General features: G+C 59.6%; 33 protein-coding genes and 2 pseudogenes. 8 read left to right on the forward strand and 27 right to left on the reverse strand.

What is annotated here, in order from left to right:
* Positions 1–54: 54 nt before the first annotated feature.
* On the reverse strand, positions 55–816 hold the full coding sequence (locus HMPREF1494_RS06190) for a hypothetical protein (RefSeq protein ID WP_003838676.1): 762 nt from the start codon (positions 814–816) through the stop codon (positions 55–57).
* Positions 817–966: 150 nt separating this feature from the next.
* Between HMPREF1494_RS06190 and HMPREF1494_RS06195 the strand changes: the two genes are divergently transcribed.
* The 4 genes from HMPREF1494_RS06195 to valS all read left to right on the forward strand — a co-directional run bounded on the left by HMPREF1494_RS06195 (position 967) and on the right by valS (position 6,910).
* Entirely contained in the window at positions 967–1,728 is a 762-nt protein-coding gene (locus HMPREF1494_RS06195; RefSeq protein WP_012902508.1) for a winged helix-turn-helix transcriptional regulator, read from the forward strand.
* A 48-nt stretch (positions 1,729–1,776) separates the two neighbouring features.
* Positions 1,777–2,442, forward strand: coding sequence for an endonuclease III (nth, locus tag HMPREF1494_RS06200; protein WP_051404735.1), 666 nt, complete (start codon positions 1,777–1,779; stop codon positions 2,440–2,442).
* A gap of 52 nt (positions 2,443–2,494) precedes the next feature.
* Entirely contained in the window at positions 2,495–4,039 is a 1,545-nt protein-coding gene (locus HMPREF1494_RS06205) for an ABC transporter substrate-binding protein (protein WP_034521026.1), read from the forward strand.
* Between the two features lie 81 nt (positions 4,040–4,120).
* Positions 4,121–6,910 (forward strand): valine--tRNA ligase, encoded by a 2,790-nt coding sequence (gene valS / locus HMPREF1494_RS06210; RefSeq protein ID WP_034521029.1) that lies wholly within the window; start codon positions 4,121–4,123, stop codon positions 6,908–6,910.
* Between the two features lie 57 nt (positions 6,911–6,967).
* On the opposite strand, the gene HMPREF1494_RS06215 is transcribed toward valS, so the two are convergent.
* From HMPREF1494_RS06215 to gatC, 11 genes are all read right to left on the reverse strand, one after another.
* Positions 6,968–9,031, reverse strand: coding sequence for a hypothetical protein (locus HMPREF1494_RS06215; protein ID WP_034521033.1), 2,064 nt, complete (start codon positions 9,029–9,031; stop codon positions 6,968–6,970).
* 101 nt (positions 9,032–9,132) lie between these two features.
* On the reverse strand, positions 9,133–9,546 hold the full coding sequence (locus HMPREF1494_RS06220) for a chorismate mutase (protein ID WP_003838666.1): 414 nt from the start codon (positions 9,544–9,546) through the stop codon (positions 9,133–9,135).
* 16 nt (positions 9,547–9,562) lie between these two features.
* Positions 9,563–10,039 (reverse strand): Lrp/AsnC family transcriptional regulator, encoded by a 477-nt coding sequence (locus HMPREF1494_RS06225; RefSeq protein WP_003838663.1) that lies wholly within the window; start codon positions 10,037–10,039, stop codon positions 9,563–9,565.
* Positions 10,040–10,471: 432 nt separating this feature from the next.
* Positions 10,472–12,520 (reverse strand): transcription termination factor Rho, encoded by a 2,049-nt coding sequence (gene rho, locus HMPREF1494_RS06230; protein ID WP_034521035.1) that lies wholly within the window; start codon positions 12,518–12,520, stop codon positions 10,472–10,474.
* 233 nt (positions 12,521–12,753) lie between these two features.
* On the reverse strand, positions 12,754–14,343 hold the full coding sequence (locus HMPREF1494_RS06235) for an NAD(P)/FAD-dependent oxidoreductase (RefSeq protein ID WP_003838657.1): 1,590 nt from the start codon (positions 14,341–14,343) through the stop codon (positions 12,754–12,756).
* Positions 14,344–14,546: 203 nt separating this feature from the next.
* Positions 14,547–16,424, reverse strand: coding sequence for a histidine-type phosphatase (locus HMPREF1494_RS06240; RefSeq protein ID WP_034521106.1), 1,878 nt, complete (start codon positions 16,422–16,424; stop codon positions 14,547–14,549).
* Positions 16,425–16,603: 179 nt separating this feature from the next.
* On the reverse strand, positions 16,604–16,918 hold the full coding sequence (locus HMPREF1494_RS06245; RefSeq protein ID WP_003838651.1) for a DUF2469 domain-containing protein: 315 nt from the start codon (positions 16,916–16,918) through the stop codon (positions 16,604–16,606).
* Positions 16,918–17,991: a GNAT family N-acetyltransferase gene (locus HMPREF1494_RS06250; RefSeq protein ID WP_034521037.1), complete on the reverse strand. Its 1,074-nt coding sequence runs from the start codon at positions 17,989–17,991 to the stop codon at positions 16,918–16,920. The genes HMPREF1494_RS06245 and HMPREF1494_RS06250 overlap by 1 nt, the downstream gene beginning before the upstream one ends.
* 243 nt (positions 17,992–18,234) lie before the next feature.
* Positions 18,235–19,731, reverse strand: coding sequence for an Asp-tRNA(Asn)/Glu-tRNA(Gln) amidotransferase subunit GatB (gene gatB / locus HMPREF1494_RS06255; protein WP_003843338.1), 1,497 nt, complete (start codon positions 19,729–19,731; stop codon positions 18,235–18,237).
* Between the two features lie 25 nt (positions 19,732–19,756).
* Positions 19,757–21,292, reverse strand: coding sequence for an Asp-tRNA(Asn)/Glu-tRNA(Gln) amidotransferase subunit GatA (gene gatA / locus HMPREF1494_RS06260; RefSeq protein WP_034521041.1), 1,536 nt, complete (start codon positions 21,290–21,292; stop codon positions 19,757–19,759).
* A 1-nt stretch (position 21,293) separates the two neighbouring features.
* Positions 21,294–21,590: an Asp-tRNA(Asn)/Glu-tRNA(Gln) amidotransferase subunit GatC gene (gene gatC, locus HMPREF1494_RS06265; RefSeq protein ID WP_003838642.1), complete on the reverse strand. Its 297-nt coding sequence runs from the start codon at positions 21,588–21,590 to the stop codon at positions 21,294–21,296.
* Between the two features lie 469 nt (positions 21,591–22,059).
* Between gatC and HMPREF1494_RS06270 the strand changes: the two genes are divergently transcribed.
* Positions 22,060–23,016, forward strand: a complete 957-nt coding sequence (locus HMPREF1494_RS06270) for a hypothetical protein (RefSeq protein WP_034521045.1) — start codon at positions 22,060–22,062, stop codon at positions 23,014–23,016.
* Positions 23,017–23,057: 41 nt separating this feature from the next.
* Here the strand turns inward: HMPREF1494_RS06270 and HMPREF1494_RS11985 are convergent.
* The 4 genes and pseudogenes from HMPREF1494_RS11985 to rmuC all read right to left on the reverse strand — a co-directional run.
* Positions 23,058–23,411: pseudogene (locus tag HMPREF1494_RS11985) on the reverse strand (TrmH family RNA methyltransferase); the annotation flags it as partial.
* 131 nt (positions 23,412–23,542) lie between these two features.
* A pseudogene (locus tag HMPREF1494_RS11990) lies at positions 23,543–24,020 on the reverse strand (TrmH family RNA methyltransferase); the annotation flags it as partial.
* A gap of 88 nt (positions 24,021–24,108) precedes the next feature.
* Positions 24,109–24,771, reverse strand: a complete 663-nt coding sequence (locus tag HMPREF1494_RS06280) for an orotate phosphoribosyltransferase (RefSeq protein ID WP_034521055.1) — start codon at positions 24,769–24,771, stop codon at positions 24,109–24,111.
* 25 nt (positions 24,772–24,796) lie between these two features.
* Positions 24,797–26,140: a DNA recombination protein RmuC gene (gene rmuC / locus HMPREF1494_RS06285; RefSeq protein WP_003843332.1), complete on the reverse strand. Its 1,344-nt coding sequence runs from the start codon at positions 26,138–26,140 to the stop codon at positions 24,797–24,799.
* Positions 26,141–26,297: 157 nt separating this feature from the next.
* Between rmuC and HMPREF1494_RS06290 the strand changes: the two genes are divergently transcribed.
* A complete protein-coding gene (locus HMPREF1494_RS06290; RefSeq protein WP_034521058.1) occupies positions 26,298–27,296 on the forward strand; it encodes a hypothetical protein in 999 nt (332 codons plus the stop codon).
* Between the two features lie 86 nt (positions 27,297–27,382).
* On the opposite strand, the gene clpB is transcribed toward HMPREF1494_RS06290, so the two are convergent.
* The 9 genes from clpB to HMPREF1494_RS06330 form a co-directional block, all read right to left on the reverse strand.
* Positions 27,383–30,019: an ATP-dependent chaperone ClpB gene (clpB, locus tag HMPREF1494_RS06295; protein ID WP_034521078.1), complete on the reverse strand. Its 2,637-nt coding sequence runs from the start codon at positions 30,017–30,019 to the stop codon at positions 27,383–27,385.
* A 270-nt stretch (positions 30,020–30,289) separates the two neighbouring features.
* Positions 30,290–31,111 (reverse strand): fumarylacetoacetate hydrolase family protein, encoded by an 822-nt coding sequence (locus HMPREF1494_RS06300; protein ID WP_034521080.1) that lies wholly within the window; start codon positions 31,109–31,111, stop codon positions 30,290–30,292.
* Between the two features lie 20 nt (positions 31,112–31,131).
* Positions 31,132–31,656: a hypothetical protein gene (locus tag HMPREF1494_RS06305; RefSeq protein ID WP_034521083.1), complete on the reverse strand. Its 525-nt coding sequence runs from the start codon at positions 31,654–31,656 to the stop codon at positions 31,132–31,134.
* Positions 31,657–32,115: 459 nt separating this feature from the next.
* A complete protein-coding gene (locus HMPREF1494_RS06310; RefSeq protein WP_034521086.1) occupies positions 32,116–33,720 on the reverse strand; it encodes an isopeptide-forming domain-containing fimbrial protein in 1,605 nt (534 codons plus the stop codon).
* 148 nt (positions 33,721–33,868) lie between these two features.
* Positions 33,869–35,539, reverse strand: a complete 1,671-nt coding sequence (locus HMPREF1494_RS11735) for a DUF7604 domain-containing protein (RefSeq protein ID WP_231495354.1) — start codon at positions 35,537–35,539, stop codon at positions 33,869–33,871.
* Entirely contained in the window at positions 35,454–36,773 is a 1,320-nt protein-coding gene (locus HMPREF1494_RS11740) for a vWA domain-containing protein (RefSeq protein ID WP_231495355.1), read from the reverse strand. Before HMPREF1494_RS11740 ends, HMPREF1494_RS11735 begins: the two co-directional genes overlap by 86 nt.
* Positions 36,774–37,054: 281 nt before the next feature.
* Positions 37,055–38,089 (reverse strand): class C sortase, encoded by a 1,035-nt coding sequence (locus tag HMPREF1494_RS06320; protein WP_396334929.1) that lies wholly within the window; start codon positions 38,087–38,089, stop codon positions 37,055–37,057.
* Between the two features lie 110 nt (positions 38,090–38,199).
* Entirely contained in the window at positions 38,200–39,042 is an 843-nt protein-coding gene (locus tag HMPREF1494_RS06325; protein ID WP_034255932.1) for a YggS family pyridoxal phosphate-dependent enzyme, read from the reverse strand.
* A gap of 319 nt (positions 39,043–39,361) precedes the next feature.
* Positions 39,362–39,769, reverse strand: a complete 408-nt coding sequence (locus tag HMPREF1494_RS06330; protein WP_034521101.1) for a hypothetical protein — start codon at positions 39,767–39,769, stop codon at positions 39,362–39,364.
* A gap of 284 nt (positions 39,770–40,053) precedes the next feature.
* Here HMPREF1494_RS06330 and HMPREF1494_RS06335 point away from each other — a divergent pair, with 284 nt between their 5' ends.
* Positions 40,054–41,079: a glutamyl-Q tRNA(Asp) synthetase gene (locus HMPREF1494_RS06335; protein ID WP_003843319.1), complete on the forward strand. Its 1,026-nt coding sequence runs from the start codon at positions 40,054–40,056 to the stop codon at positions 41,077–41,079.
* Positions 41,080–41,093: 14 nt separating this feature from the next.
* Here the strand turns inward: HMPREF1494_RS06335 and HMPREF1494_RS06340 are convergent, their stop codons facing one another.
* Complete coding sequence (locus HMPREF1494_RS06340; RefSeq protein WP_034521103.1) at positions 41,094–41,975, reverse strand: DUF3152 domain-containing protein; 882 nt, start codon at positions 41,973–41,975, stop codon at positions 41,094–41,096.
* Between the two features lie 65 nt (positions 41,976–42,040).
* The gene (locus HMPREF1494_RS06345) at positions 42,041–42,772 is read right to left on the reverse strand and encodes an MIP/aquaporin family protein (protein ID WP_003838609.1); all 732 of its coding nucleotides are present in this window, start codon (positions 42,770–42,772) and stop codon (positions 42,041–42,043) included.
* 655 nt (positions 42,773–43,427) lie between these two features.
* Here HMPREF1494_RS06345 and HMPREF1494_RS06350 point away from each other — a divergent pair.
* A partial coding sequence (locus tag HMPREF1494_RS06350; protein WP_231495356.1) for a prealbumin-like fold domain-containing protein occupies positions 43,428–44,377 on the forward strand: 950 nt, incomplete at its 3' end.

The raw sequence follows: 44,377 nt of genomic DNA on the forward strand, positions 1-44,377 counted from the left end.
ACAATCGCAATGATTGCGGACCCCTTCACCATGTATTCGGCTTCAGAACATATTTCAGAACATGACGGTGGCGAGAGAAGCGATGCCCACCGCAGCACCGGCAAGCATGACCGGCACCAGCGCAAGTCCGATCCATGGTTTGTTGGCTTTCGGATCGGGATCCGCATCGCGCCGCCACAAATAGGAGCACACGCCGAACGCTACGATGACGGCCAGCGTCACCACCGAGGCGATCACCCATGCCAACATCGACCCATATTCGGTGGAGGCGGCATTCTCACCGGTATGCACCAACGGTAATATCGTCGGCAGGAAGCACCAGCCGGCGGACGAAATCATCGCAACGCCTTCGAGCACATTATGCGACAACGAACGAATCAGATGCGTACGGTTCTCGCGCGCCATCTGACGGCCAAACACAATCACGATCAGCAGCACCAACAGTCCTCCGACGCCGGCGATCCAGCCCTCCTGCATCCAGAACGTGTCACGGTGAGCGATGTCGGCAGGGAAAATCGCGCGCCCCAGCATCATCGTCGTGGCGCACACCACCGACAGCAAACCTGCGATCACGGAGATCACATGCCCGACGGTGCCGTCACGGAACGGACTGAACACCGTAAGCAGCACGATCATCACGACCGAGGCGACGACCGTGTACGAGACGATAGCGGGATTATCGGGGTTTCCATAGGAGATACCGGGAATCAACGCCAACACGACCAATACGACGTAAGCGACGATCTGGATCGCCAGGACCTTGCCGAAGGATCCCCTCGAATCATGCGGACGAGTCGCGGCATCAGTTGCGGACATCTCAGCCCCCTTTTCATAATGTGGTCAAACCGTATGTGCTAGGAACCAATGTAGCCGTAAGTGTCCACATCATGCGTCTACAATCATGAAACACCGGTAACACTGCAAGAGTACAATCGCGGCATCAGCAACAAACCAAAGGGGACTAACGTGACGGACCTTACGCTTATGACGTTCGCTAGCGACCCCGCCACCGTACTTCCCTCCCTCGCCCTGCTTTCGCATCGCGTGCGCGTATTGCCGATGGATGCGGCGAGTTTGGTGAAGATGCCGGAAAACACGATTCTCTTTCTTGACGCACGTGACGATCTAGCCACCGCGAAGACGCTGTGCCGTCTGATTCACGCCTCCGGACTGTCCACGCCGATTGTGCTGATTCTCACCGAGGGCGGCTTCACCGTGGTCAATTCCCAGTGGGGCATCGCCGACGTGGTGGTTTCCACCGCCTCCCCGGCCGAGGTCGAGGGGCGCCTGCGTCTGGTGTCGGAACGTGGCAACGCTCCGACGGGATCCGCAGCCGGAGCCGCCGAAACCGGCGTACAGAACGAGGACGGTCTCATTCGTTCCGGCGATCTGGTCGTGGACACCAATGGCTATACGGCAAGCCTGCGCAGCCATCCGATCGACCTTGCCTACAAGGAATTCGAGTTGCTCAAGTATCTTGTGCAGCATCCGGGACGCGTATTCACCCGCGCGCAGCTGCTGCAGGAAGTATGGGGCTACGATTATTATGGCGGCACTCGTACCGTCGACGTGCATATCCGTAGGCTCCGCGCCAAGCTGGGCGGAGAGTATGAACATGTGATCGGCACCGTACGTAATGTCGGATACCGTTTCGACCCGCCGGAGGAAGAGGAAGGCGAGAACGCCGCCAAGGCAAGCGCCGCACATGCCGATGCAAGCGAGGCGTAGCGCGTAAAGCATCGCAATCGCACGATCGCCCGAGTAGAATCATGGGCAATGCCACGAGAGTCCAAAGCAGCGCGCCTGAAACGCATGCACCATGAATACGAGGAATTGTGCGAGACGATTCCCGAGCCGAAGTGCGCGCTGAATTTCACCAATCCCTTTGAGTTACTGGTGGCGACCGTGCTCAGCGCCCAGACCACCGACAAGCGCGTGAATATGGTCACGCCCGTGCTGTTCGGCCGGTTTCCGGGACCCGCCGACCTGCAGGCCGCCGATCCCGAACAGGTTGAGGACATCATCCATTCCATCGGCTTCCACCGCACCAAAACGAAGAACATCATCAGACTCTCGCACGACCTGTGCGAACGATATGACGGCACAGTGCCCGATTCGATGGAGGAACTGACCGCATTGCCCGGAGTCGGCCGCAAAACCGCGAACGTGGTATTGGGCAACGCCTTCGACAAACCAGGATTTCCCGTCGACACGCATGTGATTCGTGTGACCGGACGTCTGCACTGGCGTAGTGACTGGGCTTTGCCCACTCCGGATCCGGTGGCCATTGAACGCGAAATCACCGCATGCTTCCCACCCTCGGAATGGACGGACCTGTCTCACCGGCTGATCATGCATGGCAGAACCACCTGTCACGCCCGCAAACCGAACTGCCTCGACTGCCCGTTGAACGATACCTGCCCGAGTGCGTTCAAGGTGTAGATACCGCATGGGAACCAAGCCCGTGTAGTATGTGTCCACTACACTCGGGCATATGCAGAAGAACGGGAAGAAGCAGCGCGATTGGCACGACGCGGCTACACGGTGGCTGATTTTCTTTGGCGTCGCCATCGTATTGAGCGTGATGCTGTGGCTGGGATGGTCGCTGACGAACCGACGCAACCCGATTCCCGTATTCGGCACGCTCACCACGGATTCCACCGTGTCGATCGGCCTGCGCGACGCTCCCGAATCCCTCGACATCCGCACCCAGCAGGGCCATGCCGTGGAGCAGGCGCTACTCGGCAACGTCTACGAAACGTTGGTGTCCCGCAGTGAGACCAACAAGCTCCAACCCGGACTGGCCTCATCATGGCAGATCTCCGACGACGGACTGACCTACACCTTCACCCTGCGCAGCGGCGTGAAATTTTCCAACGGCCACTCACTTGACTCGGCCGACGCGGTCTGGTCGTTGCAGAACGCGGTCAACAATCATTATGTCGACGCCGACCAGCTCGACGGATTGCAGCAGGTCGACAATCCCGACGCACATACGCTCGTCATCACCCTGTCCAAACCGAATCCGCGGCTGCTACGCGCACTCAGCGGACGGGCCGGCATCGTATACGATGAGGAAAGCGACAATGACTATGCGAAAACCGCCGTCGGGTCCGGCCCCTTCACCGTGGCGCGTGCGTCGAAATCCGAAATCGTGCTTCAACGCAACGATTCGTACTGGGGTACCAAGGCTGCTTCCTCGCAAATCACCCTATACTATTACTCCTCCGAAAGCTCGCTGACCAGCGCCATGGAAGGCGGCAAAATCAGCATGGCGCTGCCGCTCAGCGCCGACGCCGCCGAAACGCTCAACGCAACGCGCGGCATCAGTGCGGATTCCGGCATCAGCTTCGACAAGGTGATGTTGGCGTTCAACAATGCGAACGAATCCATCCTCGTCGACCAGCAGATGCGCAAGGTCATGCGCTACGCCATCGACGCACGATCGATCGCGAAGACCGCCAATGACTCCTACGGGGCGCTCGGAGGGCCGATCAGCCCTCTGGAAGACGGTTATGAGGATCTGACGGAACTGTTCCCCCACGACCTTACGCAGGCGCAACAGCTGCGCTCCTACTTCGGCACCGGTTACATCGGCACCATCGACCTGCTCATCCCCCAGCAGTACGAAACCATCGGCAACACCGTCAAAGAACAGATCGAACAGCTCGGCGTCTCCGTCAACATGGAGGTCCTTGACACCGCCACCGTGCAACAGCGCGTCAACGACGGCAGCTACACCATCGCGTTGATCACCATGAGCGGCGAGAACGACGCTTCCGTCTTCACCGACGGTCAATCGGTGTTCCATTTCGAAAACGGTGACTGCCAGCGAGCCTATGCGGATGCGCTCGCAGCGACGAACGACGACGATTATCAGGAAAGAATGCGCACCTATGCGCGCACCGTCAGCGAGAACGCGGCCTGCGACTGGCTGTACACGCGCAAGAACTTCATGGCGGTTTCCGACCGGCTGCAGGGATATCCGAAGAATCTGACCGACCGTCTGTTGCCGCTGAGCAGGGTCGCATTGCACTGATTTTTCCGTGTCATTCCGGCGATTGACGAGAATCGTCCGTATTGACGCCAGTTGTCACAATCGCTTTCTAGACTAACGCTTATGACTGAAAGCCAAGCTAATACCATCAATGCGAACCTCACGCCGCTGCCCGACAAGGTCGGCGTGGACGGTCTCGAAGACAAGTGGCGCGGCGTCTGGGACGAAGGCGGAGTCTACAAGTTCCGGAACACCCGCGACCGTAAGGCCGTCTATTCCATCGACACCCCGCCGCCCACCGTTTCCGGCCATCTGCACGTCGGCCACGTGTTCTCCTACACGCACACCGATATAATCGCCCGTTTCAAGCGCATGAACGGCTTCGACGTGTTCTATCCGATGGGCTGGGACGACAACGGCCTGCCGACCGAACGCCGTGTGCAGAACTACTATGGCGTGCGCGTGGACACCTCCCTGAAGTACGATCCGAATTTCGTGCCGCCGTTCGAAGGCACCGACGGCAAGAAGATCGACGCCAAGGATCAGGTGCCGATCAGCCGCAAGAACTTCATCGAACTATGCGAGAAGCTCACCGCCCAGGATGAGAAGCAGTTCGAGGCGCTGTGGCGCTCCCTCGGCCTGTCCATCGACTGGTCGCAGACCTACCACACCATCGGTGAGCATCCGCAGCGCGTGGCCCAGAAGGCGTTCCTGCGCAATCTGGCCCGTGGCGAAGCCTACCAGAAGGACGCTCCGGGCCTGTGGGACGTAACCTTCCAGACCGCAGTGGCCCAGGCCGAGCTGGAATCGCGCGAATATCCGGGCTTCTACCACAAGATAGCCTTCCGTTTCGAAGATGGCACCCCGATCTATATCGAAACCACCCGTCCGGAATTGCTGGCGGCCTGCGGCGCGCTGATTGCGCACCCGGATGACGACCGTTACAAGAAGTATTTCGGCCAGTACGTCTACTCCCCTCTGTTCCATGTGAAGGTGCCGATTCTGGCGCACAAGGCCGCGGAGATGGACAAGGGCGCCGGCATCGCCATGTGCTGCACGTTCGGCGATGTGACCGATGTCGAATGGTGGCGTGATCTGAATCTGCCGCTGCGTTCCATCATCCAGCGTAACGGCCGTATCGTCATGGACACCCCGGACTGGATCGAAGACGGCAAGGGCCGCGAGATCTTCCAGGAGACGGCCGGCAAGACCACGTTCTCCGCACGTAAGATCATCGTCGATGCACTGCGTGAATCCGGCGATCTGGACGGCGAGCCGACGCCGACCAAACGTATGACGAACTTCTACGAGAAGGGCGATAAGCCGCTCGAAATCGTCACCTCCCGCCAGTGGTATCTCAAGAACGGCGGCACCGACCAGCAACTGAACGCCGAGCTGATCGAGCGTGGCAAGGAGCTGAACTTCCATCCGGACTTCATGCGCGTGCGCTATGAGAATTGGGTGCATGGCCTCAACGGCGACTGGCTGATTTCCCGCCAGCGCTTCTTCGGCGTGCCGTTCCCGCTGTGGTACCCGGTGAAGGAGGACGGCACCGCCGACTACGATCACCCGATCGTGCCGAGCGAGGACATTCTGCCGATCGATCCGACCGACGACGTGCCGGAAGGCTACAGCGAGGACCAGCGTGACGTGCCGGGCGGCTTCACTGCCGAACAGGACATCATGGACACCTGGGCCACCTCGTCGCTCACCCCGCAGATCGTGACCCGCTGGGAGGAGCCGGGCGAAGAGAACCGGGCCATCTTCAACGCCACCTTCCCGATGGATCTGCGCCCGCAGGGCCAGGACATCATCCGTACATGGCTGTTCTCCAGCGTGGATCGCGCGCATCTCGAGAACAAGTGCCTGCCGTGGGCCAACGCCACGCTGTCGGGCTGGATTCTCGATCCGGACCATAAGAAGATGTCGAAGTCCAAGGGCAACGTGGTCGTGCCGGACAAGCCGATCAAGCAATTCGGCGCCGACGCGGTGCGCTATTGGGCTGCGGCGGCCCGTTTGGGCTTGGACGCCACCTACGACGAAGGTCAGATGAAGATCGGCCGCCGTCTGGCCATCAAGCTGCTCAACGCCACCAAGTTCGCGCTGGCCATCGGCCGCGAGGACGAGAACCATCATGTGGGCGCTGCGGCCACCGCAAGCTGGAATCCGGCCGACGTGACCGAGCCGCTGGATCGTGCCGCCATGGCCAAGATGGCCCATGTGGTGAGCGAAGCCACCGAGAATCTCAACAACTATGAGCATTCCAAGGCTCTTGAGGTCATCGAGAACTACTTCTGGCAGTTCTGCGACGATTACATCGAGCTGGTCAAGAACCGCGCCTACGGTACCGCCGATTCCACCGGCCATGTGCCGAGCGAGATGGCCGTGAAGTCCGCACGCACGGCTCTGGGCCTGGGTCTGGACGCATTCACCCGCCTACTGGCCCCGTACCTGCCGTACGCCACTGAAGAAATGTGGAGCTGGATGCATGAGGGCGAGGGTTCCGTGCACCGCTCCGCATGGCCGAAGGCCGAGACGTATGCCGCCGCCGCGTTCAAGGCGTCTCCGGAGCTGCTCACCCATGCCGGTGAGGCGCTGGCCGCGCTGCGTGGCATCAAGTCGAAGGCCAAGGTTTCGATGAAGACCCCGATTCTGTCGGTGAAGCTGGGCGTCTCCGACGAGGTGCGCGGCTCCATCGAGAGCGCGCTGGCCGATATCGCCGAAGCGGGTCGCGTGGTGGGCCGCATCTCCTTCGTGGGCGCCGCAGCGGCGGCCAAGGCCATCAAGGAGACCGCTGAAGCCGCCAAGGATGCCGCGGCGGCGGCCAAGGCCGAGGCAGAGGCCGCAATCGATGTGATCGTGGCTGACAGCGAACTCGGTGAGCCACCGGCCAAGAAGCCGAAGAACCAGTAAGCCGGAAAGACCCTGGTCGTTGGGCCCTTCTCCCCGTCAGAGGGAGGAGGGCCCGATTCATAGCACGGGAACGGAAAGCAGATACTGGGTGCCGTGACCGGTCGCACCGACCGTGCCACCTGTGATATGACGACTGCCGAGATGTTGGACGGCTTCCTGCAGCATTTCCGCGGCGGAGGCCAGTTCGACGGTCTCATCGATCAGATCGCTGGAATCAGCCTCGATCGGCGCACGCGAACTGACGATGCTGTATGCGCTGATCGGCAGCGACCCCGCACCGGCGGATGCCGCACCCGAAGCACCCGAAACAGCGTCACCTGACGTTGCGGAGTCTTTTGCGTCGCTTTCCGACGAACCGTCCACTCCCCCGACCTTCGCCATGTTCTTCGACGTAGTGTCGGCGGCGGCACCGAACGATGAACGCAATCCGCCGGCGTAGCTCATCACATCATCCATGCTGATGGCGTTCCGGTCGTCCACCAAGCTGTCCGTGGCACCGTCCTCGCTCTGCTGACGAATCGCCTTGGCCTGCGCATGCTCAACCTTGCGTTTGGCCTTCTGACGGGCCTTCTCGGCTTTTGCGGGCAACGTCGTACCGTCGGACAAGGTGTGGCCGCTGTGCAGAGAGGCAATCCGCACCGTGCCGCGCGTGGTCGTCGCGGAATCCTGGGACGAGGTGCTGGAAGCGTTGGAATCATTGCCGGCGGCATCATCGGTTTCCAACTGATCGGCGAAGCGCACCGCAATCTGATGGAAGGCGCTGGCCTGACCGGTATGTTCGCTGGCATCCGCCAGTGCGTTCATGGCGTCGGCCACGTTGCCGGCGGCCGCGGCAAGTTTCCTGTTCGTGTCGATGCCGCTGCGCACGTCCGCAATCGCCTGACGTTCGTAATGCGAGGCCGTTGCGGCCGTGGCTCCGAGCTCTTTCAAGCGTGCGGTGTAGGCATCGGTGAAATCCATGGAATAGGGGATCATCGCGCTCGATAGCTGCGATTGCCCTGCACTGTAATCCTTGGCGCCCCGTTGCTGTTCCTCGCCGGCGCGTCTGCCCAATTCGCTAAGCAGTCCCGACGTGCCGCGCCGTTCGATGGTACGAATCACGTCGTCCACGGCATCGGCGGCACCGGCATGCCGGTAGGCGGCGCTCACATCGTTCACCGCGTTGGCGAGATCGACCACGGATCGTGCCACGTCAGTATCGCCGTTGAGTTCGGCGGCGGTGCCTAGAATGGCGGAAAGTTGCGTGGAATCGCCGATCGAACCGGAAAGATGGGCCGTATATGAGCCGACATACGCATCGATATAGCCGTCGAAGGCCTGCTGATGCGTGGCCGTCCGCTCGGCGATGGTCTGCGTGGCCAGTTCCTTTTCCCGGTCGCGCAGTGTTTTCAACTGTTCGATGAGCTGATGATTGCTTTGCGAGCCGACATTCGTCAGACCATCCACCAGGTTGGAGGCACGGTCCGTCAGATTGTTGAGATTATCGGCAAAATCATCATCGTCTTCGGCCCGCACGGCAGCGACGGCCAATGAACTCATCGTGAAATGCCTGGCATCGACATATGTGGTGAAGGTCAGTTCCTCACCCGGCTCGCCAATGGCGGCGATCAATGTGGAGGAATTGCCGGATATCACGCTCACGCCATCGTCGGATACGACGTCGCTGCCGACGCGGCTGGGAATGGTGAAGGCGACCACAGGTACGAGATCGCGTGCATCGTCGGTAATCGTTTGGGTGGCGCCGTCGACGGCCTTGACCGTCAGACGGATACCGACCATGCCGGTGGCGCCGTTCACCTGCTGCACGCTCACGTCCGGGCCATTCAACGTGAACGTGGCGCTCACGGACCATGGCAGCGATACCGTACCGGCGGCGATGCGTCGGGAAGCCGCGGAGCCGCTGTCCGTCAGATACAGCCGCCCGGGCCGGTCGGCCGCCGTATAGGAACTCATCACGTCATGCGAGGCCACGTCGACGGCATAGCGTCCATCCTGGCGTATCCGGCCTACGATGTCGGATACGCCTACGCCGACCACGGGCAACCCGCACAGTACGACCATCGCGATGGCGGCGGCGCATGCGCGACGCATCGTGCGAACGTTGCGATGACGAGTGCACATGCCGGACCTTCTTAGCAGTCAGAATATTGTTCCACAACAAATTGTTCCAAAACAAACAATCTACTGCGCGGTATGCCCGCAGAGTCCGGAAAATGGGCAGATCAGGCGAACACGTCGAGTACGCCCGGATCGCCTCCCGCATCGGCGATGCGCTTATGACGGCGCTTGGCCTCGGTCACCACGAATTCGCGGTACATTTCGGCGATATCGGGGTCAAGACCGGCATCGACGGCAATGCGATGCAACCGTTCGATCTGGTAGTCCTCACGCTTGTAGTCGGCCGGGGCGAAGCCGGCACGCGCCTTGAGCACGCCCACCTGGGACGTGTACTTGAATCGTTCCGCCAACAGCGACACGATGGCCGTGTCGACATTGTCGATTGACTGACGCAACGACTTGATCTTCGCCACGGTTTCGGCGACCTGGGGATCGCCTTGGGCGGTATCCGCATCGATGACGGTTTCGGTTTCGTCCGGTTCTGCTGGCCGAAGCCAGTCGTGTTCGCTATCGCTCATGGTCACCAGAGTACCGCTACTTTGCGAAGTAACGCTGCAGCACGATCGTGGTTTCGGTGCTTACCGGAACGGTTTGGTGAATGACGTTGAGCAGCTCTTCGAGCTTGCTTGGCGATTCCGCACGCACGGTGAGCATGTAGCTGGGCGAGCCGGCCACGGAATCGCACGACATGATGCCATCGACGTCGTGCAGTTTTCCCGGAATTTCGGATTCGCACGCATAATCGGTGGGGGTGACCGCGATGTAGGCGCTGACCGGCAGACCTCGCTTCTCATCATCGATGATCGCCTTGTATCCGCTGATCACGCCGCGGCGTTCCAGCTTCTGTACGCGCGACTGCACCGCCGACACCGACAGTCCGGTCGCCTCCGAAAGCTGGGCCAGTGTCGCACGGCCGTCCTTCTCCAACATGTTCAGGATGCACGTGTCGATGCCGTCGATCTGGCATGCGATCGATCGCGCGCTCTCCGCAGTGGTGCCACTACTTGTCATAAACGGTCCCTCCTCATACCAAGCCCATGTATCCAATATCGGCAATGCCGATACCCCTAGTGACAATCGGCGTAATACCCCTAACCATACCTATTTCAGTGCACATCGCCACGCATCATTTTCGCTACAAGAGTGCCGTCTTTTTGCAGACGCAGCGTTTCACACTGATTATTTCCACCATCACCCTTTTATATATTGCAATATTTTCTAATATCAGTTTCAGAAAACGTATTTTTTATTCTTTTTGAAAAATACGAAAATCCTGTTTATATAGTGGCCACGGATCGGAACGCCGCAACGAAGGTGCCGTCAACGCAACACGAAGGGGCATGCAACCCGTTCGTTGCATGCCCCTTGATGGATATCGCACATCAGCCGATGGCCAAGTGTTTCGGCCACGCCCGCAATTGGCGCGGACGGACGTCGGCGCTATCAGTTGCCGCTGGTCACGTTACCGCTCTGCTGAATCAGCGAAGCCATGAAGTCGCGGTTGGTCGCGGTCTTCTTCAGACGCGGCACAAGCGTCTGGTAGGCCTGCTCTGGCTCGAGACCGCCGAGCAGACGGCGCAGACGGTAGATGATCGGCAATTCCTGCGGATCGGTGATGAGCTCCTCGCGACGGGTGCCGGAGGCATTCACGTCGATGGCCGGGAACAGGCGCTTGTCGGCAAGCTCGCGGCTCAGACGCAGCTCCATGTTGCCGGTGCCCTTGAATTCCTCGAAGATCACCTCGTCCATCTTGGAACCGGTTTCCACCAGTGCGGAGGAGATGATGGTCAGGGAGCCACCGTTTTCGATGTTGCGGGCGGCACCGAAGAACTTCTTCGGCGGGTACAGGGCCTGGGCGTCCACGCCACCGGACAGGATGCGGCCGGAAGCCGGTGCGGCGATGTTGTAGGCGCGGGCGAGGCGGGTCATGGAATCGAGCAGCACGACCACGTCCTGACCGAGCTCCACGAGGCGCTTGGCACGTTCGATGGCGAGTTCGGCGACGGTGGTGTGGTCGGAGGCCGGGCGGTCGAAGGTCGAGGAGATGACCTCGCCCTGCACGGTACGCTCCATGTCGGTGACCTCTTCCGGACGTTCGTCCACGAGCACGACCATCAAGTGGACTTCCGGATTGTTGGTGGCGATCGCGTTGGCGATGTTCTGCAGGGTGATGGTCTTGCCGGCCTTCGGCGGAGAGACGATCAGGCCGCGCTGGCCCTTGCCGATCGGCGCCACGATGTCGACGAGACGGCCGGTGAGCTTGTTCGGCGTGGTCTCCTGCTTCAAACGCTCCTGCGGATACAGCGGGGTCAGCTTGTTGAACTGCGGACGATTCATCGCCTCTTCCACGGACAGCCCGTTGATGGAGTCGATGGACTGCAGCGGCACGAACTTCTGGCGCTGGTTGCGACGGTCGCCCTCACGCGGAGTGCGGATGGAGCCGTGCACGGCGTCGCCCTTGCGCAGACCGTACTTCTTGACCTGGCCCATGGAGACGTATACGTCATTCGGTCCCGGCAAGTAGCCGGAGGTGCGCACGAATGCGTAGGATTCGAGCACGTCGACGATGCCGGCGACCGGTACGAGGTCTTCCTTCGGCTCCTCGCGACGCTGCTCGCGCTCGGTATGGTCGTTGTTGCGATCGTTGCGCTCGTTGCGATCGGCATCACGGCCACCATCGCGGCCACGACGATCCTCACGGTCGTCGAAGTCGCGGTCGCGTCCACGCATGCGGCGTCCGCGGCGGTCGGTGCGGTCGTTGTTGCGATCGCGCTCATTGCGGCCACGGCCATGACGGGCGTACTCGCCATCCTCGGCATTGGCGTGGTGATTGTCTTCGGCATCGTTCTGCGCGGGCAGAGCGGCGAGGATGTCATCGAGATTGCGCACGACATCCTCATCCTTCGTCTCTTCCACGGGAGTACGGCGGCGACGGCGGGGCTCGTTGTCGAAATCGTCCTTGCGACGGCGACGACGATCCTCCTGCTTCGGTTGGGCACCATCGATATCGAGTTCGGCAAGCAGGTCGGCTCCGCCTTCGGCATCACGACGCTTGCGGCGCTCGCGACGCTGTTTCGGGGCTCCGCCCAATGCGTCAAGCGCCTCCACTGCGGCCTTGGCCTCGGCGGAATCCGCCGGAGATTCATCGGCTGCGGGTTCAGCCGAAGCCTTCACGGCCTTCTTACGGCGGCCAGCGGGCTTGTCCGCCGGCATCTCTGCGTGCGCCTGTTCGGCGGGTTCCGTGGATTCGGCGGGCTTGACGTCCAACTCATCGACGGCGGCATCGGCGTCGACTGCGGGCTTTGCCGCTCGAGTGCCCTTCGGCGTACGTACGGTAACGCCGGCCGGCGCTTCGCCGCCGGAACGGGCGGCCTGAAGCGTTGCGAGGAGCTCGGGCTTACGCATGGTGGAGGTACCGCGAAGTCCCATCTGCTTGGCGAGCTCTTTGAGCTCAGGCAATTTCATATCTTCAAGATTTGGGCTTGTTGCCACTGGTTTATGCCTTTCCTTGGCTTCACAGGCACACGCCTGCAACAGCTTAAAAAAGAATTGCGGAAAATCCGCCGTATGAAAGGTTCGCCGCGAATCATCACGGTTTTCGAACTTCGTCAACCATACAACGCAATCCAGACCAACGCAAAAACCATGCGCACGTCGCGCGGCCGACGGCAACGAAAAAGCCCGTCGAGCCGAAGCTCAGCGGGCTGGAGAGGACTCTTCGTCTTCTACTTTTCTTCGTGGTAACTCTTATCGGTGTTGACCGACCACACATTCTTCTTGGAGGTCTTGCCGTTCCTGATGTTGCCGACGGCCTCGATGGCGGTGGCCATGGAGTGGTCCATGTTGTTGTAGCGGTGCTGGCCGTTACGTCCGACGCAGTAGAGGTTGCCGAAGGAGTCGAGGTATTCGACGAGTTCCGGCATGCGATCGTAGGTGTCGAAATAGGCCGGATACGCCTTCTTGACGCGTTCGCGATGGGAGTCGAGCACGTCTTGCGGACCGTTGATGATCTGCATGCGGGTGAGCTCCTGGATGGCGAACTTGGTGGCTTCCTCGTCGGACATGTTCCAGAAGGAGTCGCCTTCCTCGCAGAAGTATTCGAGACCGATCCACACGGTGTCGTCGACGTCCTTGACCAGATACGGGCTCCAGTTGTTGAAGATCTGCAGACGGCCGACCTTATAGCCCGGATCCTGCACGTAGATCCAGCAATCCGGCACGATTGGCGGATTGCCGAGGGTCGGGATGTCGGTGGTGTTCTTCAAACGCAGATGCTTGACGAGCAGGCCGACGGTCACGAAATCGCGGTACGGCAGGCCGTTGGCGATTTCCGTCATATCGTTCGGAGCGGGCTTGTCGGAGGCGTCCACGGCATTGACGAGATCCTTGACCGGCATGGACGAGATGAAATTATCGGCGGTCATTTCGGTGCGGTTGCCTTCGGAATCCTCATACACGACGGAGGCGATCCTGCCGTTGGCCTGACGGATCTCGACCACATTGGCGTCGGTGATGACCTTCACACCGGCGGCTTCGCAGTTGGCTTCGACGGTTTCCCACAGCTGGCCCGGACCATACTTCGGGTACCAGAACTCTTCGATGAGGGAGGTTTCGACCTCGGAATTATCGCGCTTCTTCGGCATGAGCTTGGCGAAGGCGTTCTTCAGCACGCCCATGATGCTCAGGCCCTTGACGCGCTGCGCACCCCAATCGGCGGAGATCTGCGATGGGTGGCGACCCCACAGCTTCTCGGTATAGCCCTCGAAGAACATGGAGTAGAGCTTGCGACCGAAACGGTTGATGTAGAAGTTCTCCAGATTGGTTTCCGGCAGCTTGTGCACCATGGACTTCAGATAGCTGAAACCGGCGACCAGGGTCAATTTCGGACCCATGGCCTTCAACGTGTTGGCGCTCAGCGAGATCGGATAGTCAAAGAAGTGACGGTTCCAGTAGATTCGGGACACACGATGACGCTTGAGCATCACCTTGTCTTCGACTTCCGGATCCGGTCCGCCTGGCTCCATGTCGTGCTCACGGCCGAGTTTCCTGTCGTCATAGCTGGGAGCGCCCTGCAGCGGCAGGACTTCCTTCCACCAGTCCATGATGCGCTCGTCCTTCGAAAAGAACCGGTGACCGCCGATATCCATACGGTTGCCGTCGTGCTTGACGGTGCGGGAGATGCCGCCGAATTCGCGGGTCGCCTCCAACACGGTCACATCGTAGTTTTCGGAGCCACCGTCCTTTGCGAGCTCCCAGGCAGCGGTCAGGCCGGCAGGGCCACCGCCAATAATCACCACGGATTGCTTTTGCGTCACTTTGAGGTCTCCTTATAAAAACAAAATCAGACACAGTCTACTAGAAGGTAAGGAAACGCACATTGCGACATGTGCGGATGCACACAAAATTCTTCCCTGAGTCAAACCCATAATCACCCGTACACATCCCCTTGCACATGTCTGATGCCGTCTTCCGATTCATACGGAAGACGGCATCGGGCGATCGTCACAAGCGATCGGCATCAACGACGCATGCGCCACACGCTCAGCGAAATACCGGCCAGCGTCAGCCCGACCGCCAGTACGGCGATCACCGCAATCGCGCTTCCGGTACGCCCCAGCGACACCGACTGGCCGTTCGCCGCAGACGTCGTCTTACCGGCATCATCCGTCGCCACATCGGTGTCGGTCGTCATATCGGTGTCCGTCGCCACATCGGTGTCGGTCGTGGGATTGCCGGACGGCTCCGGCGTCGGCTCCACGTCAGCCTGTTCGACGATGCGGGCATCCTGTCCGAGCGTCTTATGGTCAGCCGCCAGGCAACTCTTCAGCTCGGTCAGCTTGTACCACGTCGAACCATCGGCGATCGGCGTGCATTCGGAACGGAACGCGATCTCGTTCTCGTTGTACAGCATGCGCACAATGGGCGTGTATGCGCTGCCGGTGGCCGGATCCTCACCCTGTTTGGCGTACACATCCCACTGCACGTTCGTAGCCATCGGCGTCACCGATTCGCCACGCCACTCGTTGTTGTCGTAGGTGTACACGTCGGTGGTGGAGGCCGGGGCCTGCTGCGTGGAACCAGGCAATCCAAGCAATGCGGCGAACGGCATCATGGTCTCGGCATGGGCGAACCGGAAGGTCGCCACCGTGGACCCTCCGTTCACCCTCTCATCGATGGCATCGAAGAAATCATCCAGCAGAGGCTGCGCGATGGAGTAGGTCTCGCTCTGACCGGCGTAGCTCGGCCCCTTCTCGTAAAAATCTTCGGCATCCAACGCCCAGGCGAACAATTTGGCGTCCTGTGCATATTCACCCTGGAAATACTGGTTGAAATCGAAGGTGTGGTCACCGGTGTTCTCGTTCTGCATGTCGGCGGCGATGATATACAGATTGTACAGGTTCATTGCGGCGTTGTACTCGCTCTTGATCTTCTTGGAGCCTTCGCCGCACGCATTGGCGTCCTTGGACGCGTCGGCGCCCGGCGCGCAGTTCTCGGCACCCTTCTTGGTGCCATCGGCGGTGTTGTACCACGTGTATTCGCCGTTCTCGAGTTTGGCGAGGAATTCGTCGGTGAAGATCTGCGACAGCAGGTCATGCGAGGCCCGCTTGATGTCGGCATTGTCGCCGATGGTCTCCTCGGCACCGGCGATGATCTCATCGTTGGCCACGAAATTCTGATAATCATTCGCGATGTCGTATGCCTTGGTACCCGGCGTCTTTTCCGTACCGTCGGGATTCTGCACCTTATGGAAGTACAAGGTGTCGGGATTCTTCTGGAAATCCTTGCCGTCGCCGGAATCGGCGGGATCCGTCGGCTTGACGACGCTGTCGGTCAGCTTGCCGCCGGAAGCCGCATTGAACCCCTTCTCGAAGTTTTCGCCGGAATCGGTGGCACGCGCCTCGCCGGAGGACTGGTAGGAAATCGTACCGCCATCGACTGCAGCCTGGTCGAACAGCGACTGATTGCGCTGGTACGCGCGCTCGCCGATGCCGTAATGCTGATCCGCACCCTGTCCGGTCAGCATGCCGTAGCCGTTTTCGACGTTGGCCGCGGTGATGCCGCTCAGGTTTTTCATGAACTCGGTTTTGATGGCGTCCGACTTGAATCCACCATCCCGCTCGGCCGCTTCGGCCATCTTCATCAGCAGCGCATCATACTTGTAGCTGGACAGGCCGCGTGATCCGTGACGGGCCATGCTTTCGGTATAAATCGGCTCGTACCCTTCCGGAGCTTTGCTATAGGATGCCACGGTTGCGGCGCTTGGTGCCACATACGGCTGCTTGCTGCTGTAGTATTGGCCATCGGATTCCAGGGCCAGGGCCGGGCAGACCGTTCCCGGCATCAGCATGGCGGCCGCAGCGACGCATGCAACGGAACCGACGATCCTCTTCATCATTCGTGTCGACATCAACATTCACTCTCATCTCATAGGCGGATGGGCGGGCCCGTGGTTCGGACACGCCATGAATGTTGTATGCGCACGAATCAAACACGACATGCGCATCAGGTGACATTCCGGCAAACTGTGGTCGCACAATCGGTGAACGGCCGACATGCGACAGCGAGACCGGCGAATCAGTGAATGTCGTCGGGGATGTCGATGTCGGTTTTCTGCACCTCTTCGACGTTCACGTCCTTGAAAGTGACGATGCGCACGTTTTTGACGAAGCGGCTGGAACGATACACGTCCCACACCCATGCGTCGGTAAGCTGTACGTCGAAATAGACGTCCTGACCGGCGGAACGTACGTTGAAATCGACCTTGTTGGCCAAGTAGAAGCGCCGCTCGGTCTCCACCACATAGGTGAACAGTTTGATGACGTCGCGATATTCCTTGTACAGTGCCAGCTCAGCGTCGGTTTCGTAGTTGTCGAGATCCTCGGCGCTCATCACTTGCCTTCCATGTCACGTTTACGGCCGCGGCCCAATGTACGCCACCAAGCCTCCTTGGAGGTCTTACGTTCGGAAGAACCATACGGCCAGTTGTTGTCGGCATCGGCATCGCCGTTGACCGACTTGTCGGAATCATCGCTGGCTGATATCTCGTCGGGCTTGGTCTCGACGGCATCGGCCTTGCCGGGTTCCACGCCGATATGCTCGTAGGCCTCCTCACGGGTCATGCCCTGATTCCCGTCGGACTGGCCGCCGGCCTCGGCTTCCCTCTGTTCATTGATTCGAATGGCGATGGAATGCTCGCGAGCGCTCAACGCTTCCTTGACGCCGGGATTGTCTTCGATCACATGCATGCCGAACGCGTCGAGGGAGCGAATCGGGTCGAATTCGTCAACCAACGTGTCCATGACGATCAGATCCTGATACCGGTTTTGCGAGGCGTTCCATAACGCATCGCGGGAACGGCCGGACGGCACGAATCCCAAGGACTGGTATACGGAGACGGAACGCGTGTTCTGTTCGGGGACGGCCACCCAAATCCTATGCATGCCAAGGCCTGCCGGTTCCGGCGCAAAGCCGTACGTCATCACACGCGGCATGATGTCACGCGAATATCCGCGTCCACGGAAGTCCTGCCCCAAGATCACCTGAATACGGGAGGAACGGGCCCATCCGTCGATGTCGATCAGGAAAATCATGCCGATCACATTGTCGGAGGCCGCCGCATCGATCTCGCCATCCCCGTCATGATCGGATTCCGTGATGATCGACCATGCTACGGTGCGTCGGGATTCCGGATCGCCCACACCGGATTCGGTCGGCGTCTCGCCGTTGGCCCAGGCCACGGAACGACGCACCCACGCATGCACGGCGGCACGTTCGGCGACACGATCCTTGCCAGTGATGCCGGAAGCTCCCGGATATGCGTCAATGGCGTCCATGCGATCGAGATCCGCGACGGTCGCCGGACGCAGATGCACCATTTCACCACGAATCGGCGGTATGGTGATCCGTGCCGGCAGTTCGCGGGATTCAACGCTCACTATCGACGACTCAGCATTCTCTGGCATGTCTTCGTCCCTCGTATCGTTACAGGTGCGGCCTATGCCACAACCATTCCGACGGTATTGTACTCGACTGGAGGATAGCTGGGAATCGAAAGGGGGAGATTCCCGATGAAATCTCCCCCGATACGGTAAAAACACGCCGGAAATCCGTTTTTAGGGGATTCCGACGTGTCCTTCGACCCGCTGATGGACTGAGCAGTGAAGCACGGACCGGGAAAGACCGTAGTCGACCTCTCCCCCTTCGCCTTACTTGATCTTACCCATCACGATCTTGGTGACGGCCTTCGCATCGGCCTGACCGCGGGTGGCGCGCATGACGGCACCGATGATCGCGCCCATCGGCTTCATGTTGCCGCCCTTGAGCTTCTCGACGATGTCCGGATTAGCGGCCAGAGCCTCGTCGACGGCCTTTTCCAGCGCGCCATCATCGGAGACGACCTGGAAGCCGTGCTTCTTGACGACCTCGGCCGGGGCACCCTCACCGGCAAGCACGCCGGCGACGGTCTGCTTGGCGAGTTTGTCGTTGAGCTTGCCGTCGGCGATCAGCTTCTCAACCTCAGCCACGTCGGCCGGAGCGATCGGCAGCTCCTCAAGGCTCACACCCTTGGCATTGGCCTCGCGGGACAGCTCGCCCAGCCACCACTTCTTGGCACCTGCGGCACTCGCACCGGCCTTGACGGTCTCCTCAAGCAGATCCAAGGCATCGGCGTTGAGCACGTCGCGCATCTCCAGATCGTTGAAGCCCCACTCGCCCTTCAGACGATTGCGGCGTTCGCGCGGCATTTCCGGCATCTGGGCCTTCATCTCTTCGATGTGCTCCTTGGTGATGTGCAGCATCACCAAATCCGGATCCGGGAAGTAACGATAATCGTCGGCGTCGGACTTCACACGGCCGCCTGCGGTGGTCTGCGAAGCCTCATCCCAGTGGCGGGTCTCCTGCAGGATCTCGCCGCCTTCGGAAAGAATCTGCGCCTGACGGCGAATCTCATACTGCACGGTCTTCTCGATGCCACGGAACGAGTTCACGTTCTTGGTCTCGGAGCGGGTTCCGAACGGATCGGACGGGCTGTTGCGCAGCGACACGTTCACGTCGGCACGCATATTGCCCTGCTCCATGCGGGCATGGGAGATGTTCAACGCACGCACGATGTCGCGAATGGCACGCACATAGGCGCCCGCGATTTCCGGAGCGCGCTCGCCCGCACCCTCGATCGGCTTGGTCACGATCTCAATCAACGGCACGCCGGCACGGTTGTAGTCGACCAAGGAGTGGTTGGCGCCTTCGATACGGCCGTCGGCACCGCCGACGTGGGTGTTCTTGCCGGCGTCATCCTCAATGTGCGCGCGTTCGATCAGCACACGGAAGACGGTGCCATCCTCAAGTTCCACATCCAAGTAGCCATTGCCGTTGGTCGGCTTGTCGTACTGCGAGATCTGGTAGTCACGCGGCATGTCCGGATAGAAGTAGTTCTTACGGGAGAACTGGCTCCACTCGGCGATTTCGCAGTGCAGGGCCAGACCCAGCTTGATCGCGTAGTCGACGGCGGTCTTGTTCAGCACCGGCAGGGAGCCTGGCAGTCCCAGACTCACCGGGGTGAGCTGGGAGTTCGGGGCACCGCCGAAGGAGACTTCGGCCGGGCAGAACAGCTTGGTGGTGGTGGACAACTCCACGTGGGTTTCCAAGCCGATGACCGGATCGAACTTCTTGACGGCATCGGCGTACTTCATCAACTTTTCAGCCATTGTGTTTTCTTTCCTCCGATGCTTTCTACTTGCTCAGGCCGTCGAGCCACGGGGTGTTCAGGGACTGCCAAATCAGGCCGTTCCAATCCTCCTCAAGGGCGGCTTCGAGAGCTGCGGCCGGCTTGTACATGGCTTCGTCACGCTGCTGCGGGGCGAGGAACTGGAAGCCGACCGGCAGGCCGTCATCACTCAGGCCGGCCGGGACGCTCATGGCCGGGACTCCGGCGAGGTTGGCCGGAATGGTGGTGATGTCGATGGCGTACATGGCCATCGGGTCTTCGGTCTTCTCACCGAACTTGAAGGCGGTGACCGGGCTGGTCGGACCGACGAGCACGTCAACCTTCTCAAAGGCTTTCTTGAAGTCGTCGATGATCAGGGTGCGAACCTTTTGCGCGGAGCCGTACCAGGCATCGTAATAGCCGGCCGACAGAGCGTAGGTGCCCAGGATGATACGGCGCTTGACTTCGTCACCGAAGCCGGCCTCACGGGTGTAGGCCATCATGTTGGCGGCGGTCTGCGGAACGCCCGCCGGCGGCATGACGCGCAGGCCGTAGCGCATGCCGTCGTAGCGGGCCAGGTTGGAGCTGACCTCGGACGGCATGATGATGTAGTAGGCGCCCAAGGAATACGGCAAGTGTGGCAGGGACACTTCAGTGACTTCCGCACCCATCTCTTCGAGCTTCTTGACGCCTTCGTTGAAGCGGGCCATGACGCCCGGCTGGAAGCCTTCGCCGCCAAGTTCCTTGATCAGACCGACCTTGAGGCCCTTCAGATCACGCTTCATGCCTTCGCGGGCGGCCGCCACCATCGGGCGCGGACCCTCCGGAATGGAGGTGGAGTCGCGCTTGTCATGGCCGCCGATCACTTCCTGCAACAAGGCCGCATCGAGTACGGTGCGGGAGCACGGGCCAATCTGGTCAAGCGAGGAGGCCATGGCGATCGCACCGAAACGGGATACGCCGCCATAGGTCGGCTTAACACCGACGGTACCGGTCAGCGAGCCCGGCTGACGAATGGAGCCGCCAGTGTCGGTTCCCAAGGCGAGCGGGGCCTCGAACGCGGCCACCGCAGCTGCGGAACCGCCGCCGGAACCGCCCGGCACACGCTCGGTATCCCACGGATTGTGGGTGGTCTGGTAGGCGGAGTGCTCGGTGGATGAGCCCTGCGCGAATTCGTCGAGGTTGGTTTTGCCCAGCAGCGGCATGCCCGCGGCCTTGAGCTTCTCGATGACGGTGGCATCGTACGGCGGCACCCAACCTTCGAGGATCTTGGACGCGGCGGTGGTTTCGATGCCCTTGGTGACGATCATGTCCTTGATGGCGATCGGCACGCCGGCAAGTTCCGGCAGCTGGGCCTTCTCGTCGTCGGATCTGGCATCGAAGGCGTCGGCCTGTTCAAGAGCCTGTTCGCCGGAGACCTTCAGGAAGGCCTTGACGCTCGGCTCAGCGGCTTCGATGACGTCGAGATGGGCCTCGACCAGTTCACGGCTGGAGACCTCCTTGGCCTTGACCTTGGCCGCCATCTCGGCGGCGGACAGCTTGACGAGTTCAGTGGTGCTCATATCACTCCTCCCCCAAAATGCGTGGTGCGACGAACATGCCGGCCTCGGAGACCGGAGCGCCTGCGGTCGCTTCTTCCTGGGTCAGCGGAGTCTGCGGAACATCCGGACGCAGATAGGCCTCCAGTGGAATCGGGTTGGCGGTCGGCGGTACGTCATCAGTGGCTATTTCCTGCACCTTGTTGATGGATTCGGCGATGACGTTCAGATCGCCCTGCAGACGGGTGATTTCCTCATCGGTGAGTGCGATTCGGGCCAAATCGCCCAAATGCACGATTTCTTCTTTGGTGAAAGTAGGCATGCCCCTAACAGTAACGCGTCTGTGTGACGAGCACACGTCTTTTCATTCGCCAGCCCAATGCAGTCCGCGGCGGCTCTTCCCCTGCCTGTTGCAGTCCCGCATCGGCCTCTTCGCCAACCCAATGCAATCCACATGGCGGATTATTCCCCAGCCTTTGCATATGGCGGATATTCCAGCCACTGGAGGAATCACCCCGCTAAAGACCCTATCAGCGGGATAAAACACCCAGTGACTGGAAGAAATACCTCGCTCAGAAGCCCCGTAACGACCATATCCATCCAGTGACTGGAAGAATCACCCCGCAATATGACCTCTCGGCATGCGGATTCATCCAGCAGCTGGAGGAATCGGACGATGCGTTACCGTATCGACGGCAAAGTTATGCACAGACACGCCGAGAGGCCTTTGAGTTATCCACATTTGCCTATCGCGCTTCCCTCGGTACCAAGCCACAGGGTAGCGTCGAATCATGAAAGCGTATCCTCAGATCGACAGGCTTCTTGATCAAGCCGAAAGCGCACAACGATGTGCGCACAGTAGCAAGCCCTTGATGCAGAAAGGGCTCTATCGCAGATACCTCGCGGGGGATCTGGTCAAACCGTATCCCGGACTGTTCGCACGTTCGGCATACTGGAATCGTCTGAATGCCGCGGAACAGTCGTTGCACGCAGCCCGTACGCTCAAAGATCTCCACGGCAATTGGATCTTCGCGGGAATCACCGCAGCGGCGGCGCATGGTTTTGAACACCAATGGCTCCTGCATCATCAGGGATTGACCATCACCCTGCCCACACGCGGCTCATACCGTTCACATGACAAGCTCAATGTCATCTACAGTCCATTCCCGAAAGACAACGCGGTCATCGTGAATGGCATACCGGTCACCAATCCGGCGCGTACGCTTCTTGATTGCGGCCACATGCTGGAATTCCGGTTCGCCTTGCCGATTTTCGATTCCGCCGCCGCCGAAGGGGTCGGCAATGATCAGGTATTGCAGGAATGCGTCCGTACCACGCGTGACTGCACGACGATCTTCAGACTTATGCAGCATGTGGATTCGAGTAGCGAGAACGGCGGCGAATCCTTGGCACGCGGAACCATGATCGAAGCCGGCTTTTCGATTCCTCAGCTTCAGATACCCTTCACTGATCCCACAACCGGAGAGCGGTTCCGTGTGGATTTCTTGTGGCGTGCGGATGATGGCAGGATCATCGTAGGCGAATTCGATGGCACGGCGAAGTATGTGGATCCGGAAATGACCGGTCGGAAGAGCATACAGGAAACCGTCCAAACGGAACGTAATCGTGAGCAGGCCTTACGTCGTGCCGGAGTCACGGAAGTCGTCCGATTCACCTTCGATGACGTTCTGCAACGCAACCCGCTGATAGCGAAGTTGCGCCGCGCGGGAGTCCCGACCGTACCATAATGCGTTCATTTCCAGTCGCCGGAAGCATCAATCGCAGCCCGTCAAGACCGGGGAACGGCATGCTGAGCAATCCAGGCGTGCATGGAGACTGCGGCCGCAGCACCTGCATTGATGGAGCGAACCGAACCGAATTGGGAGATGTAGACCACATCGTCGGCCAGCTCGAGCGCCTTCTCGGACAGACCCGGGCCTTCCGCGCCGAAGAGCATGAGGCAACGCTTGGGGAAATGATAGGTTTCCATCGGCACGGCACCGGGAATAATGTCAAGAGCAATGATGCGTGCGGCCTGCAGGTCGGCGATTTTCGACTCTAATTCAGCCAGTTGCGCCAGCTGCTCTGTGTTTTTTTGAGCGTCATATGCAGCCAAAGTATTCGATACGGTGCCGGATGATCGGGGTTCGGCACCGGTATCGGCAATGTCAGAGACATCGGTTTGCGGCGGTACGAAGACGCAGGCATCGTCGGGACGTGGTCCGGTCGCGGTTCCACGCATGCGGCATGCGATGGCCGCAGCCTGCGATTGCGCCGCGGCGATTTCACCTGAAATGCGGTATTTCCAGCATTCGACGAGCTCAGCGATGGATGGATGGTTTTCGACATGTTGGTACAGTTCCGTCATGAGTGCGCCCTTGCGATTCCATTTGTGCGGCCCGACGATGTGTACGCGGGATGCTTGGAATGCATTGGCCGTGCGCACCATGGATCCGATGTTGAAGTCATGCGTCCAGTTCTCCACGGCGACTTCGAACTCATGACGGCCATGCGCGTCAAGATCGGCCTTGATGGCCGCGACGGACCAATAGCGGTAGCGGTCGAGCACATTGCGACGATCGCCTGCATCAAGCAAGGATGAATCGAATCGCATATCGAAATTCGGGGATTGCGGATTGTCCGGACGCGGCTCTCCCGGATGGGTTTCGGCCCACGGGCCTACGCCCACCTCACGGAATACCGGTTCGCCGGACGCTTTCGCCGCGACATCGATAGGGTTGGGTGCGTGCATGGTTCCTTCCGATTTTCATCCCGTATGCGTCAGCATCAGGCAGGGCCTAGGTTTTCCGCCCTCTGATGCAAGTGAGCAACGAGCCGACTCAGTGAAGCTCGGACTCCTTGTACACTTCGATGAATGGCAACTCGGACTCATCGCCGGAGACCGGATTGACGACTTTGATGGTCGGATGGATCATATCCACGCCACCAATCAACGACGCCACGGCGAGCACTTCGGCCCCTTCCCTCTCCACGACGGAAAAGTCGAGACTCAGTTCGTTGCCATTACGCAAGGTGACAAGCGAGGAGGTTTGCACATACGACTTTTCGGACAGCCAGGAGTCGAGCAGCACCACGCGCTTGCCCGTGATGGACGGTCCCTTGATGGACGGGTACACGAAATCCATGACGAATCCGTTCAAGTCTTCACCACGGGAGGCCGCAGCCTGGATCATGGCGGAGACCAACGGCACCGCAGCGGCGGTCAACGCGCCGACGGCATCGACATCATCAACGGAATAGCCGGCTTCTTCCAACGTATCAAGCAAGATATGCCCGACGACGGAGGCCCCGCGATGATCGAACGTCACGGATGCAAGCTCTGAGAACGGCTTGTCCTTCATCTCGGCCTGCAGCAGGGTCTTGAGCTGATCGCGCGGCTCGAGCATGGCGAAATCGACGGTGGACGGCTCAGTGGCGGTGGCGGTCGATGCGACCTCGGTGGCGGCCGGCACGGTCTTACGGAAAGTCTTCTCGTCAGTCATGGCTCCAGCCTATCCTTTCGGCTCGTCAATCCCTCGCATCATCTACGGTTTCGGGCGCCGTCAGCTCACGGATATCCGCCTTCTCAGATGGAATGATTTCCACGGATTCGATGACCTTGCCCTGATCCACGCGTTGCAGTTTGCGAGCGGTGACCAGCACGCGGGACTCCAATGACGAGGCGAACGCATTATAGGCGCCAACCGTTCTGGTGATCGCCGTGCCGAGTTTGGTGGCGCGCTCCCCCAGCACCGCGAAACGCTCATACAGTTCACGTGACAGGTCGAACAGCATTTTCGCGTCATCGGTAAGGCTCTGCTGTTGCCAGGCGTAAGCCACCGACTTCAACACCGCCCACAACGTAATCGGTGAGGTCAAAGCCACCTTACGGGCGAATGCGTCGTCCATCAGCGTCGGATCGGTCTCCAAGGCGGCCTGCAACAGCGACTCGTTCGGGATGAAGGCGATCACGAAATCCGGCGCGTCCGAGAACGCGTTCCAGTAGGCCTTGTCCCCCAGCACCTTCACGTGCTCGCGCACTGCCTTGGCATGGGCCCTCAGCAGATCCGCCTTACGTGCCAGCTCCTCCTGCGAAGCGGTGTCGGGAATCTCGCAGGCACGTTGATAGTCGGCATATGGTGCCTTTGCGTCGATCGGAATGGTTTTACCACCAGGCATGTGGATCACCATGTCCGGACGCTGGGTATGCCCGTCCGCATCGGTGACGACCACCTGCGTATCAAAATCGACATGTTCCAGCAGACCCGCCGATTCGACGATGTTACGCAATTGCGCCTCGCCCCAGGCGCCACGTACCTTGTTGTTGCGCAATGCAGCCGACAGCGAGCTCGTCTCACGGTCGAGCCGCGCCTGCTGTTCCCCCAAACCCTTGAGTTGCTCACCGAGCGCACCCATTTCGCGCTTGCGCCCCTCTTCGATTTGGGAAACCTTCTCCTGAAGGGCGTCAAGATTCTTCTGCACAGGAGCCAGAGCGGAGAGCACCTTGCTCTGCTCCCGCAACTGCCGCTCGCTTTCGGTCTGCCGACGTTCCGCCTCCGCGGCGGCCTTTTCACGCTCACGTTCGATTCTCGTCTGCTCGGCGCTTTGCGCCTGCGCCAGCTGGGATTTGAGATATGTCAGCTGCTGATTCAATCCTTCGGACTGCGTGCGGTACTGTGCCACGGATGTGGTCAGATCGCCGATCCGTCGCCGACCGTCCTCGATCTGAGCCTTCGCCTCGTTCAAGTCGGCGGTACGCGCATCCCGCGCCATGTCCTGCCCTCTGGATCGCCCCGCGAAAAAGCCCGCGGCCGCTCCAAGCGCGGCCACGATCACCATCAGCACCATTACAAACACAGGATTGTCGAACATATGTTCTAGTAAACAGCATGCGGTGGACCACGTGTCGCAGCCACGCCCGAATCCACTCGACGAACCGCATTCATCCGTACGAACGACCACCCGATACCCCGCGCTGGATTATGCTGGGGAACAGTCGTACGAGAGCGAAGGAACACAAGAGGCTGGTATGGGATTCGATTTGTTCATGGCCGCAGTCGCCATCGTGGTCGCCTCCATTGCGACATGGGGCATTCTCAGATTCTTCCTCGGCCAATCACCGACCGACGGCAAATCGTCGACGCCACCAACGCCGGACGATCGCAAGGACCCCCCGGCAACCGAAACATCGGCGGACCATGTGCGGAACCATCCCAACCCCAGCACCGATCCACCATCATCGGAAGCCGAACGGTCCGCCAACAAGCGGCCCGAAGCCGCCCCTGCCGCCAACTCCGCGGAATCCGCCGATGACGACCAACGCATCGTTCCGCTGCTCGTCATCGCCACGATCCTTACGATTCCAACGTTCGTCGTCACCATGCTCATGCTCGGCAGCGTAACCATGCCCGACTGGCTGACCAATCCCTGGCTGCATGCCATCGTGATCACGCCGGTCATGTTCTATTGCGGTGCGCCGATTCATCGCCACGGTATGCCCGCCCTGCATCAACGCACGCCGAATGCGGATTCGCTGATCTCGCTTGGCATGTCAATCGTCTATGTCTACAGTCTGCTGCTATGCGTGGTGTCTTGGATTTTTCCGGTTGGCTCACGCGATCCGTATTTCGCGTTCGTCGGTGTGGTCGTGATGCTGGCATTGATCATTCGCCTGATTCGCCGGAAGCTGGTGATCGTGCGGTTCCCGATCGAACATCCCGAAGATTTTGAGCAGGCGCTGAAGATTCGCGCAACCAATGCGTCAGCACAGTCAACACAGTCAACACAGTCAACACATGGAAAAAGCGCGGAAGAGGTTGTCTTCCGCGCCAGAATAGGCCATGTGATCCACACTCGCGTGCTACAGATCACCACTGCGGTGACGATGGTCGTCGCCGTGTGGACGTTCGCGCTATGGCTGGTGTTCGGCATGCAGCCGAAGCTTGCGGTTGCGGTGCTTATCGCCGCTACCGTGTTATCGGTCGCCGGCCTGGTGCTTGAGGTCGGCGACCGCGTTTCCTCCCTCTGACAAGGGAGGAAACGGCAGGGCCGATGCCGGGGGACCTCACTGAGGTTCGCCGGCAGCCTCTTGTTCCCGCAGGGGAACGGCCCTGCTTACTTGCCCATGTCCGCCAGTTGATCGCTCGCCCATGCGGACAGTTCGAGATGATCGCCGCCGGTCTGATCCACCAACACGGTGTCGCCGTCATGCACCTGGCCAGCCAGCAGCATGCGCGCCAGCTGATCGCCGACCTCGGTCTGCACCAGGCGACGCAGCGGGCGAGCGCCATACGCCGGATCGTAGCCGGTGTTGGCCAGCCATTCGCGTGCCGAATCGGTCACATCGAGCGTGATGCGACGCTCGGTCAGGCGAGCGGAGACCTGCGCCACCTGGATGTCCACGATGCCGCCCAGTTCCTCACGGGTGAGCGGGTGGAACATGACCAGCTCGTCCAAGCGGTTGATGAATTCCGGCTTGAACTGCATGTGCACGGCATCCATCACGGCCTTCTTCTTGGCGTCCGCATCCAAGTCCGGATTGACGAGGAATTGCGACCCCAAATTGGAGGTCATGATCAGAATCGTGTTCTTGAAGTCCACGGTACGGCCCTGACCATCGGTCAGACGGCCATCGTCGAGCACTTGCAGCAGCACGTCGAATACTTCCGGATTGGCTTTCTCCACCTCATCGAACAGCACCACCGAGTATGGGCGGCGGCGTACGGCCTCGGTGAGCTGGCCGCCCTCCTCGTAGCCGATGTAGCCCGGCGCGGCGCCGATCAGGCGAGACACGGAGGCCTTTTCCATGTATTCGCTCATGTCGATGCGCACCATGGCCTTCTCGTCGTCGAACAGGAAGTCCGCGAGCGCCTTGGCCAGTTCGGTCTTGCCCACGCCGGTGGGGCCTAGGAACAGGAACGAGCCGGTCGGACGATTCGGGTCGGAGATGCCGGCACGCGAGCGCCGCACGGCGTCCGAAACCGCTGCGATGGCTTCCTTCTGGCTGATCACACGCTTGCCGAGATACTCCTCCATGTGCAGGAGCTTTTCATTCTCGCCTTGCATGAGGCGGCCGACCGGGATGCCGGTCCATTCGGATACGATGCCGGCCACGGAATCGGCATCGACGTGGTCGGGCACCATCGGTTCGGTTTCGGCGACCGCGGTGCCGTTCGCGTCATTGTTGTCGGCGGCGGCTTCCGCTGCGGCCAGTTCCTTCTGAATCGCGGGGATCTCGCCGTACGAGATGCGGCTGGCCTTCTCCAGGTCACCTTCGCGCATGGCCTTGTCGGCTTCTACGCGCAGGTCGTCGAGCTTGGCTCGCAAATCGCCGACCTTGTTGTGGCCGGCCTTTTCCGCGTCCCAACGTGCCTTGAGGCCGCTCAGCTTTTCGCGGGCGTCCGCCAGATCGGCCTGCAGCTTCTCGAGGCGGTCCTTCGAAGCGGGGTCTTCGGCCTTCTTGAGCTGCATCTCCTCCATTTCGTAGCGGGTCACCTTGCGTTGCAGTTCGTCGATTTCCTCCGGCGAGGAGTCGAGTTCCATACGCAGGTGCGCGGCTGCCTCGTCGACCAGGTCGATGGCCTTGTCGGGCAGCTGGCGGCCGGAGATATACCGGTTCGACAGGGTTGCGGCGGCGACCAGCGCATCGTCGCCGATCGTCACCTTGTGGTGCGCCTCGTAACGTTGCTTCAGACCACGCAGGATCGCAATCGTGTCTTCCACGCTCGGTTCGCCGACGAAGACCTGTTGGAAGCGGCGTTCCAGTGCCGGATCCTTTTCGACGTTCTCTCGATATTCGTCGAGCGTGGTCGCACCGATCAGGCGTAGTTCGCCGCGGGCCAGCATGGGCTTGAGCATATTGCCTGCATCCATGGAGCCTTCGGCGGCGCCCGCACCGACGATGGTGTGGATTTCGTCGATGAAGGTGATGATCTGCCCGTCAGACTTCTTGATCTCCTCGAGCACGCTCTTCAGCCGTTCCTCGAATTCGCCGCGATACTTGGAGCCCGCGACCATGGAGCCGAGGTCGAGTGAGATCAGCTTCTTGTTCTGCAGGGTGGTCGGCACGTCACCGGCGACGATGCGCTGCGCCAGACCTTCCACGACGGCGGTTTTGCCGACGCCCGGCTCGCCGATGAGCACCGGATTGTTCTTGGTGCGCCGGCTCAGGATCTGGATGACGCGGCGGATCTCCTGATCGCGGCCGATCACGGGGTCGAGCTTGCCGTCTTTCGCGGCGGCCGTCAGGTCGGTGGAATATTTTTCGAGCGCCTTGTATGATCCTTCCGCGTCGGGGCTGGTCACTTTCGCGCCGCCGCGCACGCCCGGCACCGCCTTGCGCAGCGCTTCGGCGGTCACGCCGTTCTTTTCAAGGATTTCCGCGGATTGGTTCGGCTTGCTTGCCGCGATGCCGATGAGCAGGTGTTCGGTGGAGACGTATTCGTCGCCCATCGCCTGCATTTCCTTTTCGGCCTGCGCGATCGCGGCGGTCAGCTGACGGCTTGCCTGCGGCTGCGATGTGGTCGAACCGCTGGCAGCCGGCAATGCGACCAAGGCGTTGCGCACCGCAGCGCCAATGGCTTGCACGTCGCCGCCGGCAACCTGGATGAGACCGCGGATCACACCGTTTTCCTGGCGCAGCAACGCATCCATCACATGCAACGTGTCGACTTGCGCGTTACCTGCCGCGGACGCGCTTTGAATGGCGTCTCCGATGGCTTCCTGCGCCATCGTGGTGAACTTTTGTTCCATATCATCCTCCATGATTCGCGCCGCTCGCGTATCGTCTTCGCAGCTCACTTGCCGCGAATCGACCGCAATCCGGCGCATATGTCGTTGTCTGATATGCTCAACCGACTTCACCGCCATTCTATTCCCAAAACTTGAGTCATCAACACTCAACTTTTGTTTTTCTTTTCCAGCGAATAGTGATCCAGATACACAAAAACCGGCTGATTCATGACGGAAAGATGTCATGAATCAGCCGGTTTTTATGGAAATAAGCTCCTTAGCAGTCAGCAATCAGCCACGCAACACCACATTGCGCAACGAACCGATGCCCTCGACGTGTACGACGGCCTCATCACCCGGATCAAGATGTCCGGAAGCGTTCGGCGTGCCGGTCATGATCACATCGCCCGGCAGCAGCGTGGTGAAGCTCGAAATCGCGGCGATCTGCTCCGGAATGCCATGAATCAGGTTCGCCGTGGTACCTGACGCCATCTCAACATCCTCACCGTTGAGCGTGAACGAGATCTTCGCATCCTTCCAGTCCAGGTCATCACGCGTCACAATCCACGGACCGAGCGGACAGGCGGTATCGAAACCCTTCGCACGTGTCCACGTCGGATCGAGTCCCTGCAGGTCACGCAGCGTCACGTCGTTCACGCAGGTGAAGCCAAGCACATAATCCATGGCCTGCTCCACCGGCACGTTCTTGGCGATGCGCCCCATCACCACGGCGACCTCGGGCTCGAAATTCATGTCGTTGGAGCACGGCGGAATCACAATCGGATCGTCCGGACCAATCACGGAAGTGCTCGGCTTGGTAAAGATCACCATATCCTCCGGCGCATGCTTGATTTCGGAGTGACCGGCCTCATGCATGAACTGCGCATGCGCCTCGTAGTTTTTGGCCAGACCGTACACCTTCGACGGAATCACCGGCGCAAGCAGGCGGATGCCGTCACCGTCGACCGGAAAGCGCTCGCCGGTCGGCTGGACGGCGGCGCCGGACAGTGGATAACCGCCCAATGCCACCAGATAATCCTTGCCGTCGCTTTCGTCGGTCTGCACGAAAGCGTACTGCGGTACATCATTATGCGAAAAACGTGCGATTCTCATGCCCTTTAGTCTACGCCGGTTCAGACGGCCCGCTCGACTTCGGTGCGCGCCTGGAGATCGAGTCGCATACGCAGGGTACCGACCTCCTGCTCCAATTCGTCGATTCGCCGCACCTGCTGGTAGATCATCAGGTCACGTACATCGACGCTGCCGTCACGCGGGGCAGCCGGAAAGGTGATTGCGCGAAGAGGCACCTGCGATTGCGAAGGGGACCGATCCGAAGTCACGGTCTGCATCGACGCGAGCACGTGCGCACTGGCGGCATCCAATCGATCATCATATCGCGGACCGGCCATCGCATCGCTCGAGCTCTTACGCCACCTCGCAAAGCAACGCTCGATGCGCTTGTAACCGATCAGCGCCGGGTCGAGCCCCGCCTCACGGAACAGTTTGACCGGTGATTCGCCGGCATGATACCGCCGCATGCACGATTGCTTGAACGCCTCGGAATAGGTGATTCTTCTCGCCGTGGCCTCGGCCACCGCAGGCAATGTCTTCAGATAGGCGACCTCTTCAGGACTGAACATTCCTCCGCCGTTAGACATGACGACCCTCCTCCGTGCTACATGTGTTCACACCCGGGATCAACGTCGAAAACCGCCTCCGTCTTACCGCCTCGATTATTGCCCGATGGAGTTTATGGTAGATGAAAACAAGTCTCATCTCAAGTGCAATTAACTTATACCCCTAACTCCCTCCTTATTGCTACCAATTCACCTTATTTTTGTTGATTTTCCAACGACTCACCCACCCTAGTCATCAGCATGTATAAAACACCCTAATTCATCACCCTTTCTTAAGATATTTATGTAAATCAATTGACTTATTTACCGTATTCCATATCACTGTGGAACCTAACGGGAAAAACCTTCCCGCACCTTGCCGAACGACATGCAAAGGTGCCGCCCGCGGTTTTCGCAAGCGGCACCTGATCCGGATTTTCGCCCGGAGTTTTCCGGTCAAGGCATTCCGGCAATACCCCCTTCAGTCACATCGTTCGGACGTCAGGACTCGACCAGCGTGTTCCGGGACTTGAGCGCCACGGCCGCACCGGCACCGGCCAGCAGCAACGCCACGATGGTGAACAGCACGGTTCCCGCGGCACCGGTAAGCGGCAGCTGGGTGATGGACTTCACGTTCTTCACCGTAATCGCACCGTCAGCACCGGAGGTGGCCAGTCCCAGCACGTTGCTGCCGTCAGCCAACGCGAAGGTCGTCTTCTTGGCGTTCTGGTTGATGGAGACCTTGATGTTGAATTCCGCCAGGAACTGCTTGGAATAGTTCAGATCTTCGCGGGTCGCGGTTTCCTTGACGGTGTAGGTGCCTTCCGGCAGGGCGAACACCTTGACCTTGCCGTTTGCGCCGGACTTGATGTCGGCTGAGGCGGTGGCGGCGGTGCTCAGCATGTAGCCGTTGTCGGTAGGCACGAACGTAAGGGTGTTGCCTCGCGCGTCCTTCACATTGAAGGTCACGCCTTCCAGAGCGTTCTCTTCATCGCCGACGCCGATCTTGGTGAATTCGAACCTACCGGTGATGAGTTCGACCTCGTCGCCGTCCGTCGAGGTGTTCGGGTCGGTGGCCACGGTTGGCGTGTTGGTCACCGTCTCGCTTTCCTTGACTTCTTCGTTGATTACGCCGGTGTACTGCACGTAGATGGTCTTGCCCGCATTCGCGAGGCCGGCCTCGCTGGCCGCATAGTTGCTCAGATCGACCGTGAACTGGTCCGTGCCGTTGCCCTTGAGCTCGTTAGCGGTGAAACCACTGACCACGTAGTTGTTGTCAGCCGGGATCTCGGTTACGTTAACCGTCTCGCCATCGACGGTGATTGTGGAGGAACCGCCTTCGACGTACACCTTGATGTCATTATTGACGGTCAGGCCCACGCCCGGCTTATCCATGATCTTGAACATCGGATCGGTCTTACCCAGCATGTTCGGCAGCTTGACCTGGATGGTGTAGTTCGCGACACTGCCGACGCCCATGGCCTGGGCCTTCTCTTCGGCGGTCTTTCCCGGGGTCGGCGGCGTGTTCGACTTCGCCACGACGGTACCGAGGGTCAGCGGATCACCAGACTTGCGGACGAACTTGGTGTAGGTTGCGCCGTTGGCGGTCACCTGCGTGGCCACGACCGTAGGCACGCCGTTCGTGTCGGTAATCAGATACCAGCCTTCGGTCACGTCCAGGGTAACCGTCGACGCTTCAAGCGCAGCGGTCTTCGTATCGGTCGGGGTCAGTCCGGAAACGACCAAGGCGTCAGCGAATGCGCGCAGCTGCGCGTCGGTGAATGTCGCCACGTACGCGGCCGGATTGTCCTTGTACGGGTCCGGAATCTCACTCACGCCGCCCGCACTCTTCGCCGCAGCCTCAACGGCGGTCTTCGCCGCATCGACGGTGTTGACCTGCACCTTGCTCATGGTCGGCGCGGTACCCTGCGGATCGGCGAATTCGGCGAACTTGTATGCCTTGAACTCGGAACCCGCGGCCGCGTTCGTCACGGTGATTTCGGCTGCGGTCGTCGGATCGGCCTGTGCGCTCGCAGCGCCTAGGGCCATGCCGGCCAGCAGCGTCGCCGCGGCGGCCACGCTTGCAAAAAGCTTCCTCGCGTTCATGATGAGAAACCTCTCTTCCTTGTAATTGTTGCTTGGGTGTTCACCATTGATTCGAATGTTGTGCGTTATCAGGATTCGTGTCCGGCCGGGGCACCATCGGCTCGGCCGGATGCGTCCGTTCAGTCATTGGTTGCTGCCATCACCCCCATCAGTACAACCGTTTCTTGCCGCTCCAGATGGAGACGATGATTCCCGCCACGACGGCGATCAGACCGAAACAGCCACCAATGAGCAGCCACTGTCGACCGGTGAGATCACCTGCCGCAGGGAGCGTCGCAACCGAGATATAGCGATTGACGAACGCAGCCGTCAGATCGTCGGCCGGCTGTTGTTTGTCGGCTGCGATGTCCCGGCCATCGCGATCCTTGACCTGCACGACCTGCGTCACCTTCGCCTCGTATTGGCCGGCCGCATTCTTGGCGACGGTGACGGTGACGTGATATTCGGACTTGTCAAAACGCCAACCATGCCTGGCCGCAGGCTGTACTTCCACCACCTTGAAGGTATAGGTGTCGGCACCGTTGTTCAGCGGAGTCGAGAATGTCAGCGGATCACCTGCGGAATCGACGGTGAATGCACCCGGCTTGGAGATATTCGCTTGCAGGTTGCCGATCGAAGTCGTCTGCTTGCCGCCTTCGAGACCTTTCAGCATGGCACCGGTGTTCTGCGCCTTCTGTGTGTCCGACGTGATGTCGGTCAGTTCGAAGTCGAAGGATTCCGCATAGTCGTTGCCCTGAGTCTTCTTGCTGAGCTTCACGCCGTCTTGCAGCGTAACCGTGTTGCGTTGATTCCGTACCGTGCATTCGTAGGTTTTCAGCGGCTTCTGCAGGTCGGCGTTCTTATCGGCGAGCGCCCACAGCTCATTCTTATCGATCGTCACCGTGACATTCGCGTCGCCGACTTGGGTGTAGCCGTCGACCGCGTCTTCGGTAAGCGTGTATTCGCCTGGCACAAGTTTGACGAAACTGTCGTTCCATTGATTGTCGGCGTTCAACGTCACTGTGAGGTCGACCGCATCGTCGTAGCCTTTGAGGTGCATCTGCACTTCCGTACCGTCGACAGGTTGCACATCGGGCCATTCCTTGGTCACTGCGACGTTGGCGACCGGTATCTGCAGTACCGGATGCCGGTAATTCGCGCAACTCGACCTGTCGTCGGTGGTGTAGCAGACTTGGGCCGTCTTGTTGGACCTGAAGCCGGCCTTGCCCGCCGAAGTGGCTCCGGTATCGGCATCGCCCGTCGCGTCATAGCCGGTCTTCGCATATGTCTGATAGGCGAAGTCGGTCGGTTCCACGTTGTATGACAGCGTATATGTCATGCCGTCCTTGAGCTCGTACGATTCGTTGAATTCGGCCCTGACGATGCCGTTGCCGTTTTCGCTGTACCACAACGCGTAATCCGTATTGAGTACCGGAGCGGTTTCGCCGGCCTTGCCACCGGTGACGTTCAGCGTAACGCCGCTCGTTACCTTGTAGAACGTCTTGCCATCGAACGTTCTCGCAGTGGATTTGTCGTAGGCGATGTCGCTCTGCTTGGCATACTCCGACAGTTCGTCGGTGATGGAGACGCCCGTATACACGTGCTTTTCGGTGATGGTCTTCTGGATATCGTTGAAGATCTGTGCCAGCTGCGTGGCGCTGGAGGCCGAATAGTAGTAGTCGCCGGAGGCTCGGTCGCCCAGATTCCGATACCCGGTGGCATTCGGATAATTGCTCGAGATGCCGTGCATGAACTTATTGGCGTTGCTGGCGGACGATACGCTCGCCGACGGATTCGCGCCATCGAAAAATGCCGATGGAGTACACCGTGGTGCCGGCATTTTTCAGTTCCTGGGATTTTTTGATGGCGGCATTCGCAACGTCGTCATCAAAACCACTCCAATGATTAGGCTCGCCATCAGTGAAGAAAATCACGTATTTCTTCGCTCCGGCACGGCCGCCGGCAAGCGCCTGTTGTGCAACCTCCATTGCAGCATCGGCATACGTTGCGCCAGCCGCCTGCAAACCATTGACGCTTGTCTTCAGCAAGCCAGCATCCGTCGTAAGCTCCTGTACAATCTGTGTACAGTTACCCGTGTCAGATTGCCTGGAATTGCTTATTCGACAACCATCAGCGCCTGTCGCGGTCCCGATTTGGTTGGCATATTTCACTAGGGCAACTTTTACTTTATTGTTATCGTCCTCAATCGTGTCGTTGGTCTTGGCTGTCTCATCCAGAAAAGAATTCACAGCCGTCTTCAAAGCGCTAATCTTCGATGGAGAGCCTCTACCGCCAAAATCATCGTTCATGGAACCGGACACATCCAGCACCAAGGCGATGTCTATCGGGGTGGTGTCCGTGGTGGAGGTGGAGGCGTCCTTGCCGGTTACGTCAAGTTTGAGTGTGTAGGCGCCATTGCCTTGGTATTCGATGCTCTTGGTATGCTCCGGCGTCGACAATCCTGCGGAGGCGGACTTCAGCATGCCCCGGTACGACGCAATACCAAGACGTACCGTCTTATCGGCATTATCCTTAGTTTCGTCGTCTTTCGCTTCGTTCTGATTCACCACGGTATCGGCATCATCGTCATCCGATTGAACCGACCGCTCAACGGTCGTAGGGTTCTCGGTTCCCGTTGGTTTCTGGGTCGGCGTTGCGGATGTCGTCGCGGGTTGCGCTTCCGACGGAGTGGCAAGTTCCATAACAGGCTCGTCGGCTGATCCGGCCTTCTGCTCTTCAGATTGTTTCACGAGCTGTTCCACAGACTGTTCCGTGGATTGCTCCGCGGGCGCGCTCTCAGCCGCAGGATTCCCTGACCCTTCGGATACATTCTCGGACGGGGTGGATTCCGCTGCCGGAGTAGCCTCGGATACATCGTTCGATGCACTGCTCGCGGAAGCCGTCGCGACCTGTTCGGCCGCCGCCGCATCGGCGTCATCAGCCAATGCCATCGTACTTGCACCGGCCATGCCACCCAGCATTGCGAAGGTAGCCGCCATGGCCATGAGCTTCTTTCCAAGATCCTTGCGATGTCGGTCGCTCAAGCCGGCAAGCAGATCCTTGATTCTCTTCATAGCATGTCCATCTCTTCGTCTCGACGCGTAAGGCCGGCTCCGTCACGTGCCTTATGAAACGGACTGTAGGGAAGAAAGCCCTGCGGCGCATACACCCTCCTAGGGGGAGCATCCAACCACTTGCATCATCGAAAATCGTTGGAATTCCAACAAGACCATACCCTCTTCGGCAACCTCTTCAAGACGTGAAAACATCCTCTTTCAAGGAGGCGCGCAAAAGCCCCATGCCGGTTGCGACGCATCGAAACCACCATGGTCGCGACATGATCGGCATCCGCCGCTCAACCACGAGACGGCCAACATTCGGCATGACGCATGATCCTACGCTTCGGACGAATCAGTCTGAGCATGATGAAGCACAACACCATGCCGCCAACCAGAACGCCGACACCCACCCACAGTCCGATGCTGCGCGCATCATGCAGGTCTGTCGGGTCGGGTGCGGGCATGGGAATCGACACACGATGCCCCGAAACCAGCAGCCGCTGGGTATTGATGCCATACGGCGTGCAAGTCATCAAGGTCAGACGATCCTCCCCCGGCTCGATTGTGAGACGTGATGTGTCATTCGGATCAATCACGCCGATGCGATCCACCTGGTAGCCAAGGGTTTCACCCATCACCTCGACATACATGAAATCACCCTGCTTCATCTCGTCAAGGCGGGTGAACATCATCGCCTCGACCAGACCACGATGCCCGGTGATCACCGCATGCGTGTTCGTGCCACCGACCGGCAGGCTCGTACCATACAAATGCCCGGCACCCTTGGCGAGCGCCTGCTCCGACGTACCATGATAAATCGGCAGTTTCACGCTGATTTTAGGAATCGACACGGTTCCCATAATGCCGGAGCCGGAATCAAGCAGACCCTGATACTCCTCATCCTGACTGGAGACGGAATCCCCGTTACCGGAACTCTGCGAAACGCCCGCGGCCGACGCGAAAGGATCCACGGCCTCACCAAGAATCGGCTGCCCTTCCTTGGCGAGACGTGCGTTATAGGCGCGGGCATCGGCAAGCCGGTCCTCAGCCTGCGGGTACGGCCAGCCCGCAACCGTTTTCGCCACCGCATCGGAAGTATTCGACAGACTCCGCGCCGATCGCACCTGCATGACCACCGGAAACAAGCCTACGCATAAGGCCGATGCGATCAACAGCGCCGCAAGCGCACGCATCACCACGAACTGCACGAGCCGCATGCGACGCCGACGCACCACATCCGATACGTCAACCACCTCAGCAAACGCCACAGGCTCCCACCGGAGGGCAACGGCCCGAGACACCTCCCGCCGCACGCTGACTCTGCGAAGCATCATGCATCTCCTTCGAACGCAACAATCTTCGCATCACCACCCCTGCAATCCACGCCCCCTATTGGAGGGGTCCATGATCATTCCCACAGGCAGGAACGTATGGGCCGACGCTAGATGAACGCGCGCTCGCCGAAGATGGCGGTGCCGACGCGCACAATGGTAGAGCCTTCGGCGATGGCGAGCTCCATATCGCCGGTCATGCCCATCGACAGTTCCAGGCAGCGTTCGGTTCCCGGCGTCTTGGACGCAAGGATCAGATCGCGCGTCTTGCGCAGATGCGCGAAGCATTTGCGAATCGTGGTCTCATCGTCGACATGCGCGCCAATCGTCATCAGACCTTGCAATTCGAGGCCATCCAACGTGCCTATCTTTTGTGCGATGCGGATGGCATGAGCCGGATCGCAACCTGACTTCGACGCCTCGCCGGACTCATTCACCTCCAGCAGCACGCCGACCGTAATGCCGCGCGCGACGGCCCTGCGCGAAATCTTCTCCGCCAAATCGACCGAATCCACCGACTCGATCGTGTTGACCACCGGTAACACTTTGCCGATCTTGTTGCTTTGCAGTTGACCGATCAGATGGAACGGAATATGCGTACCGTCCGCATCGCCGGCAACCGCGCCGCCGGCAACCACCTCGGCAGTGGCCGCCCCCAACGTAAAGCCGCGTTGCGCGCACTGCTTCAGCAATCCTTCGGCCTTTGCCGTCACTTCCTGCGGACGATTCTCTCCGATCATGCGCACCCCGGCGTCGATCGCGGTCATGATTTCGCCGACGTCACGCGTCTTCGTGGCTGCCAGCAGTTTCACCGAACCGACTTCGCGACCGGCTTGGGCTTCGGCGGTGGCGACACGGTCCAGCACACGATGCACGCCGTCCGTAATCTCTTGTGCGCGCGCCGCATCGATCACCTCATTGGCAAGGTTTTTGTGGTCCATATAAGCAGTCATCTCATCGCCCCTTAACGTCGGATTCCCGATCCCTTTCCCTAGGGTATGAAGAAGCCCGTACGAGCCGGCCTGAAGTGAAGCGATAAAGCGGTCGGCAATAGTCGTACGGGCTAACATCAGACGACAGTAGAAGGGGGACTTCAAGACTCCGTCTGTAGTTTCTTTATGACTCAAAATGCCTTGATTGTTATGGCATATTCCATAATTTGAGACATTTCGAGGAAAATTTCGAGGGGTTAACCCCCTTGGGTTTCTGATTGTCTAGTAGGCACTCAGTCCTTGTCAGCATGTTGCCGCATTGCACGAACGTTTCCACGACTCAGGATTCGATGGTTTCGAACCGTTGCTCAAGCTCCCCGACACGCTGCCTCAACGCGATCACCTGGCAGGTCAGCGACTGAATCTGCCCCATTTGCATGGTGATGAGGCGGTTACGCGCATCGGTCGGCATCACGGCCATCGCACCTGGCTGTTTGGCCTCGTTCATGATCTCATCATCATGCTTCCAACGCGCGATATTGCGTTCCACACGCTTATGGCCGACGATCATGGGGCTCAGGCCGGCCGACGTAAAAATCACGCTCGGCCGCTCACCCTGTAGATAACGACTCATGCAACTGACTTGGAAATCATGCGAATACGTGATGCGATTTTCCGTAACCGCCTCGACCGCCGGCAGCGACCGTAGGTATTCGACTTCCGTCTGACTGAATCGTCTTCTCGTCATGTTCCACCCACTTTCACATTGTCATTACCGTTGACTCCGCTTACGCGCCGCGCGACATGGATACGGCTTACGTGCTCTGGACGGTTCACCCTATCATCAGAAACTCGAAAATGACGGGGGCAAAACCACCCGTATCGCTACGCGCTAAACCTCGTGTAAGCTATATCACACAATCGATTCAACGCTTTATCATACAATTCACCCCATCTCACCCCTTATGTGAATCGCTTCCTTTCCGGAGGAGAAGGTAGAGTCCTGTATGACCAACCACTCAAGGAGGTACGATGCCAGGCCGTTTCGCTCCGACGCCGTCAGGCCGCATGCACATCGGCAACATCTACGCGATGCTGGGTGCATGGCTTTCCGCACGCAGCAGCAACGACGCAATCTACCTGCGCATCGAAGACATCGACGAACCACGTGTCGTCCCCGGAGCGGCCGACCTCATCATGGACGACCTGCAATGGCTCGGCCTTGACTGGGACGGCGCGCCCGTATATCAATCCGCCCGACACCATCTGTATGAAGATGCCCTGCGCGCCTTGCAGCGTCTCACCATCGACGATTCGGGAGCCGTCACCGCAGACGCCACCGGAAACGCAACGCCGTTAATCTACCCCTGCTTCTGCTCACGCGCGGACATTCGCGCGGCTTCAGCACCGCAGGAAGGCGACCGTTTCATGATCTACCCCGGCACCTGCCGCAGGCTCGCCGAGACGAATCCGGACGAGGTACGCGCACGGCTTGCGCAGGGCAGGCGGCATTCCCTACGCATCGCCATGCCCGCTTCGAATTCGACGATTGCGTTTGAAGACCGTGTATTCGGCCATCAGGAATTCAATGTGACCCGCGAGATCGGCGACTCGGTCGTTCGCCGGGCCGACGGCCTGTTCTCCTACCAGCTGGTGGTCGTCGTAGACGATCTTGCCATGGGCGTCGACGACATCGTTCGTGGACGTGATCTGCTACGCTCCAACGCCCTGCAGATATGGATTCGGCAAGCCCTCACCGGCTCCACCGATTACTCTTACGCCCATCTCCCCCTCATCGACAATGCGAGCGGGCAACGACTTGCCAAGCGCGAGAAATCACTGGACATGGGCATTCTTCGCAAGCATGGCGCCACACCCGAACGAATCATCGGATACTGCGCCTGGCTGCTCGGACTCCAAGGCGATCCGCATTCCACGCATCCGCAACCCATGAGCGCCCAAGAGGCCCTGACCGAATTCAGCTGGACCAAGGTCAGAACCGACACCGCCGACCGTTCCCTTGACCCGCAGGCATTCAACACCTATTTCGGTCTCTAACGGCACGATGGTCGCTATCTGATCCACAGCTCATTATCGAGCGGATATTCGTTGGTCGTGCATCCGTCCAGATGCATGGACTGTTCCTGCATCAGCGGCGCAGACTGCCCGGCACCGGCACACGGCGTCTCATTATCGGTATGACCAAGTCGATGCCCCACTTCATGATTGATCACCATTACGCGGTATCTCGCCATGTTCCCGCCTGCGGAAAGCCAGGCATCCGTGCCGCCATTCCAGCGATCGTCGTTGATGATCACGTTCTCGCCCACACGGCAACTGTATTCGGTGGAGCAACCCGACGAAAACGTGGTCATATATTGCGCTTCGGAAAGCACGATATTGAAGTCACAGTTTCCTTCCGCGCCCTGCACGAACGTAGCACCGGCACGCGGCCATCCGCGCTCATCGTTGAGAATACGGTAGACGGCATTGGAGAAGTCATCGAGCGAACCGACATCACCCTTCTCCGCTACGCAATAGGTGTACTGCGTGGGTTCATGGCCGTTATCCCGTGCCGTCTGCTGGGCCTTGGCGAGAATCTCGTTCCTCTGGTCATCGGTCAGCGGTGCCGATTGATGCTGCAACTCAGCCTGTACCGGATCCTCAGCATTGTCATCGTCTTGCGATTCGTTCGACCGTTCGGCAGCCGCATCGTTCTTGGAATGCTGCCGTTTCGCCGTCGTCTTGCCGGTCGTCGCCGACTGCGAGGCCTGCGCAGCCCGTTGCGCATGCGCCTTCATCCCGTGCACACTGCAGGACACCATCGCAATGACCAGAATCGCAAGCACGCAGGCCACCGTCCAGCGGCGAATGCGAAACACCTGCCGCGAATCCATCGTCACGGCCGTCTTCGGATTCAGCGCACGTAGCACATACCGTATGAATCGCACCATGGCTCCCTCCCACAATATGCGAAGGTCCGCGGAAAATATCCACGGACCTCAAGCATAGCTGTACATCAGGCGAACAGCGACTTAAAGAGGAATGCGCCTACGATCGCACCGGCAATCGGAGCCACAACCGGAATCCAGGCCTCACCCCAACGGGAGGATCCCTTGTGCGGAATCGGCAGAATGGCGTGCAACAGTCGAGGCATAAGATCGCGGGCCGGATTCAGACCAGGGCCGGTCGGGCCACCCATGGAGGTCACAAGGCCCCACACGATGAAGCCGACCACGATGGCTGCGGCGGCGTGATCTTCCTTGCCCCACGGCATTTCGAGGCAGCACAGTGCGCCAAGCACCAGCATGAGGGTGCCGAAGAACTCGTTGACGAAGTAGTTGACGCGGTCGTTGTGAGCATCGGTGGTGCAGAAGGTGCCGAGAATGGCGTTGGCATCTTCAGTATCCTTGTAATGCGGCCAGTAGGTGATGTACACGATGAGCTGACCGACAACGGCACCCAGCAGCTGGGCGATGATGTACGGCAGCACCTGACCCCACGGGAACATGCCGTTGATGGCCTGGGCGAGGGTCATGGCCGGGTTGATGTGCGCACCGGAAACGCCGCCGAACATCAGCACCGGGAACATAACGCCAAAACCGTAGCCCATCGCGATGTTCAGCCAGCCGGCATGATAGCCCTTGGTGTTCTTCAGCTCCGCATTGGCGACAGCGCCGTTGCCGAAGACCATCAGTACGGCGGTACCGACGAATTCAGCAGCGAGTTTGATAAAGAGTGAGTATTCCACTTCGTCTTCCTCTTATTGCTTCTTCTCGTATTGACACAAGATTAAATTGCGATTCCGCTCTAAGCGGACAACAGGGCAAGATACTACTCCCACCCATGTCTTTTCGATCCGGAGACCACTGATATATATGAGACGGCATAGATAAGGAGCGGTCTGCAAGAAGAGCAGTCACGAATTGAACGAAGAATTATAGGAATACCGCTTTCGATACGACGGGCCGTATGATACCCCTAAACATCCCTGTACAAAGAACCTCTTGCACCGCTCCGACGCTGGGGAGAAGCTTCGCCGACGACCCAATCGGTTTGTATAGGTCGATGACCGAACGTAGTCGGCATACAATCAAGCTTTCACTGCTTTTCCTCACACGGAAATTCTTGACAGATAGAAGGAATCTGTCAGGAATTTCATCCGGTACCTGATACAACCTTTCAGCTCGCGTTCACAAAACAGGGACTCGGGGGAGAAATTGTACACATATGTACCCTGAGAAAGGCGAGAGATGCGAGATTATTTCGTTGGTTTAGGAAAAAATCCGATTCAACGGCTTCCCGCACCGCTCGCGATTGAATCAAGAGAGGGTACCATGAGAACAACCAACAATCGAATACACATCCCATCCGCTCTATCGGCTCTGATTGCAACAGTAGCGATTATGGTCATGAGCGTATTCCCCTCGGCTCTGGCATATGCGGATGGCGGCTCCGCCCCGACCGTGCCGGTACAGGTGTCTAAGGTCGACGCCGACGGCACCGCGCTCAAGGGCGCGCAACTGCGCATCTCCCATAAGGACGCCAATGGCGCGGACGTTATCGACGCCGAATGGACCTCAGACGGCACCGTGCACACCGCCGACCTGCCCGCAGGCGACTACACGCTCACGGAGACCACGGCCCCTGAAGGATACGACAAGGCGGCCGACCAGACGTTCACCGTCAAGGCTCCCGAAAATCCCGCCCCGACGGACTATTCCTTCACTACACAAAGCTCGTTGACTTCGGGCGCGCTCGTGTCGAAGGACGCCTCCAAGACGGTTTCCCCCGTGTACTGCTTCAACCTGCGGAAGTCCAGCCCGACGAGCGGACTGGATTACACGAGGGTCGAAGGCTCAGCCACCGCGTTCAGCCAGCTCGCCCAGCGCGCACGCCCCGGCACCGACCTGTATCAGGACGTGCTGCGCGTGCTGTACAACGGCTATCCGAACAACAAAGCAGGTATCCAACAGAAGTACAATCTGAGCGACCTGGAGTTCGCGGAGGCGACTCAGTATGCGATCTGGTACTACACCGACTCCCGTCCGATCGTGCCGCATCCTTATTCCGACGCCGTTCAAGCGCTGGTTGACAGCACGGCGAACATTCCTTCGGGACAGACCCTGGACATCTACAAGACATCCAACGATCAATATCAGAATCTGCTGGCTACCGAATTCCATCAGGCCACCCCGCCGGTCAGCTTGATCATGGTCGGCCAGAAGACCCAGGCCCCGACGCCGACGCCGTCTCAGCCGACGACTCCGACTCAGCCGAGCACTCCGAGCACGCCGAGCACGCCGTCTCAGCCGAGCACACCTGCGCAGAACGCTCCGGTGAAGCCTCTGGAGAA

This window comes from Bifidobacterium sp. MSTE12, from assembly GCF_000513015.1.
GTDB classification, from domain to species: Bacteria; Actinomycetota; Actinomycetes; order Actinomycetales; family Bifidobacteriaceae; genus Bifidobacterium; species Bifidobacterium dentium.

Bases quoted from the DNA above. Each gene is read 5' to 3' on its own strand.
- HMPREF1494_RS06310 (WP_034521086.1), bottom strand. From the start codon at position 33,720: ATGAACGCGAGGAAGCTTTTTGCAAGCGTGGCCGCCGCGGCGACGCTG.
- gatC (WP_003838642.1), bottom strand. From the start codon at position 21,590: ATGCCTACTTTCACCAAAGAAGAAATCGTGCATTTGGGCGATTTGGCC.
- HMPREF1494_RS06320 (WP_396334929.1), bottom strand. From the start codon at position 38,089: ATGCTTCGCAGAGTCAGCGTGCGGCGGGAGGTGTCTCGGGCCGTTGCC.
- HMPREF1494_RS06225 (WP_003838663.1), bottom strand. From the start codon at position 10,039: ATGACAAGTAGTGGCACCACTGCGGAGAGCGCGCGATCGATCGCATGC.
- HMPREF1494_RS06340 (WP_034521103.1), bottom strand. From the start codon at position 41,975: ATGGTGCGATTCATACGGTATGTGCTACGTGCGCTGAATCCGAAGACG.
- HMPREF1494_RS06245 (WP_003838651.1), bottom strand. From the start codon at position 16,918: ATGAGCGCCGAGGATCTCGACAACTACGAAACCGACGCTGAGCTGGCA.
- HMPREF1494_RS06290 (WP_034521058.1), top strand. From the start codon at position 26,298: ATGGGATTCGATTTGTTCATGGCCGCAGTCGCCATCGTGGTCGCCTCC.
- gatA (WP_034521041.1), bottom strand. From the start codon at position 21,292: ATGAGCACCACTGAACTCGTCAAGCTGTCCGCCGCCGAGATGGCGGCC.
- HMPREF1494_RS11740 (WP_231495355.1), bottom strand. From the start codon at position 36,773: ATGAAGAGAATCAAGGATCTGCTTGCCGGCTTGAGCGACCGACATCGC.
- HMPREF1494_RS06300 (WP_034521080.1), bottom strand. From the start codon at position 31,111: ATGAGAATCGCACGTTTTTCGCATAATGATGTACCGCAGTACGCTTTC.
- HMPREF1494_RS06325 (WP_034255932.1), bottom strand. From the start codon at position 39,042: ATGACTGCTTATATGGACCACAAAAACCTTGCCAATGAGGTGATCGAT.
- HMPREF1494_RS06190 (WP_003838676.1), bottom strand. From the start codon at position 816: ATGTCCGCAACTGATGCCGCGACTCGTCCGCATGATTCGAGGGGATCC.
- HMPREF1494_RS06330 (WP_034521101.1), bottom strand. From the start codon at position 39,769: ATGACGAGAAGACGATTCAGTCAGACGGAAGTCGAATACCTACGGTCG.
- HMPREF1494_RS06335 (WP_003843319.1), top strand. From the start codon at position 40,054: ATGCCAGGCCGTTTCGCTCCGACGCCGTCAGGCCGCATGCACATCGGC.
- HMPREF1494_RS06305 (WP_034521083.1), bottom strand. From the start codon at position 31,656: ATGTCTAACGGCGGAGGAATGTTCAGTCCTGAAGAGGTCGCCTATCTG.
- rmuC (WP_003843332.1), bottom strand. From the start codon at position 26,140: ATGTTCGACAATCCTGTGTTTGTAATGGTGCTGATGGTGATCGTGGCC.
- HMPREF1494_RS06240 (WP_034521106.1), bottom strand. From the start codon at position 16,424: ATGATGAAGAGGATCGTCGGTTCCGTTGCATGCGTCGCTGCGGCCGCC.
- HMPREF1494_RS11735 (WP_231495354.1), bottom strand. From the start codon at position 35,539: ATGCCGGCACCACGGTGTACTCCATCGGCATTTTTCGATGGCGCGAAT.
- gatB (WP_003843338.1), bottom strand. From the start codon at position 19,731: ATGGCTGAAAAGTTGATGAAGTACGCCGATGCCGTCAAGAAGTTCGAT.
- valS (WP_034521029.1), top strand. From the start codon at position 4,121: ATGACTGAAAGCCAAGCTAATACCATCAATGCGAACCTCACGCCGCTG.
- HMPREF1494_RS06280 (WP_034521055.1), bottom strand. From the start codon at position 24,771: ATGACTGACGAGAAGACTTTCCGTAAGACCGTGCCGGCCGCCACCGAG.
- clpB (WP_034521078.1), bottom strand. From the start codon at position 30,019: ATGGAACAAAAGTTCACCACGATGGCGCAGGAAGCCATCGGAGACGCC.
- HMPREF1494_RS06220 (WP_003838666.1), bottom strand. From the start codon at position 9,546: ATGAGCGATAGCGAACACGACTGGCTTCGGCCAGCAGAACCGGACGAA.
- HMPREF1494_RS06205 (WP_034521026.1), top strand. From the start codon at position 2,495: ATGCAGAAGAACGGGAAGAAGCAGCGCGATTGGCACGACGCGGCTACA.
- HMPREF1494_RS06250 (WP_034521037.1), bottom strand. From the start codon at position 17,991: ATGCCAGAGAATGCTGAGTCGTCGATAGTGAGCGTTGAATCCCGCGAA.
- HMPREF1494_RS06215 (WP_034521033.1), bottom strand. From the start codon at position 9,031: ATGTGCACTCGTCATCGCAACGTTCGCACGATGCGTCGCGCATGCGCC.
- HMPREF1494_RS06270 (WP_034521045.1), top strand. From the start codon at position 22,060: ATGAAAGCGTATCCTCAGATCGACAGGCTTCTTGATCAAGCCGAAAGC.
- nth (WP_051404735.1), top strand. From the start codon at position 1,777: ATGCCACGAGAGTCCAAAGCAGCGCGCCTGAAACGCATGCACCATGAA.